54 protein-coding genes (1 of these 54 running past the window's edge) are annotated in these 57,671 nt (G+C 42.4%); 46 read left to right on the forward strand and 8 right to left on the reverse strand.

All coding sequences use genetic code 11. From position 1 onward, the window contains the following. From BKO01S_RS18795 to spoIID, 13 genes are all read left to right on the forward strand, one after another. Window positions 1-664, forward strand: a 664-nt coding sequence (locus tag BKO01S_RS18795; RefSeq protein ID WP_198158849.1) for an NADH-quinone oxidoreductase subunit C, incomplete at its 5' end; no start/stop codon positions are given. Window positions 665-667: 3 nt separating this feature from the next. Continuing rightward, a complete protein-coding gene (locus tag BKO01S_RS18800; RefSeq protein ID WP_066057892.1) occupies window positions 668-1,768 on the forward strand; it encodes an NADH-quinone oxidoreductase subunit D in 1,101 nt (366 codons plus the stop codon). Beyond that, the gene (nuoH, locus tag BKO01S_RS18805) at window positions 1,768-2,781 is read left to right on the forward strand and encodes an NADH-quinone oxidoreductase subunit NuoH (RefSeq protein WP_066057895.1); all 1,014 of its coding nucleotides are present in this window, start codon (window positions 1,768-1,770) and stop codon (window positions 2,779-2,781) included. The genes BKO01S_RS18800 and nuoH overlap by 1 nt, the downstream gene beginning before the upstream one ends. A 159-nt stretch (window positions 2,782-2,940) precedes the next feature. Continuing rightward, window positions 2,941-3,360 (forward strand): NADH-quinone oxidoreductase subunit NuoI, encoded by a 420-nt coding sequence (nuoI, locus tag BKO01S_RS18810; protein ID WP_066057898.1) that lies wholly within the window; start codon window positions 2,941-2,943, stop codon window positions 3,358-3,360. Then, on the forward strand, window positions 3,357-3,878 hold the full coding sequence (locus BKO01S_RS18815) for an NADH-quinone oxidoreductase subunit J (RefSeq protein WP_066057900.1): 522 nt from the start codon (window positions 3,357-3,359) through the stop codon (window positions 3,876-3,878). Before nuoI ends, BKO01S_RS18815 begins: the two co-directional genes overlap by 4 nt. After that, window positions 3,875-4,189, forward strand: a complete 315-nt coding sequence (nuoK, locus tag BKO01S_RS18820; RefSeq protein WP_066057903.1) for an NADH-quinone oxidoreductase subunit NuoK — start codon at window positions 3,875-3,877, stop codon at window positions 4,187-4,189. The genes BKO01S_RS18815 and nuoK overlap by 4 nt, the downstream gene beginning before the upstream one ends. Before the next feature lie 101 nt (window positions 4,190-4,290). Then, on the forward strand, window positions 4,291-6,159 hold the full coding sequence (gene nuoL, locus BKO01S_RS18825) for an NADH-quinone oxidoreductase subunit L (RefSeq protein ID WP_066057905.1): 1,869 nt from the start codon (window positions 4,291-4,293) through the stop codon (window positions 6,157-6,159). Next, window positions 6,156-7,652 (forward strand): complex I subunit 4 family protein, encoded by a 1,497-nt coding sequence (locus BKO01S_RS18830; protein ID WP_066057906.1) that lies wholly within the window; start codon window positions 6,156-6,158, stop codon window positions 7,650-7,652. Before nuoL ends, BKO01S_RS18830 begins: the two co-directional genes overlap by 4 nt. Before the next feature lie 6 nt (window positions 7,653-7,658). Then, window positions 7,659-9,176, forward strand: a complete 1,518-nt coding sequence (nuoN, locus tag BKO01S_RS18835; RefSeq protein ID WP_066057909.1) for an NADH-quinone oxidoreductase subunit NuoN — start codon at window positions 7,659-7,661, stop codon at window positions 9,174-9,176. 455 nt (window positions 9,177-9,631) lie between these two features. Beyond that, window positions 9,632-9,877 carry a DUF1146 family protein gene (locus tag BKO01S_RS18840; protein ID WP_066057912.1) on the forward strand — a complete coding sequence of 82 codons (246 nt, stop codon included), beginning with the start codon at window positions 9,632-9,634 and terminating at the stop codon, window positions 9,875-9,877. A 165-nt stretch (window positions 9,878-10,042) separates the two neighbouring features. Beyond that, window positions 10,043-10,786 (forward strand): YwmB family TATA-box binding protein, encoded by a 744-nt coding sequence (locus BKO01S_RS18845; protein ID WP_066057915.1) that lies wholly within the window; start codon window positions 10,043-10,045, stop codon window positions 10,784-10,786. 32 nt (window positions 10,787-10,818) lie between these two features. Next, window positions 10,819-12,126: a UDP-N-acetylglucosamine 1-carboxyvinyltransferase gene (gene murA, locus BKO01S_RS18850; RefSeq protein ID WP_066057918.1), complete on the forward strand. Its 1,308-nt coding sequence runs from the start codon at window positions 10,819-10,821 to the stop codon at window positions 12,124-12,126. A gap of 223 nt (window positions 12,127-12,349) precedes the next feature. Beyond that, window positions 12,350-13,372 carry a stage II sporulation protein D gene (spoIID, locus tag BKO01S_RS18855; protein WP_066058055.1) on the forward strand — a complete coding sequence of 341 codons (1,023 nt, stop codon included), beginning with the start codon at window positions 12,350-12,352 and terminating at the stop codon, window positions 13,370-13,372. A 20-nt stretch (window positions 13,373-13,392) separates the two neighbouring features. On the opposite strand, the gene BKO01S_RS18860 is transcribed toward spoIID, so the two are convergent. Continuing rightward, window positions 13,393-13,767: a VanZ family protein gene (locus BKO01S_RS18860; RefSeq protein WP_066057922.1), complete on the reverse strand. Its 375-nt coding sequence runs from the start codon at window positions 13,765-13,767 to the stop codon at window positions 13,393-13,395. A 123-nt stretch (window positions 13,768-13,890) separates the two neighbouring features. On the opposite strand from BKO01S_RS18860, the gene spoIIQ reads away from it, so the two are divergent. From spoIIQ to BKO01S_RS18895, 7 genes are all read left to right on the forward strand, one after another. After that, window positions 13,891-14,796 carry a stage II sporulation protein SpoIIQ gene (spoIIQ, locus tag BKO01S_RS18865; RefSeq protein WP_066057923.1) on the forward strand — a complete coding sequence of 302 codons (906 nt, stop codon included), beginning with the start codon at window positions 13,891-13,893 and terminating at the stop codon, window positions 14,794-14,796. A 204-nt stretch (window positions 14,797-15,000) separates the two neighbouring features. Next, entirely contained in the window at window positions 15,001-16,608 is a 1,608-nt protein-coding gene (locus BKO01S_RS18870) for a gamma-glutamyltransferase family protein (RefSeq protein ID WP_066057926.1), read from the forward strand. A gap of 11 nt (window positions 16,609-16,619) precedes the next feature. Then, complete coding sequence (locus BKO01S_RS18875; RefSeq protein WP_066057930.1) at window positions 16,620-17,228, forward strand: pyroglutamyl-peptidase I; 609 nt, start codon at window positions 16,620-16,622, stop codon at window positions 17,226-17,228. Between the two features lie 606 nt (window positions 17,229-17,834). Beyond that, on the forward strand, window positions 17,835-18,137 hold the full coding sequence (locus BKO01S_RS18880; RefSeq protein WP_066058058.1) for a DUF4212 domain-containing protein: 303 nt from the start codon (window positions 17,835-17,837) through the stop codon (window positions 18,135-18,137). Between the two features lie 96 nt (window positions 18,138-18,233). Next, on the forward strand, window positions 18,234-19,901 hold the full coding sequence (locus BKO01S_RS18885; protein WP_066057932.1) for a sodium:solute symporter family protein: 1,668 nt from the start codon (window positions 18,234-18,236) through the stop codon (window positions 19,899-19,901). Then, window positions 19,882-21,765 carry a DUF294 nucleotidyltransferase-like domain-containing protein gene (locus tag BKO01S_RS18890; protein ID WP_066057935.1) on the forward strand — a complete coding sequence of 628 codons (1,884 nt, stop codon included), beginning with the start codon at window positions 19,882-19,884 and terminating at the stop codon, window positions 21,763-21,765. The genes BKO01S_RS18885 and BKO01S_RS18890 overlap by 20 nt, the downstream gene beginning before the upstream one ends. Window positions 21,766-21,778: 13 nt before the next feature. Further along, entirely contained in the window at window positions 21,779-22,444 is a 666-nt protein-coding gene (locus BKO01S_RS18895) for a 3'-5' exonuclease (protein WP_066057938.1), read from the forward strand. Between the two features lie 30 nt (window positions 22,445-22,474). On the opposite strand, the gene BKO01S_RS18900 is transcribed toward BKO01S_RS18895, so the two are convergent. Further along, the gene (locus tag BKO01S_RS18900) at window positions 22,475-23,311 is read right to left on the reverse strand and encodes a LysM peptidoglycan-binding domain-containing protein (RefSeq protein ID WP_066057940.1); all 837 of its coding nucleotides are present in this window, start codon (window positions 23,309-23,311) and stop codon (window positions 22,475-22,477) included. A gap of 662 nt (window positions 23,312-23,973) precedes the next feature. On the opposite strand from BKO01S_RS18900, the gene spoIIID reads away from it, so the two are divergent. The 7 genes from spoIIID to BKO01S_RS18935 all read left to right on the forward strand — a co-directional run bounded on the left by spoIIID (window position 23,974) and on the right by BKO01S_RS18935 (window position 29,043). Next, on the forward strand, window positions 23,974-24,246 hold the full coding sequence (gene spoIIID, locus BKO01S_RS18905) for a sporulation transcriptional regulator SpoIIID (RefSeq protein ID WP_066057943.1): 273 nt from the start codon (window positions 23,974-23,976) through the stop codon (window positions 24,244-24,246). 316 nt (window positions 24,247-24,562) lie between these two features. Further along, window positions 24,563-25,564: a rod shape-determining protein gene (locus BKO01S_RS18910; protein ID WP_066057946.1), complete on the forward strand. Its 1,002-nt coding sequence runs from the start codon at window positions 24,563-24,565 to the stop codon at window positions 25,562-25,564. A 355-nt stretch (window positions 25,565-25,919) separates the two neighbouring features. Next, complete coding sequence (locus tag BKO01S_RS18915) at window positions 25,920-26,756, forward strand: flagellar hook-basal body protein (protein ID WP_066057949.1); 837 nt, start codon at window positions 25,920-25,922, stop codon at window positions 26,754-26,756. Window positions 26,757-26,776: 20 nt separating this feature from the next. Continuing rightward, window positions 26,777-27,604, forward strand: a complete 828-nt coding sequence (locus tag BKO01S_RS18920) for a flagellar hook-basal body protein (protein WP_066057951.1) — start codon at window positions 26,777-26,779, stop codon at window positions 27,602-27,604. Window positions 27,605-27,618: 14 nt separating this feature from the next. Beyond that, entirely contained in the window at window positions 27,619-27,903 is a 285-nt protein-coding gene (locus BKO01S_RS18925) for a DNA-directed RNA polymerase subunit beta (RefSeq protein ID WP_066057954.1), read from the forward strand. 108 nt (window positions 27,904-28,011) lie between these two features. Continuing rightward, window positions 28,012-28,446 carry a 3-hydroxyacyl-ACP dehydratase FabZ gene (fabZ, locus tag BKO01S_RS18930; RefSeq protein WP_066057956.1) on the forward strand — a complete coding sequence of 145 codons (435 nt, stop codon included), beginning with the start codon at window positions 28,012-28,014 and terminating at the stop codon, window positions 28,444-28,446. A gap of 135 nt (window positions 28,447-28,581) precedes the next feature. Continuing rightward, entirely contained in the window at window positions 28,582-29,043 is a 462-nt protein-coding gene (locus BKO01S_RS18935) for a hypothetical protein (protein WP_066057958.1), read from the forward strand. Between the two features lie 39 nt (window positions 29,044-29,082). Here the strand turns inward: BKO01S_RS18935 and BKO01S_RS18940 are convergent, their stop codons facing one another. Beyond that, window positions 29,083-29,508, reverse strand: a complete 426-nt coding sequence (locus BKO01S_RS18940; RefSeq protein WP_066057961.1) for a YwpF-like family protein — start codon at window positions 29,506-29,508, stop codon at window positions 29,083-29,085. Between the two features lie 108 nt (window positions 29,509-29,616). Here BKO01S_RS18940 and BKO01S_RS18945 point away from each other — a divergent pair, with 108 nt between their 5' ends. The 6 genes from BKO01S_RS18945 (at window position 29,617) to BKO01S_RS18965 (ending at window position 33,166) form a co-directional block, all read left to right on the forward strand. Then, the gene (locus BKO01S_RS18945) at window positions 29,617-30,282 is read left to right on the forward strand and encodes a DUF6944 family repetitive protein (RefSeq protein ID WP_198158850.1); all 666 of its coding nucleotides are present in this window, start codon (window positions 29,617-29,619) and stop codon (window positions 30,280-30,282) included. Between the two features lie 146 nt (window positions 30,283-30,428). Then, on the forward strand, window positions 30,429-30,815 hold the full coding sequence (gene ssb, locus BKO01S_RS18950) for a single-stranded DNA-binding protein (RefSeq protein WP_066057969.1): 387 nt from the start codon (window positions 30,429-30,431) through the stop codon (window positions 30,813-30,815). Further along, window positions 30,812-30,943, forward strand: coding sequence for a hypothetical protein (locus BKO01S_RS25065; RefSeq protein WP_269748556.1), 132 nt, complete (start codon window positions 30,812-30,814; stop codon window positions 30,941-30,943). Before ssb ends, BKO01S_RS25065 begins: the two co-directional genes overlap by 4 nt. Window positions 30,944-31,080: 137 nt before the next feature. After that, window positions 31,081-31,479 (forward strand): CidA/LrgA family holin-like protein, encoded by a 399-nt coding sequence (locus tag BKO01S_RS18955; protein ID WP_066057971.1) that lies wholly within the window; start codon window positions 31,081-31,083, stop codon window positions 31,477-31,479. Next, the gene (locus BKO01S_RS18960) at window positions 31,455-32,144 is read left to right on the forward strand and encodes an LrgB family protein (protein ID WP_066057974.1); all 690 of its coding nucleotides are present in this window, start codon (window positions 31,455-31,457) and stop codon (window positions 32,142-32,144) included. The genes BKO01S_RS18955 and BKO01S_RS18960 overlap by 25 nt, the downstream gene beginning before the upstream one ends. A 95-nt stretch (window positions 32,145-32,239) precedes the next feature. Beyond that, the gene (locus tag BKO01S_RS18965) at window positions 32,240-33,166 is read left to right on the forward strand and encodes an LCP family glycopolymer transferase (RefSeq protein WP_066057978.1); all 927 of its coding nucleotides are present in this window, start codon (window positions 32,240-32,242) and stop codon (window positions 33,164-33,166) included. A 184-nt stretch (window positions 33,167-33,350) separates the two neighbouring features. Here the strand turns inward: BKO01S_RS18965 and BKO01S_RS18970 are convergent, their stop codons facing one another. From BKO01S_RS18970 to BKO01S_RS18990, 5 genes are all read right to left on the reverse strand, one after another. After that, a complete protein-coding gene (locus tag BKO01S_RS18970; RefSeq protein ID WP_066057981.1) occupies window positions 33,351-36,176 on the reverse strand; it encodes a DEAD/DEAH box helicase in 2,826 nt (941 codons plus the stop codon). Further along, window positions 36,169-37,791, reverse strand: coding sequence for an SWIM zinc finger family protein (locus tag BKO01S_RS18975; protein WP_066057986.1), 1,623 nt, complete (start codon window positions 37,789-37,791; stop codon window positions 36,169-36,171). Before BKO01S_RS18975 ends, BKO01S_RS18970 begins: the two co-directional genes overlap by 8 nt. Window positions 37,792-38,060: 269 nt before the next feature. Next, window positions 38,061-39,356, reverse strand: coding sequence for an ABC transporter substrate-binding protein (locus tag BKO01S_RS18980; protein ID WP_066057987.1), 1,296 nt, complete (start codon window positions 39,354-39,356; stop codon window positions 38,061-38,063). Between the two features lie 79 nt (window positions 39,357-39,435). Continuing rightward, entirely contained in the window at window positions 39,436-40,263 is an 828-nt protein-coding gene (locus BKO01S_RS18985; protein WP_066057990.1) for a carbohydrate ABC transporter permease, read from the reverse strand. Next, complete coding sequence (locus BKO01S_RS18990; RefSeq protein WP_066057993.1) at window positions 40,263-41,231, reverse strand: carbohydrate ABC transporter permease; 969 nt, start codon at window positions 41,229-41,231, stop codon at window positions 40,263-40,265. Before BKO01S_RS18990 ends, BKO01S_RS18985 begins: the two co-directional genes overlap by 1 nt. Window positions 41,232-41,406: 175 nt before the next feature. On the opposite strand from BKO01S_RS18990, the gene BKO01S_RS18995 reads away from it, so the two are divergent. From BKO01S_RS18995 to pulA, 13 genes are all read left to right on the forward strand, one after another. Further along, on the forward strand, window positions 41,407-43,206 hold the full coding sequence (locus tag BKO01S_RS18995; protein WP_066057996.1) for a cache domain-containing sensor histidine kinase: 1,800 nt from the start codon (window positions 41,407-41,409) through the stop codon (window positions 43,204-43,206). Continuing rightward, window positions 43,203-44,795, forward strand: a complete 1,593-nt coding sequence (locus BKO01S_RS19000) for a response regulator (RefSeq protein WP_066057999.1) — start codon at window positions 43,203-43,205, stop codon at window positions 44,793-44,795. Before BKO01S_RS18995 ends, BKO01S_RS19000 begins: the two co-directional genes overlap by 4 nt. Window positions 44,796-45,098: 303 nt before the next feature. Further along, entirely contained in the window at window positions 45,099-48,194 is a 3,096-nt protein-coding gene (locus tag BKO01S_RS19005; protein ID WP_066058001.1) for a glucosaminidase domain-containing protein, read from the forward strand. Window positions 48,195-48,393: 199 nt separating this feature from the next. Continuing rightward, window positions 48,394-49,089, forward strand: a complete 696-nt coding sequence (locus tag BKO01S_RS19010; protein ID WP_066058004.1) for a 2-phosphosulfolactate phosphatase — start codon at window positions 48,394-48,396, stop codon at window positions 49,087-49,089. Beyond that, window positions 49,086-49,847, forward strand: a complete 762-nt coding sequence (locus tag BKO01S_RS19015; protein ID WP_066058007.1) for a phosphosulfolactate synthase — start codon at window positions 49,086-49,088, stop codon at window positions 49,845-49,847. The genes BKO01S_RS19010 and BKO01S_RS19015 overlap by 4 nt, the downstream gene beginning before the upstream one ends. 12 nt (window positions 49,848-49,859) lie before the next feature. Then, window positions 49,860-50,258 (forward strand): VOC family protein, encoded by a 399-nt coding sequence (locus BKO01S_RS19020; protein ID WP_066058010.1) that lies wholly within the window; start codon window positions 49,860-49,862, stop codon window positions 50,256-50,258. 20 nt (window positions 50,259-50,278) lie between these two features. Next, window positions 50,279-50,410 (forward strand): hypothetical protein, encoded by a 132-nt coding sequence (locus BKO01S_RS25070; protein ID WP_269748557.1) that lies wholly within the window; start codon window positions 50,279-50,281, stop codon window positions 50,408-50,410. Between the two features lie 664 nt (window positions 50,411-51,074). Continuing rightward, a complete protein-coding gene (locus tag BKO01S_RS19025; RefSeq protein WP_066058014.1) occupies window positions 51,075-51,800 on the forward strand; it encodes a ThuA domain-containing protein in 726 nt (241 codons plus the stop codon). Between the two features lies 1 nt (window position 51,801). Further along, a complete protein-coding gene (locus tag BKO01S_RS19030) occupies window positions 51,802-52,833 on the forward strand; it encodes a Gfo/Idh/MocA family protein (protein ID WP_066058017.1) in 1,032 nt (343 codons plus the stop codon). Next, the gene (locus BKO01S_RS19035; RefSeq protein WP_066058020.1) at window positions 52,833-53,861 is read left to right on the forward strand and encodes a Gfo/Idh/MocA family protein; all 1,029 of its coding nucleotides are present in this window, start codon (window positions 52,833-52,835) and stop codon (window positions 53,859-53,861) included. Before BKO01S_RS19030 ends, BKO01S_RS19035 begins: the two co-directional genes overlap by 1 nt. Next, on the forward strand, window positions 53,858-54,826 hold the full coding sequence (locus tag BKO01S_RS19040; RefSeq protein WP_066058023.1) for a sugar phosphate isomerase/epimerase family protein: 969 nt from the start codon (window positions 53,858-53,860) through the stop codon (window positions 54,824-54,826). The genes BKO01S_RS19035 and BKO01S_RS19040 overlap by 4 nt, the downstream gene beginning before the upstream one ends. Window positions 54,827-54,846: 20 nt before the next feature. Next, window positions 54,847-56,535 carry a glycoside hydrolase family 13 protein gene (locus BKO01S_RS19045; RefSeq protein WP_066058026.1) on the forward strand — a complete coding sequence of 563 codons (1,689 nt, stop codon included), beginning with the start codon at window positions 54,847-54,849 and terminating at the stop codon, window positions 56,533-56,535. A 337-nt stretch (window positions 56,536-56,872) separates the two neighbouring features. Further along, on the forward strand, window positions 56,873-57,671 hold the start of the coding sequence (gene pulA / locus BKO01S_RS24040; RefSeq protein WP_084362145.1) for a type I pullulanase. It continues 6,392 nt past the right edge of the window; only the first 799 of its 7,191 coding nucleotides appear in the window; the start codon lies at window positions 56,873-56,875; its stop codon lies beyond the right edge, outside the window.

The following is a 57,671-nucleotide window of genomic DNA, read 5'->3' on the forward strand; positions in this document are numbered from 1 at the left end:
CGCCGCTGCGAAGGCCAAGGCAGCAGCAGCTGCCAAAGCGAAAGCAGCAGCACAAGGTGGAGCCGCTGGAGACGATGAAAAAGCAAAGGCCATTACAGTCGCGAAAGCGAAAGCAGCCGCTGCAGCCGCTGCTAGAGCCAAAGTCAAGCCTGCTGAGGAAGAAGCTCCTGAAGAACTGGTACCTTCACCAAACCAACCGTATTTAGATAAATACGTGAAGGTTATTGAAGAGCATCTTGGCAAGGAAGTATTGGAAGATTTCTATATTAATAATCTGTCGAAGGACGTACCAACTTTGGTAGCAAAGCCGGAAACTTATTATAAAGTTGCCGAGTTCCTTCGCTATAATGAGCAGCTTGGCTTCAATTATTTATCAGAGTTTCATGGGGGAGATTTTGAGACACACATGGAAGTGTATGTTCATCTCTACTCATATAAAAATAGGCAATCCGTTGCGTTAAAGGTGAAGATTGACCGCGAGAAACCTGAGGTAGAGTCGCTTTCGAAGCTTTGGGCAGGTGCAAACTGGCCTGAGTGTGAAGCATATGACTTACTTGGAATTCAATTTAAAAATCACCCGCACTTATATCGAATTATGCTCGGTGATGATTGGATTGGTCACCCTCTACGCAAAGACTATGAACCATACGATGTGGAGGTGTAACGAGTGCTTCGAACGGAAGAAATGCTATTAAACGTAGGGCCTCAGCATCCTAGTACGCATGGTGTGTTCCGACTGGTGTTAAAAATTGATGGAGAAATCATCAAGGAAGCGAAGCCGGTTATTGGATATTTACATCGCGGGACGGAAAAGTTAGCTGAGAATCTACAATACACTCAAATCATTCCTTACACAGACAGACTCGATTATTTAGCAGCGATGACAAACAACTATGTGCTCTGTCATGCAGTTGAAACGATGATGGATTTAAAGATACCGGAGCGAGCGGAATACCTGCGAGTAATCGCGATGGAGCTTGGTCGTGTTGCGAGTCATCTTGTTTGGTGGGGTACATATTTACTCGATATTGGAGCGGTCAGCCCATTTCTTTACGCGTTCCGTGAGCGTGAAATGATTATTAATATGTTAAATGAATTATCGGGTGCCCGTCTTACTTTTAACTACATGCGTGTAGGAGGAGTAAAGTGGGATGCACCTGAGGGTTGGATTGAAAAAGTGGGCGAGTTTATCCCATATATGCGTGAGCAGTTAAAAGGCTACCATGACCTCGTAACGGGGAATGAAATCTTCATGAACCGGGTAAAGGGTGTGGGTCGCTACACGAAAGAGGATGCACTTAACTACTCGCTAAGTGGAGCGAACCTGAGATGTACGGGAGTCAAATGGGATCTTCGTAAAGATGAGCCGTATTCAATTTACGACCGATTTGACTTTGATGTTCCTGTTCAAGAGGGTGGAGACGCGTGGGCAAGATACCATGTTCGTCTAGGAGAACTCGAGGAATCTTTGAAAATTTTAGAACAAGCGGTTGAGCAATTCCCAAAAGAGGGAGAAATTCTTGCTAAAGTTCCTAAGATTATCAAAGCACCAAAGGGAGAGGCATACGTTCGTATTGAGTCTCCTCGTGGTGAAATCGGCTGCTATATTGCCAGTGATGGAAAAAAAGAGCCGTATCGTTTGAAGTTTAGAAGACCTTCTTTTTACAATTTGCAAATCCTTCCGAAGCTATTGGAGGGAGAGAATATAGCAAACTTAATCGCAATTTTAGGTGCAATTGATATTGTCCTAGGGGAGGTTGATGGCTAATGGTAGAGGGACTGCTGCAATCACAACCGGGACTCTTAAACTTTGGGATTTTCTTTTTACTAGCAACGGTTCTATTATTAGTTGTTTTGGGATTCGTTACGTATGCAATCTTAGCAGAAAGAAAAGTCATGGGTTTTATGCAACTACGTCAAGGACCGAATCAGGTCGGCGGGCGCTGGGGACTTTTACAAACGGTAGCCGACGTATTAAAGCTTCTATTAAAGGAAGATACGATTCCGAAGCTTGCTGACCGTCCGCTCTTTATCCTAGCACCGGTTATTGCGTTTGCTCCAGCATTCATGGTACTGGCTACGATTCCGTTAACCGATCATCTACAATTTGCCGATATTGGTGTTGGACTGTTGTACTATATCGCTATTTCTGGTTTAACAACCATTGGAGTAGTAACGGGAGGATGGGCATCCAATAATAAGTACGCGTTGCTTGGTGGAATGCGTGCCGCTGCCCAAATGATTTCCTACGAAATACCGCTCGTTATGTCAGTCATTGGGGTTATCCTTTTTGCAGGAAGCCTGAATTTAAACGATATCGTCGCCGCTCAGGGTGAGCAAGGGTGGTTTATTCTTTGGCAGCCGATCGCATTTCTTGTCTTTATGATAGCATCCGTTGCTGAATTAAACCGTACACCATTTGACTTACCAGAAGCAGAATCTGAACTAGTAGCCGGATTCCACGTCGAGTACTCGGGCTTCCGTTGGGCATTTTTCATGCTTGCCGAATATGTATATCTATTCGCAATGGCATCACTAACAACGGTACTATTTTTAGGAGGCTGGCTACCACCGTTCGACTTCTTAGGATTCATCCCAGGAGCCGTATGGTTCGCCCTAAAATTCAGCGTCGTCATCTTCTTCCTAGTCTGGATCCGCGTCACATTCCCACGTCTAAGAGCGGACCAACTAATGGAATTCGGATGGAAGGTACTATTACCAGTCGCATTAGCGAATATTTTCTTAACAGCACTTGTAAAAGAATTGTTGAAGCTTTTTTAAAAGAATCTGTTAAGTCAAAGTGGATTTTACACACGGTTGATTGGAGCGGAAGGCGCTTGACCCATGGGGGATCACCAAACGCCCCCCGGAAAGCAAGCGCCTGGAGCGGAAATCAACACCATGTTTAACAGAGCCTACTACTAGAGAGGGTGAGTCAACGTGCTTGGATTAGCAAAAGGGTTAGCCTACACACTCAAAAACTTAACGCGAGAAAAAGTAACCTACGATTATCCAAATGAGCCGCTGCCACTTCCGGATCGGTTCCGTGGGATACAGAAGTTTTACCCCGAAAAATGTATCGTTTGCAATCAATGTGCAGCCATCTGCCCAACCGACTGCATTCAACTAACGGGCAAAAAACACCCTGACCCAACCAAAAAAGGAAAAATTATAGATACCTATGATATCAACTTCGAAATCTGTATCCTATGTGACCTTTGTACGGAGGTATGTCCGACAGAAGCCATCATTATGACCAATAATTTTGAACTCGCGGAATATAGCCGTGATGAGCTTTTTAAAAACCTAGAATGGTTAGATGAGAACGATGAAAATATTCGGAAGGTGAATAAAGCATGACAGTTACGGGTGAATTAATCGCATTTATGTCGCTAGCGCTCGTTGCGGTCATTGGCGGCGTGCTGTTATTGAATTTGACAAAGGTCGTTCATATGATCGTGGCTCTTGTGTTCACCTTTGTGAGCATTGCGGGGATTTACGTCATGCTCTCTGCTGAATTTGTGGCAGCAGTTCAGATTTTGATCTACTCAGGCGCGATTACGATCATTATGTTATTCGGGATTATGCTTACCCGTCATAATGATACGAGCGAGCCGGAGGAGGGCTGGATTCGAAAGACTCTTCTCTTTATCGGTGTTCTTGGTTTTGCGGTTGTAATGTATATCGGGGTGTATGATTTAGACCTGGCCTCTGTACCGAACAACCTTCATGAGAATAATACCGAGCAAATTGGGGTGGCACTTTACTCAAAATTTGTCATTCCCTTTGAAATCACATCTGTCATCTTGTTAGTTGCACTAATCGGAGCCATTGTATTAGCGAAAAAAGATGATGAAAAGGAGGCGAATAAGGAATGAGCTCAGTTCCCGTTTCAGCCTACCTCACGCTTGCGTTAATCTTGTTTTGTATCGGATTGTACGGAGCATTAACGAAGCGCAATACGGTTATCGTATTAATTTCAATTGAATTAATGCTAAACGCAGTCAATATTAATTTAGTTGCCTTCAGTAAGTATGGGGCGAACCCAGGAATTACTGGTCAAGTGTTTGCGTTATTCTCGATCGCTGTGGCAGCAGCGGAAGCAGCCGTTGGGCTGGCGATTTTAATTGCACTTTACCGCAACCGGAAAACAGTTAATATTGATGAAATGAACACATTAAAGCACTAGATAAAAAATTATGACTCGCTTATTTACAGCGGGCCTCAATCAAACGCACAAAGTAAGGTCAAATAAGAACCGGTGTGCGTTCTAAAAAGGGGATTGTGATATTGATGGAAAATGCATGGATCATACCGCTTTTCCCGCTACTATCATTTTTGTTCCTTCTTCTGTTCGGAAAAAAGCTAAAGGAAAACAGCGCCTTTGTCGGTATTTTGCTAGTGGGTATCTCGTTTGTGTACTCGCTCATCGTCTTATTTGAGCGATTCTCACAACCGACCTATAAAGCAGAGGGCACATGGCTTTCGATCGGAGATGTTCAACTAACAGCGGGTTTTGAAGTAAACCAGTTAAATGCGCTAATGCTCGTTATCGTATCTCTTGTTAGTTTGCTTGTACATACGTATTCAAAGGGATATATGCATGACGATGAACGCTTTCATGTGTTTTATGCGTATTTAGGATTATTTACGTTTGCGATGCTTGGTTTAGTTTTATCACCCAATTTATTACAAACATATATTTTCTGGGAATTAGTCGGGGTAGGTTCCTTCCTATTAATCGGATTCTACTTTTATAAGGAAGATGCCAAAAAAGCTGCAAAAAAGGCTTTTATCATGACCCGTATAGGGGATGTTGGCCTTTTTATCGGGATGATCCTATTATTCTGGCAGGTAGGTAGCTTTGAATATGATGAGATTTTTGCTGCGGTAGAGACTGGTTCCATTTCTACAGGCATGATCACATTGACGGCGATCCTTATCTTTATTGGTGCAGTTGGAAAATCAGGTCAGTTTCCGCTTCACACATGGTTACCGGATGCGATGGAAGGTCCGACACCTGTGTCAGCACTAATCCACGCAGCAACGATGGTTGCTGCCGGGGTATATTTAGTAGCTGCTTTGTTCCCGCTTTTCACAGCAAGTGAAACAGCCTTAATGACCGTAGCTGTAATTGGGGCAATTACCGCCATTTTTGCTGCCAGCATTGGTCTAGTTCAAACTGATATTAAACGGATATTGGCTTACTCTACGGTTTCACAGCTTGGCTATATGATGTTAGCTCTTGGATCTGCTGGATATGTGGCAGGGGTGTTCCACCTCATGACACACGCATTTTTCAAAGCCTTGCTGTTCTTGGCAGCAGGTAGTGTCATCCATGCCGTTCATACGCAAAACATTGAAGAGATGGGTGGCTTATGGAAAAAGCTTCGTGTCACTGGTCCGTTATTCTTAGTTGGAACCTTGGCGATTAGTGGGGTTCCTTTATTCTCAGGCTTCTTCAGTAAAGATGAAATCTTAATTTCTGCTTGGGTTCACGGAAATATAGCATTATTCTGGTTAGCGGTTATCGCAGCCTTCTTTACCGCTTTTTATATGTTCCGTTTGTTCTTCCTCGTCTTTACCGGTGAGGCTAGAAAAGAAATCAGGAATGTTCATGAATCTCCTTCAGTCATGACACTGCCAATGGTGGTGCTTGGCGTACTGGCTGTTGTAGCTGGTTATGTGAACACGCCATGGTTTGGGACATTTTTAGGAGATTGGTTAGTAGAGGGGAATGAAGCGCTTGGTCATGGTCACGTGGAAGGTCCAGCATGGATCATGATTGTGGCAACCCTCGTATCACTTGCGGGGATTTTCCTTGCGTATCTCATGTATGGGAAAAAGTCTCTATCACGGGATTGGCTATCCAGCCGTGCACCAGTAACGTACAGTGTGTTATACAATAAGTACTTTATTGATGAGTTTTATGAGTTAACGATTGTGAACATAACCAAGTTCTTTAGCTTGTTCCTCAAGTATATTGAAGTGTTTATTGTGGAAGGAATTATCAAGCTGGTCGTGGAAGTTGTTCAAACGTTTGGAAAAACTGGTTCACGCGTGCATAATGGTCAGGTCCAAATGTACGGTACCGTAGCCTTCGTTGGCTTAGCTGTATTATTTGTCATTTTTGCTGTAACAGGGGGGTACTTCGGATGAATTTGATGTTAGCACTCATCGTGTTTTCCCCGTTACTTGGGATTCTCGTTTTATCATTGATGCCAAAAATGCAGGAGAGTTCCATTAAGTTGGTCGGGATTCTTGCTACCCTTCCAGCATTGGTTCTTTCATTGGCAGTGTTTTCTCAATATAAAAATGGAACGGAGCTATTTGCGTATAATCTCAAATGGGACTGGATCCACTTTGGAATGAGTGAAGGAGTATTTGAAATCCCTTTTGAACTTGGGGTGGATGGCTTTTCCCTCATCATGGTTGTTTTAACAAGCATTCTTTCGGTGCTGGCTGCCATTGCTTCACTTCATATTAAAAAAGAGTGGAAGGGTTACTTCATGCTATTCCTTCTTCTTGAAGTAGGAATGCTTGGCGTATTCGTTGCAGAAAACCTTATTCTGTTCTTCTTATTTTTTGAAATCACACTCATTCCGATGTTCTTTTTAATCGGAAAATGGGGCTTTCATGAAAAAGAAAAAGCGGCTTATAGCTTCCTTATTTATAATGGACTTGGTTCAGCGGTTCTGTTGATCGTGATTATGGTGTTGTTCGCTCGTACAGGAACATCTAATATCGATGTCTTGCAGCAATTGCTTACGGCGGATGCAGGTCATGCAAGGATCACAGATAACGTAAAAATGGGGTTATTACTAGCATTATTAGTTGCATTCGGGGTAAAGCTACCAATTTTTCCGTTACATACTTGGATGCTTCGCGTGCACGTTCAAGCACCACCGTCAATCGTAATGCTACACTCAGGAATTCTTTTGAAAATTGGGGCATACGGGTTAATTCGCTTTGGGATGGGGATTTTCCCAGAACAATTCACCTCGATCGCATGGTTGCTTGCGACATTAGGTGTCGTGAACTTGCTGTATGGCGCGTTCCTTGCACTGATTCAAAAGGATTTCAAAATGGTGCTGGCATACTCTTCGATTTCTCATATGGGAATTGTGTTAATCGGAGTGGGTGCTCTTAATGAAGCTGGTATTCAAGGAGCGATCTTCCAAGTCGTTTCTCACGGATTGATTTCTGCATTATTGTTCTTTCTAGTGGGAATCTTTTACGAGCGTTTCCATACGTCTGAGATTACGAAGCTTGGTGGAATGGCGAAGGGAATGCCAATTACGGCTGGGTTTTTACTGGCTGGGGCAATGGCTTCACTTGGTCTACCTGGAATGAGTGGATTCGTTAGTGAGTTCATGGCATTTTTAGGATTATTTGATGCGATGCCAGTTCTTGCTGCTGTTGGCTGCTTGGGCATCATTTTAACAGCCGTCTACTTACTTCGAGCCGTGTTAGGAATGACGTTTGGAAAAGCACAGCGAGAATTCACAGGTGTATCGGATATTAGTTCATTTGAATGGGCGCCGGTTCTCGTTCTAGTCGCATTAATTGTGTTAATCGGTGTTTACCCAAGTGTACTGAGCGAGCCACTACAAGCCACACTTGAGACTATCATGCTTGGGTTAGGAGGGTGATGAAGGATGGATCTTGAACAAATGTTATCGTATCAATGGGCAATCATGACCCCGGAGTTCATCATCCTAGGTATAGCAACCATCCTATCTATTATGGATTTGTTTATGCCGAAAAACCAGGATCGAAAAATTCTTGGCTGGATTGCGTTCACAGCCATTATCGCAGCGTTTGTTTCTTTACTAGGATTAGTAGATTTAGAAGTAACAAGTATTCTATATGATACGTTTCGCTTAGATTCGTACGCAAAGGCATTCAAACTGTTACTGTTAATTGGTGCAGCACTCGTGATGCTGCTGGCGATCAGCTATGAGCCAAAGGAAGGGATGAAGGAATACAAGGGAGAGTTCTACTACTTGTTTTTAACCGCTTTGCTCGGAGCGATGGTGATGTCGTCGAGCGGAGATTTAATCACATTATTTGTTGGACTTGAACTGTTATCTCTTTCTTCCTATATATTAGCAGGGATTCGTAAAAAGCATCTTCCTTCCAATGAATCAGCGATGAAATATGTCATTAATGGGGGAATTTCAACAGCGGTCACATTGTTTGGATTAAGCTATGTGTTTGGATTAACAGGATCAACCAACTTAACAGAGATCACGGGTGTGTTATCAGCAAACTTTGATACACAGCAAATCTACTTGCTTGGGTTGTCCTTTTTACTAGTGTTTGTTGGTTTATCTTTTAAACTGGCATCTGTACCGTTTCACATGTGGGCACCAGATGTGTACCAAGGAGCTCCAACACCAGTTACAGCCTTTTTAAGTGTTGTATCAAAAACAGCTGGGTTTGTGATTTTGCTTCGTATCCTTTTGACTGTATACGGTGCGGCACCATCGGGTTCCAGTACCGCATCATATCCGATGTTGATTAAAATGCAGGATTATATCGCACTGCTTGCAGGAGCAACGATGATTATCGGGAACGTCATTGCATTACGTCAGCGCAATGTAAAGAGACTTTTCGCGTACTCAAGTATTGCGCATGCGGGTTACTTATTGGTAGCCATAGCGGCTTTATCAGCGTTCATGTTTGATGCGATGTGGTTTTACTTAGGGGCTTACTTGTTTATGAATCTTGGCGCGTTTGCCATTATTCAGCTGATCAGTGGAAAATCAGATAATGAAGATATTAGTGCATTTGCTGGCCTTTATAAGCGTTCGCCCATCTTGGCCGTCTCCATGGGAGTGTTCCTCTTATCGTTAGCAGGAATTCCAGGGACAGCAGGCTTCATCGGGAAGCTTAACATCTTTATGGGAACGTTCTATGTAGATCCAGCGCATTATGTGCTAGCCTCGGTCATGATCGCCACGACCGTCATTTCGTACTTCTACTATTTCGGCATTTTTACACAAATGTTCTTCCGACCAGCAGCATCCGACGAAAAAATCAAGCTACCAGCTGGAATCATCGTCGTGCTCGTCATAACGGTCGCAGCAACCATTGTGTTCGGTCTATTCCCGAATTTGGCGTTTGACTTCTTACACACGAGTTTCAACGGCTTTTCGGACATGTTTCAATAAGTAGTTTTGGGAGAAAGACTAGCAAGAGTTGGGGGACTTTTGCTAGTTACACACGGTAAAATGGGTTTTAATAGAGTGAGAAAGAAGAGGGTTGGGGAACCCTCTTCTTTTTTTATAACCTTTGGGGTTCTCGTAATGTCATAAAAAGAGTTTTATGACATGTTTGATGAGAAATTTCAGGTGATAGGTCATAAAGATCGATTTATGACATAAAAAAGGAAAATAATGAAACATAATGGTCATAAACAAGGTTTTATGACGCTTAACGGTGGTACTAAAGCTTGTATTCGTCATAAAACCTGAAACCTCAAAAATCTTCTTAACAAAAACGAAACTTTTCCCCACCCTTATTCGTCAATAATGAGGTATGTAGGTTCTGTTTTCGTTGCAAAAATGATACAATGAAAGGTAGGCTTGCCTATAGACCGTTTGTACAAGGGAGAGAAGAAGTACCGATGATCGCAGAATTTGGACATCAAGCGTTGATTAGCATTTTGTCGCATTTGTTTTTTATTGCACTTGCCTGGTGGGCGCTTCAATCAATTAACTACGAAAAACTGCTAAGAGGGAGCCATGTATTTCAAGCACGGGTGTTGTTTATATTTTTATCCATTGTGATTGGTTCTACTGTTAGTAACTTTTTCCTGGATTACCTGCTTTGGTCGCAACAACTACCACTACTCTTCCAAATGATTATGTAAAAATATAGGTCTTCTGACATTTTTATTCGCAACTAAATTTAAGTAAAATTCTCTTTGTGTGAAACTGCACAAAATCTTACATAAGACTTGTCAAAAAGTGACGACAATTCCCACGTATGACCTTGAGCTACCTGGTAACAATGGTAGTAAGGGGAGGGATTGTAGATGAAAAAACTTTCTTATGTCTTATTAATTTGCTTAACAGGTTTTGCCATTATAAACTTTGGGAATAAAACGATAGTAGCGGAAGAACAGCTTGACTTACTTACGATTGCAACTATCGTAGAAGGGGAACAAATTCCCATCACTGAATGGTCTCTACATGCAAGAGAAAAAATGGACCATTTAACAAGTCTTGAGGACGTAAAGGGGTTCGGTGAGGACCTGCAAAAAAAATTTCCTGAATGGTCATGGAATGTGAATTCTAAAGCGAATATGTGGGAAGCTACAGGTATTAGTACCACTGACCATGGTCCAAAGGAAAAAATCCAAGTATTAACAACCCTCACAAATCAGCATCCTCAAACGTATATCATTTATGAGGTGAATGACGAGAAATTTTCGCAACAAACCACACAATTTCTTGAAAAAGAACTACCATTGCAGCTCTCTGACATATTTCGAGGGAAACCAACAATTTTCTCTTGTATAAAAGGCGAATTCAGTGATAAGATGAATACGTCTTTGCCTGATACTGTCAATCAATTGCTTACGCAGTTTAAGGCAGAAGAGATCGAATCATTAGACGAAAATAATTTTGTATCCACATCGGCTTATTCGCCTATGTTGTCAGGAACCTTAACAAGCAAAGAGAAAGAAATGAATCTACAAGTAGGACTTAGAACGCAAGGATTGGGCGCAAAGACTACCCTAGTAGTTGGCACACCAATCATTACGATTGAATATTAATATAGAGAAAATGGACGCGGAGGGGAATACACTTGGAAAAAATCATCGTCCGCGGCGGAAGAAGGCTTAGTGGCTCAGTTAAAGTAGAAGGCGCTAAAAATGCAGTTTTGCCTGTGATCGCCGCAACATTATTAGCAAGTGATGGAAAATGCGTAATTAAAGATGTGCCGACTCTCTCCGATGTATATACAATTAATGAAGTGTTACGCTATTTAAATGCCAATGTTGTATTTAAAGATAACACTGTCACTGTTGATGCATCTGGAGTATTAAAAGAAGAAGCACCATTTGAATATGTGAGAAAAATGAGAGCATCTGTACTAGTAATGGGTTCATTACTAGCTCGAAATGGCCGTGCACGAGTTGCATTGCCTGGTGGCTGTGCAATTGGTTCACGTCCAATTGACCAGCATTTAAAAGGCTTCGAAGCGATGGGTGCTAAGGTAAAAGTTGGAAACGGTTTTATCGAAGCCGAAGCTCCAGAAGGCCGCTTACATGGCGCAAAGATTTATCTAGATTTCCCAAGTGTCGGTGCTACAGAAAATATTATGATGGCCGCGACACTAGCGAATGGTACAACAGTAATGGAAAACTGTGCGAAAGAGCCAGAAATTGTGGACTTAGCTAATTTCCTAAACAAAATGGGTGCCAAAGTAAGAGGAGCAGGAACAGGTACGATCCGCATTGAAGGTGTAGACGTTCTATTTGGTTGCGAGCATCATATTATTCCTGACCGTATTGAAGCTGGAACATTTATGGTTGCTTCCGCTATTACTGGTGGAAACGTGCTAGTAAGAGGAGCCGTTCCAGAGCATTTAACTTCACTTATTGCGAAAATGGAAGAAATGGGCGTAATTATCGAAGAAGAAGCTGATGGCCTACGTGTTATTGGACCAGAAAAGCTGAAAGCCGTTGATATTAAAACAATGCCACATCCAGGATTCCCAACAGATATGCAATCACAAATGATGGCATTACTTCTTCACGCAAAAGGAACTAGTATGATTACCGAAACGGTATTTGAAAACCGCTTTATGCATGTAGAAGAATTCCGTCGAATGAATGCTGATATTAAAATTGAAGGCCGTTCAGTGATTATGAATGGACCATCTAACCTGCAAGGAGCAGAAGTTGCTGCAACTGATTTACGTGCGGCTGCTGCGCTCGTTTTAACAGGATTAGTCGCTGATGGCGTGACTCGTGTGACAGAGCTTAAGCATTTAGATCGAGGATATGTTGACTTCCATCAGAAGCTAGCATCCATTGGTGCAGATATTGAGCGTGTGTCAGAAGCCGTTGAAACGATTGAAGAAACTTACGTTAGAGATATGAATGCTTAAATAAATGTATATTCATAAAAGTAAACCGTAGAAGTATTCCATACTCTGCGGTTTTTTACATTTTCATTACGTGAAATATTACCACCTAGAATATTGTGATGCTTCATAGACGTTTTTATTCATGAACAAAGAAAAAGTCATATTTGCTTGTCCAAGTCCATATGTATGAATGGAGACGGGACTACATATTCCTTGTTACCTAATGCGTACTGGAGGCACAAGCATAATGAAACTCAAACCATTTGTAATCGTATCCGCCATTCTATTCGTCGTCACACTCATGATTCCTACACTCGTCGTGCTCCCTTTTTCAGAGGGTAAGGTAAGTGGTAAACTTGGAGAGGAAACCGCAAAAGAGACCGTAGCTGAAGCACAACCAACGGGTCCTGCCGTAGAGGTGGCTGTCTATCGTACGGCGTCAGAATCGGTTGAGACACTCGAATTAGACAACTATGTAACAGGCGTTGTGGCATCTGAAATGCCCGCCTCATTTGAGCTTGAAGCATTAAAGGCACAAGCCCTTACAGCAAGAACATATATCGTTAGACAAATGATCAGCTCGGAAAAGCTTGAGGTACCTGACGGTGCAATCGTGACGGACACGGTACAGCACCAAGTCTTTAAGAATGAAGAAGAGCTTCGGGAAATTTGGGGCAAGGATTACTCCTGGAAAATAGAGAAGATCCGTAAAGCAGTTAAGGAAACGAGCGGACAGATCCTAACCTATGAGGGGACGCCAATTGACGCGACCTTCTTTTCAACAAGCAACGGATATACTGAAAATGCCGAAGCGGTTTGGCAAGGTGCTCTTCCTTATTTAAAAAGCGTCGAAAGCCCTTGGGACGTTCAATCCAAGGAATTTAACGGACAAAAGGTGGTATCCGTTTCTGACTTTGAACGCCTATTAGGTGTGAAGATTGGTTCAAGTAATACGATCGGAAAAGTCATTGAACGAACATCAAGTAACCGTGTTGGCAAAGTGGACTTTAGTGGCAAGGTATTAACAGGGCAAGACATTCGTACCAAGCTAGAGTTAAAATCAACAGACTTTACGTGGGAGCGTAAGGGAGACCAAATCGTTATCAATACGAAGGGGTACGGTCATGGTGTTGGCATGAGCCAATACGGGGCAAACGGAATGGCGCAAGAAGGTAAATCATATGTGGATATCGTGAAGTATTATTACCAAGGAGCAGAAGTCGTATCATCAAATGACCTGCTAACGAAGATTACTGCCCAGAAATAAGCTAGAGCGACTGCTCTAGCTTATTTTTTTTTCAAAAAGTAAAAACGGTTGACGAAATATGAAGCGACCGTAACACCTATGACGTCCTTCACAAGGTCAATCCACGTGGCTGAGCGGTAAGGAACGAAGGACTGGTGGATTTCATCTAAAGCCCCGTACAGGCAGGCGAAGACCGCAAATACCAAGCTTGTCTTTTTGGTAAGCTGGCCATTTCCATATAAAGCTAGGGCGAATAAAAGGTATAGAATCCCAAACTCAACAAGGTGTAGGGACTCCTTAATGATTCGATCGAGGGATAAATCGGGCAGGGCAACGAATTCGTCAGCAGGAAAGCTCGATAGTGTCCAAATCAGCGTCATATATGCAATGGGAAGAGCCCAAAGGAACTTTTTCATAAAACATTCTCCTTACATGAATAATTGTAAAAGCTTTGTCGAAAAATAAGTCTAAAAATTTTTTTTATCACAAGGTATATATTTCTCTCACATTGTTCAAACTGATTGCTGAGGTGATGATAAATGAGAGAGGAAGAAAAGAAACGATCTTCTCAAGATTCAAATGTTAAGCGCTTTTTAAAGAAAAGATGGGCATTCCCAGCAATTTATCTAGGAAGCGCAGCGATCATTTTAACCGCGGTTTTATGGTATCAAAACAGTGCAACAGACTCAGACAAGTTTGGGTACAACAACGAGGCTACTGACGTTACAGACAAGAAGTTCAATGAGCCAGCTGTTGAAGTATCACGTACAATGGAAAACTTTGTAATGCCAGTGACAGATCCAAACAAGGTAGAAATTCAAAAGCAATTCTATGATAATAACGGCTCAGCAGAACAGCAAGAAGCAGCCCTAGTATTCTACGACAATTCATACCACCCAAACACAGGTATTGATATTGTTCAAAAAGATGGGGAAGCATTCGATGTTGTAGCAGCTCTTAGCGGAACCGTTACAAAAGTGGTTGATAACGATTCCCTACTTGGAAATGTCATCGAAATTGAGCATGACAAAGGAATTGTAACACAATATCAATCAGTTAGTGACATCAAAGTAAAAGTAGGCGATGAAGTAAAGCAAGGGAAATCAATCGCAACTGCTGGTGAAAGCTTAGTTAATGAAGAAGCTGGCCTTCACGTACACTTTGAAATTCGCAAAGAGGGTGTAGCTTTAAATCCAATTGACTACTTCCAAAAGCCTTTAAGTTCACTAAAAGATGTGAATGTGTCTGATATGGAAAACAGCGGAAAAGATGATCAAAATGCAGTAGAAGAAGAAGAGGAAGCAACGGATGACGAAGCAGAAAAGAAAGCTGCTGAAGAAGAAGATGCGGACAAGTCTTCTGATAAAGAAGGAACAGATTCTGGGAAAGAAAAAACTCCTGGAACGGAAGAAGGAACTGAAAGCACAGATAATTCTGATGCATAGGATATGAGGAAAACCCGCCCTGGTGCGGGTTTTTTTTGTTGTGGAGGAGAATCCTTGATAGTAACTGTCCGCCTGAAATGGACAAAATTGAAAATTTGTCCACGCGCGGTGACAGACACCCTAGTTATACTTCTCATTATTGGAAAAATTCAAAATTTATCGTATAATATTTCGAAAGACGAAGTTTAATAGGGGGAGTTTCATTTGTCATATCTTACATATCCGTATCGATCGCAGCGAATGGTAACCATTGCGAGAAATGGCATGGTGGCGACATCTCAGCCACTTGCTGCACAGGCAGGGCTTGATATGTTAAAAAAGGGCGGGAATGCCGTGGATGCCGCCATTGCTACAGCCGCATGCTTAACCGTTGTTGAACCAACGTCAAACGGCATTGGTGGTGATGCGTTTGCGCTTGTTTGGATAAAAGATAAGCTGTACGGCTTAAATGCAAGTGGACCTTCTCCACAAGGAATTTCAATCGAAAAAGTGAAAGAGCTTGGGCATGAAAAAATGCCTTCACACGGATGGATCCCTGTCACTGTACCTGGTGCTCCCTCTGCGTGGGCGGAGCTCTCCAAACGATTCGGACGTCTACCATTAACGGATGTATTACAGCCGGCGATTACTTACGCACGCGAGGGTTACCCCGTATCACCCACGCTCGGAAAGTACTGGGCAGGTGCTTATAAAGCCTATCAGAAACGCTTTCGTGATGACCCCCAATACACAGAATGGTTCCGTGTGTTTGCGCCAGACGGAAAGCCACCACAAATCGGAGAAATGTGGAAGTCTAAGGATCATGCGAATACGCTTCAGGAAATTGCCGAAACAAATGCCGAAAGCTTTTACCGAGGTCGACTAGCAGATGAAATCGACTCTGCTTCCAAGGCACAGGGTGGATTTTTACGAAAAGAAGACCTAGCAGCCTACAAAGCGGAGTGGGTGGATCCGATTAGCGTCAACTACCGCGGCTATGATGTATGGGAAATTCCGCCGAACGGTCAGGGCTTGGTCGCATTGATGGCACTAAATATTTTAAAAGGCTACGAGTTTTCTCATCGCGAAGATTTAACTGGATTGCATCTCCAATTAGAAGCCATGAAGCAGGCATTCACGGATGGGAAAACATATATTACTGACTCAACCACAATGAAGGCAAATGTATCAGATATGCTATCTGAGGGATTTGCTCAGCAGGCGCGTGAAAAGATCACAGACGAAGCACGCACTCCAGAACCAGGCTCTCTTCCCAAGGGAGGAACCGTCTATTTGGCAACAGCTGATGGGGAAGGGAATATGGTTTCTTTTATCCAAAGCAATTATATGGGCTTTGGCTCTGGGGTCGTTGTTCCAAACACGGGAATTGGACTGCAAAATCGCGGGCATGATTTTTCCCTGAATGAAGAAGATGAAAATGCTCTAGCACCTGGGAAAAAAACGTATCATACGATTATTCCTGGTTTTATTACAAAGGGTGGGGAGGCAGTCGGACCGTTTGGTGTCATGGGCGGGTATATGCAGCCACAAGGGCATGTTCAGGTAGCGATGAATATGATTGATTTTGACCTCAACCCACAAGCGGCTCTAGATGCTCCTAGATGGCAATGGATATCCGGGAAGAAGATTGAGGTGGAATATGACTTTCCAATTCATCTCGTTCAGGGGCTAGCGAGAAAAGGACATGAGGTGATTGTCGCTCATGATTCAGGCGGGTTTGGTCGTGGCCAGGTGATTGTTCGAAATCCAGAGACGGGCGTGCTATCGGGAGGTACGGAGAAGCGTACGGACGGCAGCATTGCTAGTTATTAAGGAGCACATCTATGAAAAAGCTATTATTAACAGGATTTGAACCATTTCTAACCCATCCCATCAATCCAACCGAGGATATCGTGTTAAGACTAGATGGGGCACAAATTGGTGAGTACGAGGTGAAGGGGGTTCTTTTACCAGTAGATTTCAAAAAAGCCCCAGTGGCTATACTAGATGCCGTTCGCGAGCTTACCCCTGATGCGGTGCTTTCACTAGGACTTGCGGCAGGAAGGACACAAATTACCCCGGAGCGCATTGCGATTAATTGCCGTGATGGTGAAGCGGACAATAGTGGGAAAGCTTTGATCGATTCCATGATTGTAGATGGGGGAGCAGACGGCTATTTTTCGACTCTTCCCATTCGAAGGTTTGTGGAGGCTCTGAATGAGAAAGGCTTTCCTGCATCCATCTCCAACAGCGCAGGTACGTATTTATGCAATAATGTAATGTACACCGTTTTACATGGGTTAAAGGAGAAGCAAGTGGACATTCCCGCTGGCTTTGTACACGTCCCTGCTTCTCATGAGCTTGTGATTGATGAGAAAAAACCGATGCCAAGCTGGTCCTCTAGAGATCTGCTTGAAGCAGTCAAAATTATGATTAAGACACTGAGCATGTGAGATTTCACATGCTTTTTTTCATGTAGCAAGGGAGGTTAGTTTTCTAATTTCAACATAGTGTTAACTAGCATGACAACCTCCTTGAAATAAAAAAGTTTTCGACGAATGCTCTATCGGGAAAGTATTGGTAATACTGGGTTTTTCTAAACAGTCTCCAATTTTCGACAAGCACGTAGAAAATTTAATGGCTAGTCTTACTTGACCAAGAGACAGTTTATGTAGATAATAAAAATTGAATTTTCATAAAATTTCAGAAAAGTAAAAATGTTAACGCTTTCACATAAAGGGAGGCAAGATATGATCTTATTTGGCTTACTTTTCATCTCCGTTTTTTGTTTGTTTTTTGCATTAAAAAAGAAAAGACCCTTCTTCTTAGTGATTCCATTCCTATCCATTCTCGTCTACTTCGTCGTACAAATCATCCTAGTTCCTATGCCCTTGATCGATACCATCAAATTTATTTTCAGTCTTAGTTAAAACCGATAATGACTTTTTCTTGCTCCCGCGAGGAAAAGTTCATATATATTGTTGCTTAGAAAGGAGGATCGATTGATTGATCATCATCTAGATATGCACAGGAACATCATTTTCCATGGGGGTGTAAGTGTGAAGAAAATTGATAAAGAGGTAGCCGATCGTTACTTCCGCGAAAGAACTCGCAATATTATTATCTATTTTATCGTCTGGTTTCTTGTTTCTTTTGGAGTGGTCTTTTTTGCTGAGCCACTAAGTCAGTATTCCATTAATGGATTTCCACTCCATTATTTCATGGGAGCTCAAGGGGCAGTGCTCACGTTTATCATTTTACTATTTGTAAATGCCAAGCTTAGTGACAATGTAGACAAAAAATACGGAATTGATGAGAGCAAAAATGAACAAATCAGCTCTGGTAAGGTATTCGAGCATTAAAGGGGAATGCTCGGGCTTTAAATAGAAAAAGACGAACAAAGGGAGAATCTATGCTCCTTACAATTGATTTGGGAGCAATTATAGGGGGGAATACATTTGGATACACAATTTTTGGTCTCATTAACGATCATTTTAGCAACATTTGCTCTATATATCGGGATTGCCATCTATAACAAGGCGAAAGCAACATCCGACTTCTATGTGGCGGGACGCGGTGTACCACCTATTTTTAACGGGATGGCGATTGGGGCGGACTGGATGAGTGCAGCCTCATTCATTGGTATGGCCGGTACAATCATGCTACTTGGCTACGATGGTCTTGCCTATATTATGGGCTGGACGGGTGGCTACTTATTGCTTACTTTCTTACTGGCTCCTCAGCTTCGTAAGTATGGTCGTTATACGGTACCAGAATTTATCGGTGACCGCTTTGACAGCCATACAGCTCGCGTGATTGCTGCAGTTATAACTATCATTATTTCTTTTACGTACTCGATCGGTCAGCTGTCAGGCTCTGGGGTGGTTATCGGGCGATTGTTTGAGATCGATGCCAAGCTTGGGACGATGATCGGGGTTGTGTTAATTGCTTTCTATGCAGCGTTCGGAGGAATGAAAGGAATTACCTGGACGCAGGTAGCACAGTATATTATTTTAATTATTGCCTACTTGATTCCAGTTATTTTCATGAGCTTACAGATTACAGGAAACCCAATGCCATGGCTATCGTACGGAGAGCTTGTTGGGAAAATGGGTGAACTTGACCGTGAGCTTGGCATTTCAGAGTACTTTGCTCCGTTTACAAACGGAACGAAGTGGCAGTTCCTTGCACTTATGTTTACGCTCATGGCTGGAACGGCGGGACTTCCACACGTAATCGTTCGATTCTATACGGTATCAACGATGAAGGCAGCTCGTTGGTCAGGAGCTTGGGCATTACTATTCATCGGCTTATTATACTTATCCGCACCAGCTTATGCGGCGTTTTCACGCTTTATTTTAATGACAAAAGTAGCTGGTAGTAAGATTGCGGAGCTTCCAGCTTGGACCAAAACATGGGTAGATACTGGGAAGCTTCAAGTAGCTGATGGCAATGGAGATGGTATTCTTCAGTGGAGCGAGCTTGTGATTTCAAATGATATTGTCGTTATGGCAACACCTGAAATTGCAAACCTAGGCGTATTTGTTATCGGTTTGGTGGCTGCTGGTGCAATGGCGGCGGCTTTATCAACAGCAGGCGGACTGATGATTGCGATTTCTTCTTCATTTGCCCATGATATTTATTATCGTGTCATGAAGCCAAATGCAACCGAAAAGAAACGTCTATCTGTAGCGCGCTGGTCAATCGTTATAGCGACTTTATTTGCGGGGCTTATCGCTCTTAATCCACCGGGAGCCATTACACAGATTGTGGCTTGGGCGTTTGCGCTTGCAACAGGAACCTTCTTCCCGGCACTTGTTCTAGGGGTTTGGTGGAAGCGTTCAAATTCAAAAGGGGTAATCGCGGGTCTATTAGTCGGCTTGGGTGTGACGTTAATGTATATTTTTGCAGCAAAATACGGTGGCTTTACGATCTTAGGCATTATTGATACAGGAGCGGGAGTGTTTGGAGCAGCGGCGGCTTTCCTAACAAATATAATAGTTTCTTTATCAACCGAGGCTCCATCTCAGAAAATCCAGGAGGAAGTAATCGACTTACGCTATCCAGAGCAGATGGTGTATAAGAATGGCGAGGTTTGGATGAACGATGGAACAAAACAACTATAATGAAACAATTTTAGAGGCTGTACGGTTTCACCCCTTTTTTCAAGGGGTGGATGTCCGTACGGCCCTTTCCCTTATTGAGCTATGTGAGGTTCGGACTTATGAAAAGCAGGAAACGATGCTAAAAAAAGAAGTCCAGCGTGACGGCTTGCACCTCATCCTATCGGGGATTGCCGAAGTGTATATAAAAAATAATCACGGGATGCAAGAGGAAGTACTTGAAGTAGTTCAAAAAGGAGAATTGATTGGCTTTTCGAGCCTGGCTGATTTCCTCGGTGTTTCCAAACCAGGTAAGGAGGCAGCCACTCAAGTGGAGGTTCGAGCGATTGAACAAAGCAAAGCTCTTTTTATCCCGTTTTCCGTCATCGCTAAGCGTTGGGATGATCCGAATGTTCATGATTATTTATTAGCTCAGGTGAGTGTAAGGCTTAAGGATATTTATGCTTCACTAGCAGAGCAGGTTCAGCTAGCACGTGATTTTGGGGAAAGGGATGCGTTCGTGCTGCGTGTTCAAGATTTGATGACGGAACAGGTAGTGAGTGTTTCTCCTCAAACAACGGTTCAAGAGGCAGCGATCCTCATGCATCAAGAACGCACAAGCTCTGTACTTGTAACCAATCATGGGAGGCTAGAAGGGATTATTACGGAGCGGGATTTGGTGGAGCGGGTGATTGCGGCTGGTCGTTCATTGGGTTCCGTTGCATCTGAAGTGATGACACCTAATCCAGTTACGATTACACGTTTCTCCTATTATTATGACGCTCTATCTTTAACTCTATTAAAAGGAATTAAGCATTTGCCGGTTGTAGACGGAGAGAAGCTCCTCGGAGTGGTGACGTTATCCGATTTATTACGGAAAAAGAACGAAAATGTAATGAAGACCATTCAAAAGATTGAGCAATGCACAGAAGAGACAATTGTTCACGTGAAAAAGGCGATATATGACATTCTTGAAACGCTTATAAAAGATAGAATTCCTATGTTAAAAACGTTAGAGATTGTGACTCGTTTGTACGACCGACTAGTAAAAAGAGCGGTGGAGCTTTCAGTCGACTCGCTAGGTGAAGAGATTCCTTGTGCTTTTGCTTTCTATCAAATGGGAAGTGCTGGCCGTGGGGAGCAGTTTATGTTAACGGATCAGGATCATTTTCTTGTTTACGAGAAGGAGGAATACAAAGAGTATTTTTCAAGATTAGGCATTCAGATTACAGTCATGCTTGAAAAAGCAGGTTACGCACGTTGTCTTGGATTGATGATGTGTAGTGAGGGGAATTGGCGCGGGACAATCGAGGTGTGGCAGGAGAGAGTGAGAGGGTGGATGCTTCAAGCGACGAATGACCATTTACTACTTGCACAAAACTTCTTTTCCTATCGTTTTTTAGTAGGATCCCAACCGTTGCATGAGAGGTTTGAGGAGGGGATAAGAGAGCTGCTGAAGCGTTCGAAAATCTTTCTCTATCGAATGACCCAGATTGAAAGAGAGCATGTCATTCCAACTCTTGACCAACCGATTCGGTCCTTATTTAAGCTAGAGCGAAAACAGATGGATATGAAAAAAGAAGTGTTGTTTCCTTATCATCATAGTCTGCAAATTCTCACCCTATTACACGGCGGATTATCTGGCACATCAATAGACAAGATTACCTTTTTAAAAGAAAAAGGAGTGCTCTCGTATGTATTTGCCACCGATATAAAGCTAGCGGTGGAGGAGGTACTCCGTCTGTATGTAACTCAGCGTTGGCAGCAGCAAGGAAAGTCCCATATCGAATTTGCTAGACTATCAACCCGTGAAAAAGAAGAGCTCATTCTTAGTTTAAAATCGATAAAAGAAATGCAAAGCCAAGTGTTTGCTAATTTTACGGTATAGAAGGAGGAAAAGGATGTTCTTTTTACGAAAACAGGTCACTTGCCCACTTCTATATCAGGAAATACCACTGTCTACTCCATTAGATAAGCTGAAATTTGTCGTATTTGATACGGAAACGACAGGGTTCGAAATTGCTACAACAGACAGATTGATAGAGATAGGGGCAGTTTTAATAGATGGTTTTAAGGTTTGTGAGGCTTCTAGCTTTCAAACCTATGTGAATCCCTCTCGACAAATTTCTCGGGAAATAACGGAGCTAACGTCTATATCCAATGAACACGTGGCTGGTGCGCCACAAGCATTTGAGGCGATTTCAGACTTTTTTTCGTATGTGAGGGAGCAAGAAACCGTTAGTCTAGTCGGGCATTATGTAAGCTTTGATGCGCTAGTGTTAAAAAATGAGTTAAAACGGGAAAAGATGGGGCTAAAGGGGACTTTTACGATAGATACATTGGATCTTATCGGGTTTCTTGCACCGTCCTATGATATGAGGGACCTCGAACGGTATGCACGTGCATTTGGAACGAGAATTTACGATCGTCACAGCGCGATAGGGGATGCGAAGACAACCGCGTATTTATTTGTAGAGTTACTCTTGCAATTTCGAGATCGTGGATATCGCACCTGGGGAGAGCTTGTGAAGGCGACTGAGAGTCAGGCTCGATCCATACAGCTGTAAGAGCATGGAGAAAACCCCATGCTCTTATATTTATTCTGGCTGTAGGGATAATAAGGCACCGTTTTTATAAGAAAGAATGTACGCTTTTCCTGATAGCTTTTGATATGCTTCAGCCGTTCCATAAGACACTTTTAGAGGTAGTGTACCAGTTGCTGTTTGGAACTCAACGGTAAACTTGTCGATGGCCCCAACTACTTTTGCTCTCGTGGTAATTGGTGCTTCGGTAATCAGTAATTTTTGCCCGATTAAGATCATTTCTTTATTTAGTCCGTTTTGTCCTTTTAACACATCAATGGAAGTGCCAAAGCGCTTCGCTAACCCATAGATGGTATCTCCAGGTGCAACAGTATAAAACTTAGCAAGCTGTTTTGCTTTTTGTGAAATGTCCTTTTCCTTGGATGGAATCAGTAAGTTTTGTCCGATTTTAATCGTATCGGAAGAAAGTTTGTTTACGGTCTTTAATTCAGAAATAGTTGTTCCGTATTTGACAGAAATTCGATATAACGTATCCCCAGAAACCACTTTATGTGATTGTACGGAAATTTCATCGTAGTTCTCTTCTATTCCAAGGTGAGTGGGAACCTCTAGCTTTTGTCCGATATAAATCTTGTCGGAAATAAGCTTATTTTCCTTCATCAGCTCGTTTACGCTTACATTGTATTGCTTCGCGATATGTGTAAGGGTATCACCCTTTTGCACCGTATAGAAGCCCACTTCTGTTTGTGCTTTTGCTGACTTCATACTAGATCCAAATAAGGATGAAGCTGTAATCGCTGCCATCATGGTCACACCAGCAAGTTTACGACGGTTTGCCTTTGAAGCAGCTTTTCTTTCGTTTTGAATCCTTGCTTTTCTTGAATAGTCCATAATATCTCCCCAAAATGTAGTAATAAACCCATATTTATGTATAAATTCACCTCATTCTACGTAATATGTCCCTGCATAGACAATAGGGATAACCTCTCTAAAATTTCGACATGGTTCTTACACCCTTTCGCCTATTTTTCAACAAAATTTGCGGATTATTGGCATAAAACGACCTATGGTTTTGGGTTTGATTTCCATAACTGGTGGCAATGGGGCCAAAATGACCAGTAAATAATAGGTAGCTTGTCCTTTATATCGAATGGTCCTTTTCTCTTGTTTTTGACGAAAGTGTTCACATTTTTATCAAAAAAATTGAAAAAGAAAGCTTGTTTTTGTTCCATTTTTCAAAAAATTTTCAATAAGCCTTGTCCCGATTGAGTTTTTCGTGCATATATCTTCATCCAAGCTAATAAAATGTTACAAACCTACAAAGAGAGTGTATGAGGTGAGGAGTCGTTTGCAAATGCGCGAGATTTAGTTCCATACATGATTATTCCTTGTAACGTTTAGAAAGTTTCATACTTTCTGCCGCACACAATACTCAGTAGAAATTGTTTTTTGAAAATAATAATGGATGTTGTGCGGGTAACAGTATACCAACAAAGCGAAGAAGCGGGTCTCATTTCACACTTCTCACATCCAATTTGAGGAGGGCGAGTGGTGTGCACGATTACATCAAAGAGAGAACTATCAAGATTGGAAAGTATATCGTGGAGACGAAAAAAACAGTTCGCGTGATCGCGAAGGAGTTTGGCGTGTCCAAAAGTACAGTCCATAAAGATTTAACCGAAAGACTACCCGAGATAAACCCAGAACTGGCAAACGAAGTGAAAGACATATTAGATTACCATAAATCCATCCGCCATTTACGTGGGGGAGAAGCAACAAAAATGAAGTATAAGAAAGAAGAATTAGAAGGCGAGCCTGTTCAGTAATTTAAAAACCTTCCATGATTTATGGAGGGTTTTTATTTTTTGTAGTGGTTTTGAAGTCCCGGTACTCCACCAGATTTCATCTTAAGTCAAGCAAGCTGCTTCCGCTTTTCAAGTTTTTTTGACATTTTGTCTGTCTTTTTGACAAATTATTATTGTAATTTACCAATTTGTGATAAAATACTCTATTAGAGACATTAGGTTCGTAATAGGTAAGTCTCTTTTCCTACACAACGAGTTTTACATGAGAAAATGCCCCATTTAATATATGAGAAGAGCACGAATACGATTGTTACCTTTCAAGGAGGAAATGAAAAGGATGTTTGCGAGAGATATTGGAATTGACTTAGGAACAGCTAACGTACTGATCCACGTGAAGGGCCGCGGGATTGTGTTAAATGAACCATCTGTTGTGGCTATAGATAAGAATACAAATCGTGTGCTTGCAGTTGGTGAAGAAGCGAGAAAGATGGTTGGACGTACACCAGGAAATATCGTAGCGATTCGCCCGCTTAAGGATGGAGTTATTGCTGACTTCGACGTAACAGAAGCGATGCTTAAGCACTTTATTAATAAGTTAAATGTTAAAGGCTTCCTATCTAAGCCACGTATTTTGATTTGCTGCCCAACAAACATTACAAGTGTTGAGCAAAAGGCCATTAAAGAAGCGGCTGAAAAGAGCGGTGGGAAGAAGATATACCTAGAAGAGGAGCCAAAGGTAGCAGCCATTGGAGCGGGAATGGATATTTTCATGCCAAGCGGAAATATGGTTGTTGATATCGGGGGCGGAACAACGGATGTTGCTGTTCTTTCTATGGGTGATATCGTTACATCTTCTTCCATTAAAATGGCTGGGGACAAGTTTGACAATGAAATCCTTCAATACATTAAACGTCAATACAAGTTATTAATCGGTGAACGTACGGCCGAGAATATTAAAATCAATATCGGGACTGTTTTCGAAGGTTCTCGTTCAGAAGAAATGGAAATTCGTGGCCGTGACATGGTGTCAGGACTTCCACGTACCATCTCGGTTCGTTCAGAAGAAATCGAAGGAGCACTTCGCGAATCAGTGGCTGTAATTGTACAAGCTGCGAAAGCCGTTCTTGAGAGAACACCACCAGAATTATCTGCAGACATCATTGACCGTGGAGTCATCTTAACAGGTGGCGGAGCGCTATTACACGGTATCGATATGCTTCTTTCCGAAGAGCTAAAGGTTCCTGTATTAGTGGCAGAAAACCCAATGGACTGCGTAGCAATCGGAACAGGCATCATGCTTGACAACATCGACCGTCTTCCACGCAGAAGATTAGGCTAACATCAACCCAAAAGGCACTTCCCGTCCGGAAGTGCCTTTTGTTTACCAGCTGCGGTGACAGACACCCTTCGTGGACAAAATCGCCCTTTTTCCCACCTCAGGTGGACAGTCTACGGAGTGTCCACTCCAGGCGTACAAAATGGGCCTATTTGTCCTTTTGTGGTGACAGACACCGTCCATGGACAAAATGGGCCAATTTGTCTTTCTGCGGTGTCTGTCACCGGGAAATAGGGATTGAAATTTCCTGAAAAAACATAATGTGCTTTTCGACATTTTTTTTTATAATAGAAACTAAGTGTTGTTTGAAAGATATTTTGATATTCATATAGATAGCTGAAAATGAAGAGGTGACAGGATGTTTAGAGGGTTTTATACGGCTGCTTCAGGTATGATCTCCCAACAGCGACGAACGGAGATGTTCTCTAATAATATGGCGAATGCCAATACTCCGGGATTTAAGGCCGATCAGGCATCGATGCGTGCGTTTCCTGAGATGCTGTTAAAGCGTTATGATTCGCAATCAATTCCAACTGAAAAAGGGTTAAACCTTACGACCGGTACAACAATTGGTGCCATTAACACGGGCGTATATATGCAGGAAGCCATTCCAAAGTTCATTCAAGGTGACTTACAAGCAACAGAGCAACGTACGGATATCGCGCTTGTTGATTTGTACATGCCTCCGAATGGAGATAACGGCTTAGCTGGATCTGTTTTTTATAGCGTCCAAGGTGCAGATGGTACGACGAAATACACTCGTAATGGTGACTTTACATTAGATGGGCAAGGATTTTTGACGACTTCTAGCGGGAATCTGGTCCTTAATGATCAAGGCCAGCCAATCCAGCTTTCAAGTGATCAGTTCACGGTAAGTGAAGATGGGCGTATCACTGGTGCGAATGGGGAAACTGCGCGCCTAGGTGTAGGATTTGCAGCAAATCCACAGCGTATGATTAAAGAGGGTGACGGACTATACCGCACAGAGGACGGCAATCCGCTTGCCAATGCCTTTAACGAAGCTGGCATTCAGTTTAAGCTTCAGCAAGGCTTTTTAGAGCGCTCGAACGTGGATGTGAGCCGTACCATGACAGATATGCTAACAGCGTATCGTGCCTTTGAAGCCAACCAAAAGGTGCTTCAAGCATATGACAAGAGCATGGACAAGGCTGCCAATGAAATCGGAAGAATATAAGAAGGAAGGAGGCATAAAAGATGAATCGTACGATGATTACAGCGACAAACACATTATCCCAGCTTCAAAAGCAAATGGATATTATCTCGAATAATATGGCGAATGTCGATACAAACGGCTATAAAAGAAGAGAAGCTACCTTCACTGATCTATTGGTTCAAGAATTTAACAACCAAGAGCGTGCGAATAAAGAAGTGAACCGACTAACTCCTAACGGTATCCGACAAGGAACTGGTGCAAAGCTTGGACAAGCGCAACTGGTCATGACTCAAGGAGCACTTAAGCAAACGGATCGCTCACTTGATACGGCTTTTACAAAAGAAGGACAACTCTATAAAGTACTCGTTCAAACCAATGGAGTAAACGAAGTTCAGTATACAAGAAATGGTGCGCTTTATTTATCGCCTCTTTCCGATACAGAAGTGATGCTTGTTAATGGCGATGGCTTGCCAGTACTTGACGAAAACAATAATCCGATTACAATAAATGGTGAAGCCAAGGATTATAACATCAATGCTACTGGGCAGTTAACGGTAACGAAAACAGCTGGTGCTACGGAAGTGTTTAACCTTGGAGTAGTTCGTGTCAACAAGCCGCAATTCTTGGAGCAACGTGGTGGGAATTTACTTGGTCTTCCGGCAAATGTGGCTGAAGATGAAGTGTTAACAGAGCTAAATGGAGGGCTTAGAGGAGAAATCAGCCTTCAACAGGGAGCTCTTGAACAATCGAATGTAGACCTTTCAAAAGAAATGACTGAACTAATCAATGTTCAGCGTGCATATCAATTTCAATCTCGCTCCGTGACACTTGCGGATCAGATGATGGGACTTGTGAACGGAATTCGTTAAAAGGGGAATCAACCATGGCTGTAAACAAAAGTAACCAGGAAGCTGTTTCCTTACGCGAGCAGCGAAAAAAGGAACGCAGAGAAGAAAAGGAGAAAGCGCTGAAGGAAGGCCGAAAGCGAATTCGCATTCGTCTTATTCCGATCTGGCTTCGGGTTATCATCGTTGCCATTCTACTTGTTGTGAGTACCGTATCAGGTGCAATGGTCGGATACAGCGTCATGGGCAATGGCAAAGCCAAGGATGTGTTTGACAAGTCAACGTGGACGCATATCGTTGAATTGGTGAATAGTGATAAATAAGTAGGAAGCAGTCAGTTTATATGACTGCTTTTTTTGTTTGCTTTTCCTAGGGGCTTTCCGCTACAATAGGTATATAAAACCTAGTATTAGTAGGAGGTACTAATTCTTATGTTAAATATAGAGCAAATTAAAGAAATTATTCCCCATCGTTACCCGTTCTTACTAGTAGATCGAATCTTAGAACTGGAAGAAGGTAAGCGTGCGGTCGGTATTAAAAATGTGACAGCAAACGAAGAGTTTTTCAACGGACATTTTCCTGAATTCCCAGTGATGCCAGGTGTTCTGATTGTGGAAGCTCTTGCTCAGGTTGGAGCAGTGGCAATGCTCGTGAAAGAAGAAAATAAAGGTCGTCTTGCATTTTTTGCAGGAATTGATAACTGTCGCTTTAAGCGCCAAGTCGTTCCTGGCGATCAGCTTCGATTAGAGGTAGAAATGACTAGAGTACGTGGCACATTCGGCAAAGGTAAAGCAGTAGCGACCGTGGAAGGCGAGCTTGTGTGTGAAGTAGAAATTATGTTTGGTCTTGGAGATAAAAAGGAATAGGTTAACATTTAGGCCGAATCATATGATTTGGTCTATTTTTTTGGCTTGAAGCTGCGATTTCATGCTCATAAATTGACAGTATGAATGAAATTAATGGTAAATAGGAAACTCTAAGGGAAAAAGGAGTTTCTTATCATGAGATTGAGACAACAGTGGACAATTAATGTGATCATGGTGATTGTCTCTTGGACGACAGCCTTATTTCTAGGAAAGCAGAATATCAAGAGGTTCCTGCCTGCATCGATTTTTGCTGTAGTCTTTGAAGCCGTGAATGTATTGTATGCGAAAAAGAGAAAATGGTGGGTTTTTTATAATAAACCTAAATCATATATTACCGGAGAAATGAGCTTTAATATTGGACCGTTTGTCGTTGCTTCTATGTGGATATTAAAGTGGACGTATGGAAATCTAAAAAAATTTTTGATGCTCAATGCAGTGATTAATGCCTTCTTTGCTTTTATTGTTGTCCGGATCTTGGAGCGCTTAAAAGTAGCAAGATTGAAGAATATCAATAACTTTCAATTTTTCCTCTACTTCTTTTTTAAAGCGTTCTTTTTATATGGATTTCAAGCTCTGTTTGATAAAATCAGAAAATAATAAGCAAACGTCAACAAGCTTCTGCTCGTTGACGTTTTATTATTTGCTGGAAGTTAGTTTGGGTTTTCTTAGCATTTTTTCACGGAATTCGTTTAATAACTCTTCTCCGCTTAATCCTTTTTCGATAAGGTCACTTAGCAATAACTCGGCATAGTTTTTTGATCTTTTTAAAAAGCCTTCAAATAAAACGGAAAGTCGACCATCGATTTTTTTCACGGAGAGAACTCTTGTGGTAAACGTAGCTGGATCGTTTTCCTTTTTGGATATGACAACTTGTGCTGGTGTTTCTTTTTCAGACTCAAGAAGCCGAGTGAAAAAATCATGGTAGTTCGAATCTACATATGCTTCAATCAGCCATCTGTTTCTTTCGTCCTCTTTGTTAATAATTAGTCCGTCATAGAGAGTAATATCTAGTGCATCACTGTCGTCAATGATTTGTAAAGAAATCAATTTGAACGTTTTCATTTTGATACCTCCCGAACAAGCTTTCCTAAATTATAACATATGCAGAGTTGAAAGCGAATTCTGCTCGCTTTTGAAAAAATCCACGATAAATAGTCAAGGAAAAGCTCTTTGAATAAGATAGTAGCACGAGTTAGGCGTGAGGTGATTTCTTTGTATTTAGAGGGAGAAGAGTTGCTTTCATTTGGGTCTTATTTGTTAGTCCTTGGAACGCTTATTGCCGCTATTGGTGAGACAGGCGTATATCAAGAAGAAATCAATACAAAGCTCATACGTGACGGGAATGCCGTTCAAGCAGTGGGCAATACCTTTCAAGGAATTGGGAGAATCAAGATAGGAGAGAAACCAGAGGAAAGGATGAATGTGTTAGGGATTGTGGGGTGCTTTGTCCAAGCAGGTGGTAACACGACCAATAGCTTGGCGGCAAATGAGGAGATTGAAAGTCCTAGTCCAGCTGTTACGAGGATAAATGCATTGGGAAGTACGATTCAATCAATGGGAGCAGCATTAGAAGCAGCAGGTGTAGAAAGAAAGGAGGAAAGAAGTTTAAATGATGTAGAAGCCTTTGGAAATACCCTAATATCCATTGGAGCTATTCTTGACGCGATTGGGATTCTAGCTGCCGAAGAAAAGAGAGTACAAAAAAGAATCCTGTTAGCAACAGGTGGGTGGTTGGAGTTTTTGGGTGCAGTAATTGAGGCATATGTCATTCAGGTCAATCGAAAAGAATCTGTCGAAAAAAAGAATCATGAAAGGGGAAATTCATTTTTTTGGTAGGTAAAATGAACTATGTTTTTGGATTTTCACCTAGGGAAATTTTAAAAAGTGGTCGGGAAATGACAAGGAAAATCAGTTCTTGTCGATTTTACATAGGAGCTTTTTCCCGGTTATGATTAGAGCATCAATTGGAGAGGAGATGACAGATGATTAATCAAGTGACGTTAGTTGGGAGGTTGACGAAGGACCCAGATTTAAAGGTAACCCCAGAAGGAGTATATGTCTGTAATATTACCCTCGCAGTAAATCGACAGTATCGAAACCAAAAAGGAGAGGTGGACACAGACTTTGTTCATTGTACCCTATGGCGGAAAACCGCCGAAAACACAACTTCCTTTTGTAAAAAAGGTTCCCTCATTGGCATTACTGGCAGAATCCAGACACGCAGCTATGATCATCAGGGGAAAAGAATGTATGTAACGGAAGTAGTTGCAGAAAACGTTCGATTTATCGGTCCGAGAAGAGAAGACGACCGAGTGGAAAGAATTCCACTTCCTACCCCTCCACCAGAAAGAGAGGTCGTTGCTCCATGAAACAAATGAACGAACATGTAGTGGAACAGCTGATCGAACTTGTAGGCAAATCCCATGAACATATAACTCTATTACAAATGAGAATCGCTCAGCTAGAATGTGCGATTCGAGAAACACATTTACAATAATCCTCCTATTCCCCCACTTAGAGAGAATCAATGACCACCTCACTCCCCCTCACTTTTTACGAGCAGCTAACTGGCTGCTCTTTTTTTGTTTTTTATAGTAAAATAAAGTAAAAACAAGGCGGCGGATCAATTACCTCATGAATGTAATAAGAATAATAGGTCAGATTGGTATGCTATTTGCTTTTTCCTATATAGGTAGTTTCTTAAAAGAGCTTTTCCATATTCCTCTGCCTGGGAGCATTATTGGTTTGCTGTTGTTATTGCTCGGATTATCATTAAAAATAGTGCCTACAGACTGGATACAGGGTGGTGCAAATGTTCTTATTACTTTTCTACCGTTACTCTTAGTACCTGCAACCGTAAGTGTGATGAAGGCGACCACTCTCTTTTCAGGAAAAGGCTTCATTTTATCTGGGGTTATCATTGTTAGCACGATTTTCACCATGATATCTGTAGGCTGGACTAGCCAGCTCCTTGAAAGACAGGTTCAAAAAAGGAAGGTGGAATCAGAATGCAACAATTCCTTATCTCAATAATCATCATTGGTTTAACGGTTGCTCTGTACCTCGTAATGAGACGATTGTATTCGAAGTATTCATACTCGTTTCTCCTTCCCTTGCTAACAACAACCATTACCATTATTGTATTACTAAGTATGTTTCACCTATCCTATGAAACGTATATGATAGGGGGACAATGGATCAATGGATTGCTGAGTCCTGCGGTTGTTGCTCTTGCTTACCCTTTGTATAAACAGAGAAAAACATTGCTAAAACAGCTCGTTCCCATTCTTGGTGGAATTCTTGTAGGAATTTTTGTAGGTATGGTAAGTGGAGTGGTATTGGCGAAGAGTCTTGGAGTTTCAAAGGGACTCCTTCTTTCGGTCATTCCTAAATCCATTACAACACCAGTGGCGATTCAAGTGACATCGGAAATTGGAGGGATTCCTTCTATGACCATTGTTTTTGTTATGATTGCTGGTCTTTCCGGGGCGGTTTTAGGCCCGCTCGTGTTTAAGTGGTCTCGGATTACAAGTCCGCTGGGGAGAGGTTTGGCATTTGGTAGTGCTTCTCATGCCATTGGAACCTCCAAAGCAAAGGAGTTTGGAGAAATAGAGGTTTCAACTAGCTCGGTTTCCATGACATTAAGTGCGATTTTAGGATCGAGCTTTGGTACGGTGGTGGCATGGTTTTTTCAATAGTAGGTTGGGAAATAGATAAAAATGTGTCGAATACTTTATATAAAAATTGGAAGTTTTTTCTGTTATTCTGTTTTTAGAAAGGATGGTTTGTCTTTATGAGGGAAGAAAAGCGTAGAAAAAAGCGGAGATGGGTAAGAATAACTGGAATAGTACTGTTGCTGCTTTTTCTAGGAGCCGGTGCCTATGCGTATTCCGTTTATCATTCATTAAGTAAAGCAGTGGAAACGATGCATGATCCAACGAGTCGGAAGGTTTCCGATAAGAGGGCACAGGAGGTTTCACTTGAGGGGCAGGAGCCGTTCTCTGTGCTTATGCTTGGTGTCGATGAGAGAGAAGGAGACAAAGGCCGATCCGATACGATGATTGTATTGACGGTGAATCCGCAATTAGAGACTGTGAAAATGTTAAGTATCCCACGTGATACGAGGGTCGAGATCGTTGGGAATGGTACCGAGGATAAAATCAATCACGCATATGCCTTCGGGAATGAAGAAATGGCAATGGCAACAGTAGAGGATTTCCTAGATATTCCAATAGATTATTATATTAAGGTGAATATGGAAGGCTTTCAAGATATCGTGAATGCGGTGGGCGGAATTAGTGTGAATAACTCGTTTGAGTTTTCTAACGGAGGAATTACCTTTAAAGAAGGACAAATCAGTCTAACGGGAGAAGAAGCACTTGCGTACGTTCAAATGAGGAAGGGTGACCCACAAGGAGATTTTGGAAGGCAGCAGCGTCAGCGACAAATTATTCGAGGGGTCATTCGTGAAGGAGCAAGCTTTAGCTCACTAACCAATTTCGACAATATTTTCTCCGCACTCGGAGAAAATGTTCGAACCAACCTAACTTGGGATCAAATGGTCGATATCCAGAAAAACTATCGGAAGTCCGGAAGTATGATCGACCAACTCACCATTCAAGGAACAGGCGGGTACATAGGGAAAGTATGGTACCTATTTGTTTCCGATGAGGAAAGAGAACGCGTACAGCAAGAGCTAAAAGGACATTTAGAAGTATAAACAAAGACCCAGCCGCTATGGCTGGGTCTATTAACGTCCCACTTTTGGTGACAGACACCCTTCGCGGACACTTTTATCGCTTTTGTCCACCTGAGACGGACAGTATGGTGTTTATAGTAAGTGTCCACTCCAGGCGGACAAAAACACCTAATCTGTCTTTTGGTGGTGACAGACACCGTTTTTACTATGAGAGGAGGATTAAGTCTCGGAGCTCGTCGGTGGAGAGCTCGGTAATCCAGTTGTCGCTTTGGATGATGGCATCGTTTAGCGTTTGTTTTTTCTCTAGCATAGCGTCGATTTTTTCTTCGAGTGTTCCCGTGCTGATAAATTTGTGAACATGAACGAATCGTTTTTGGCCAATTCGGTAGGCACGGTCGGTAGCTTGATTTTCGACGGCAGGATTCCACCAACGATCGTAGTGAATGACGTGGTTCGCGGCCGTTAAATTAAGTCCGGTTCCACCAGCTTTCAAGCTTAACAGGAACACAGGGAACTCACGGTTTTGGAATCGGGTAATCATCTCATCACGTTTTGCTTTTGGCACACTTCCGTTTAAGAATGGTACTTCGATTCCATACTTCTTATTCAGTACTCTACGGATAATCTCACCCATCTCGATGTATTGAGTGAAAATTAATCCACTTTCCTCACGTTCAAGCACAGCTTCGATGAGTTCGGTTAATTTTTCAAGCTTCACGGAACGATCAAGAAGCTGTAATGGATTTACTTCCTTCAAATACAAAGCAGGGTGATTACATAGCTGCTTTAAGCGGCTTAATAGCTGTAAAATAAGACCCTTTCGCTCGAGGCCAGTAAGCGTCTCGATCTGAGCAAAGGTATCCTGGACGAGCTGCTCGTATAAAGAAGCCTGTTCAGCGGTTAGCGGACAGTATTCCTTCTGCTCCTGCTTATCCGGCAAATTGAGGGCAACCTCTTCGTCCTTTTTCGTTCGTCTTAATAAAAATGGTCGAATCAATGCTTGAAGCTCACCGATTTTTTCCTTCTCATTGTCCTTTTCGATCGGCAAGACGAACTTTTTCTGGAAATTCCCTAAGCTTCCTAAATACCCGTGATTCGTAAAATCAAAAATGCTCCAAAGCTCGGTCAGTCGGTTTTCCATCGGTGTCCCGGTAAGAGCGATATGGTGTTTGCCCTTCAGCTTTCGTACCGCACGCGACTGCTTCGTTCCGGCATTTTTAATATTTTGAGCTTCGTCGATTGCGACTGAGCTCCACGTAATGGGCTCGAACTCGGCTGCATCGATATGTGTTAGACCATAGGAGGTTAAAACCACATCCGACTCCAACGCTTTCTCATTGAACTTTTCCTCTTTCAACCGATTGGATCCGTAATGAAGGTAGACCTTCATATTGGGAGCAAAGCGTTCAATTTCCTTTTGCCAGTTGCCGAGCACGGACGTTGGACAGATAATTAAAGCTGGTGCTGGGTTTTTGTCCTCTTTTTTCACCTGTAATAGATAACTAATCAGCTGAATCGTTTTTCCAAGTCCCATATCATCGGCTAAAATGGCGCCAAAGCCATACTTTCGTAAGAACAATAGCCAGCTCATCCCTTGCTTTTGGTATGGTCTTAGCTCGCCGAGGAAATTTTTAGGCACATCAACCTCTGGAATCGACCGGATGTCCTGAAGCTGCTTGATCATTTGCTTCCACTGACGGTTTAAATCAATTTGAATTTTGGCAAATGCACGTGGATCATCTAAGGACTGTGATGGGTCCTCGTCATCCCCACCTAAAAGCTCCTGCTGGATAAGGTCTCGTACGTGCAGTCCTTCTTTTTCTGCCTTTTTCATCAGGTCTTGAATCGTACGAATAAAGCCAGGATCAAGCTTGATCCAACGACCGCGAATATACACAAGCCGCCTTTTTTCCTCGACCAGCTGATGGAATTCATCCTCACTCAGCTCCACTCCGTTCATCGAAAAACGCCAATTGTAATCGAGCATTGCCTGAAGGCCGACAAAGGATTGACCTCGTGAGCCGGTTCCCTTGAGCTTTGCTTTTACCTTTAAGTTGGCGTTCTTCATTGCTTGCCACCAGGAAGGGAGGAGAATTTCGACTCCAAGTGCAAGCAACGTTTCACTAGCATCAGACAAGAACATCCAAGCATCGTTTTCCGTTAACTGACTAGTGACACCGCGTCTTCCTTCCAGCCAAGGAAAAAGCTCAACCCAACGCTTCTGCTCGCGCTCAATATAGGAGTCGTACGAATACCAGCTTTTAGGCATATTGCTATCATCTTTTGCATCAACAAGTAGATCGGGTTGCTTTTTTCCTCGTAAAAAGACTTGAAGCTCCCATGTTCCGTCAAGATCAGCGGGTTCCTCTAAGCGGAGTCCTAGTGAAAAGGGGACCTGTGATTCCTTTAAGCCAATCCATTCGCTCCATGTTTCCTCATCAAAATAGGCGGCTAATGCGCTTGGTGACAAAGCTTGGTTTTTCAAAGCCTCAAGCTTGATGCCTACCTTTTCATGCCATTCCTGATTTCTGTCGAAGAAGGCACTAAGAGAGGAGTCAAACCATTTTTCTATAAAAAGCTGAACGGTTTCGTCCTCAGAAATTTGTTGCTCAAAAAAGGAGGGGTCAAATTCCTGCTTTACTCGTTCAGGAAGGGCCCAGCGGAATTCGTCCTGCTCCCATGCTGAAAAATCAGGAAGCCAATCTTTTTCCGAAATCGCTTCGTGTAGGGAATGGGCAGAGGCTAGACAGATTTGCGCCGTTTCATCCCAATCCCATTCAATGAGCTGGTTGAATTGCTCTTGGGCTAAAAGAGATACAAGCTGCCATGCGTCGATCGACACTCCGGGATGAGGGTCAATCGTTACTTCTTCGACAAAGGTTCCGTAATACGATTCCTTGTGACGGTTAAAAAGAAGCGATTTCCACTGGGACGGTTGAACGTCGTCGTTATGGTCATTGGTTGCCCAAATAAAGTATCGGTTGTTTTCTATATGACGAATGTGTATGTGTACGAGTCTCGTTTTAAGCATGAATCAGCTTACCCCTTTGACATTCCTCGTGAAATGCTCGAAGCCGTTTCGTTCGTTCAAGTAAAAGTTCGAAAAATTGCTCGAACTCATCTTGGCGCTTGAGCTTTTTGTAGAGCGTACGAAGTTTTTTTAATTCACGAACGGCTTGGCGATAGTTGCCACGATTTTTTAAATCAATATTTTTCTGAATCGATTGATGATAGAGTGGTAAAAGGACGGACGGGTCCTCCTTTTGAAGCTCTTTGATTTTATCGGTTGAGATGGAGGTCATATCATAGCCGATATAGGCTTGCAGGTCGCTCCATTTTTCATATTGCTTTTCTACATATAAGTAATGCTCATAATCACGATAGCTATAAGGAAGAAGCTGCATGAGAATCTTTTCGTACAGATCAATTCGGTTCGTATCTGAGCAATAGGATTGCAGTACCCTTGTCGCATACCGTGTGAAGTCAAAGCATGCGTAGCTATTCGGTAGGCTTAGTAAATAGGGTCGTAGATATCCAACAAATGCATCAACAAACGGTCCCATGCGTTTCCAGTCACGGTTTGACTTAAAATCCTCTAACCAGATAAGGAGAAAAGGACAGATGTTTGATTCGTGCTGATTGATAATGGATAAGGCTTTTTCATCTTGTTTGACCAAAAGGTTAAGATGGATGTAACCGATGGACAGGGCGTAAGAGCCGTTGATTTTGCCAAGATTCTCAAGCTTTTTAAGCTCTTCTTCACGCCAATGCTTCTTTTTAAAAAGAGAACTCCAAAGTAGCTGATAGAGCTGAATCCGTTCAAATTCTAAAGCGACCTCGTCAATGAGGAGGTCGGTGACGTCATCCTTTAAGCGGGCAATGAACTCATCAAAGGCGAAGGGAAGGGCGTGTACGCTTAAGCGATTAATAAGCACTTCCGTTTCATCAATGAGTGAGAAAAATAACTGTTGGTAGTTTCTTTCAATGTCATAAGTACTGTGGCCGCTTTCCTGGCTTAAGGAGAGTAGCTGGCGGAAGGAATAAATATTTCCGACCAATTGGTACAGGTGCTTCCATTCGAGTTCAACCGGCGCGATGGCACGTAGTCGTCTCGTATATGCTTGGTATAGTTCTGGGATGAGGTAGGGCTTTGGTGTGCCTTGGCCTTTCATGATAGCCTCAAAGCTAGATGTAAAGGTTTTAACCCATGTATCATAGTGAGGCTTAAATGATCCTTTCGCCTTCATTAAATCTTTTGCTTTCATAAGCCCAAGTTCTTGGGCGGTTTTTTTCTCATGAAGAGGGGTGCGCCATTCCTCGACCCAATCAGCCACACTTCCCACCTGTGAATAAGCGTACAGAAAAGTAGCGATGATGTGGCGGCAGATTCCTTCGTTTGGGCAGGAGCAGGAGCTTGTTTGGAAGAAGTTGAGCTCAACCTGAACAAACACCGGTGTAACATCCTGAACCGTCGATGTAACCGATCCATCCTCGTAGCGGACCTTAGTAACAAGACCTTGCCTATATATAAGAAGTCCCTTTTGTATGAGCTTCGCATCCGGCTCATAGCCAGGACTAAGAAGTCTCGAAACATCTGCGGCAGCTGCTTCAATTAATTCATTATATACCTCAGGGATATGCGACATCCGTCCAACCCTCCCATTTTCAGAAATAGTCTATCCTCCATTATACCACCGAATGCGGTGACAGACACCCTTCAAGGACAGATTGTAGGAAAGTGTCTTTCTGGGGTGACAGACACCGTCCGTGGACAAAAGTAGGGAAAGTGTCTTTTTAGGGTGTCTGTCACCCTTTGTGGACAGAAACACTGGTTTTGTACGTGTGGGATGGACAGTTAATGAATAACCACAAAAAAACTGACCCAACCAGGTTGAGTCAGTGATCATTCCTACTATTATTTCTTAAGCTTCTTCCAAGTGTCGTCGAAAGCTTTCATTGTTTCTTCTTTCGATGCTTGGCCGCCAACGTAGGCTTGAAGAGCTGCACCGAATTCTTGACCTGCACCATCTGGGTACTTCATGAACTGCCAAGAGTATGTTTTGCCTTCTTTAGAGTACTTTAGAAGGTCAGCACCTAGAGGTCCAATGTCATCAGCTGAAGCGTCGATTGATTTGAAAGCAGGGATGTACTTGAATTCTTTTGTCATAGCTGTTTTACCTGCGTCAGAAGTAACCATCCAGTTTAAGAAGTCCTTTGCTGCTTCTTTTTCTTCATCTGTAGCACCATTGTGAATAACCCAGTTACTTGGAACGTCAACCATTAGCTTATCCGCTTGTGCTGCATCGTCCGTAAGTGGCATTGGAATGAATCCAACTTCAATTTCAGGGTTAATCTTGTCTAACATTGGTTGAATCCAGTTCCCTTGTTGCGTCATCGCCACTTCACCAGTAGCAAATAAAGTTACTTGTGTGTTGTAGTCAGTTGTTAATGGATTTTTGTTCCCGTACTTGATCGTTAAGTCAATTAAATCGAAATACTTGCTCACATATTCGTTACCTTCAATTTTTCCAGAGCCATCATTTAACCCGTTAAAGAAAGCCGCTGTGTCTTCTTGGTAAGCAAATGGAACGTTTAAGCCGTGGTTAGCTAATACCCACCACTCGCCGTATCCGATTGAGAATGGAGTAATACCAGCGTCTTGAAGCTTCTTAGCAGCTGCTTCTAATTCAGAGAATGTTTTCGGAAGCTCAGTGATTCCTGCTTTTTCAAATAATTCTTTGTTATAAGCAAATCCGTAACCTTCCATGTTCAACGGCATTCCGTATACTTTCCCGTCAAGGGTCATTCCATCTAATGTTCCTTCGAATGCATCGTCAATCCATGGCTGATCAGAAAGATCTTCAAACTTATCCTTCCAAACAAGTGCCGCTGCATCTCCGTCGTTCATGAAGATATCAGGTGCTTTATTGGAAGCGAATTTTGCTTTCAGGGCAGCTGCTCCGTCCGCTCCGCCTCCAACGGTTTCAATGTTAAAAGTTACATCAGGGTTTTCTTTTGTATATTCATCTGTTAACGCTTTCAATTGATCAGCAATTTCAACCTTACCTTGGAAAACATCAAGAACAATCTTGTCATCCTTGCTTCCACTATCCTTGTCACCAGACGCACTGTCGCTTGAACATGCTCCTAATAGAAGGGATGCGGATAATACACCTGCTAATACCGAATACTTTTTCAACTTTAAAGCCATTTTTGTTTTCCCCCTTGGAAAATGATCTTTAATATATTGGATCCACAGCCTGAGTTTTCAGACCGTGGAGGTAAACCCATTACTTAATTGAACCGCTAGTAATCCCTTTAATGATGTGTTTTTGCATCGAGAAGAAGAAAATCAATAACGGGATAATTCCTAGAACCAATGCGGCAAGTGCTAGATCCCACTGCTTCGTATATTGACCGAAGAAGAAGAAGGTTGCAAGTGGAATCGTTCTTAATTCCGGATCTTGAAGAACAAGGGACGGCAATAAGAAGTCATTCCAAATCCATAAGCTGTTTAAAATCACAATCGTTACGGTGATTGGTTTTAATAGTGGAAAAACAATTCTCCAGAAGACCCCGAATCGAGTACAGCCATCAATAATGGCTGCCTCTTCAAGCTCAACCGGAATTCCTTTAATAAAACCGTGGTACAAAAAGATTGTCATTCCTGACCCGAAGCCAAGGTACATAATCACAAGGCCCCATATGCTATTCAGTAATCCAAAGTTACCTGCCGTCTTAACAAGCGGAATCATAATCGATTGGAACGGAATAATCATCGCTGCAACGAAGGTCATAAAGATCACATGACTAATCTTCTTTTTGGTACGAACCAGCATATAAGCCGCCATCGAGCAAAAAATAACTAACACGATATTACTTGTGACCGTAATAATTAGAGAGTTTGTAAATACATTCAAGTAATCTAGTTTCTCAAACGCTTGCACATAGTTTTCAAATTGAAACACTTTTGGTAATGCCGACGTGTTCGTTAGAATTTCGGCAAAAGGCTTCAAGGAGTTTGAAATTACATAATAGAAAGGGACTAAGAACACGAGTCCGAGCGCAATAGCAAGGATCTCAACAATAAAGGTTCTCCCTGTATACTTGTGACCCATCACGACTCAACCTCCCTTTTCTTAGAAATCGTCACTTGCAGCACGGAAATGGCTGCGACAATTAGGAAGAAAATCAATGCCTTCGCTTCACCTATACCGTAACGGTTGTTAACAAACGCCTCTGTGTAGATGTTAAGTGCTAACATTTCCGTTGACTTAAACGGTCCACCATTGGTTAAAGATAGGTTCGCATCAAAGATTTTAAAAGATGAGGCAGTGGTTAAGAATAAACAAATCGTTACAGCGGGTGCCACTAACGGCATTGTGATGTGTCGAAGAACCTGCCATCTGTTTGCTCCATCAATTCTTGCTGCTTCAATTAATTCTTGCGGAACATTTTGCAGTGCCGCAATATAGATGATCATAATGTAACCAGCACCTTGCCATACACTCACGATGACAATTCCCCAGAACGCCGTACTTGCATCTCCTAGCCACGCTAGTTCAAAAAGTGGGATGCCAGTTAACTCACCGATCGAAGCAAAACCTTTTACAAAAATGAACTGCCAAATGAATCCTAGCAATAGACCACCTAGTAGATTCGGCATGAAAAAGACCGTTCGTAAAATATTACTTGTTTTCAGCATTTGTGTCACGAGAAGCGCTAAACCAAAGCCGATCAAGTTTGTTAGTAAAATAGCGACGACCGTATATTTTGTCGTTAAAATAAATGAAGCGTGAAACTGTTTATCTTCAAATAGTAGATACTTGAAGTTATCTAGGCCGACCCATTGAACGGCACCCGTTACCCCATTCCAATCTGTAAACGCGTAGTAAACACCTGTAAAGAAAGGAATCAGAACAATTAAGGTAAATGCCAAGAAAACAGGTCCCACGAATAAGGTAAACAACCCTGCGTTTTTCAGATTCTTTTTACTTAGAAAAGGTTTGGATTCAGCCTTGTGCTTGCTTGTATCGCGAACAATCACTGATCCGTCAACTTCTTTTAGATTACTTTGACTATTCATTCCCAGCACCTCCATGTACCTATTTTCAACTATTTTACGAAACTATGAAACGGCTTACATTGACCAACTGGGTGGAAAATATTGAACCGTTTCTTTTTTTACACCCTCTGTTGAAGTCGGAGAAAATTGTGCTACAATGAGTGGGATTTCAGGTACATAGGAGGATAAGGGAGCTATGAAGTGGGGAATACGAAAAAAGTTAATCATCTTTTTAATGCTGGCAACCATCCTTCCATTTGGTACAGCAATTGGAATCACATATTATCAGACAACCAACTCCATTAATGATCAGTTTGTTTCAACGAACCACGATCTCATTGCAAAGGGCGAGCAGGAACTCACCGTTTATTTGGAGGATATCGCGCAAATGTCTACCGTCCTCTATCGTTATGAACCGCTAATGAGCGTGATGCGTGAAGGAATCTCTGATGATATAGGAAGGAATCAAGGGGAAATAAGACGGGCACTTGCCTACTTATTTAACACCCGACCAGAAATCGAACAAATGCATTTATATATTGATAAGGAAAAAGATTCATTTATAAACTATCATTCTACGATCAGTGGCCGGGGAGAGTATGAGAATATTTTTTCTCATCCTTATTATGCCGCGCTACCAGACCATGACGATTTTTATTTGATTGAAGCACCTCACGAAATATACAGCTATAACAATATGTCCCTAATTCCGAAATCGCAGAGTAAAAAGGTCCTAAGCTTTCATAGCATCATTCGCGATGTCCCAGCGGAAGATATTCTTGGATTTCTGTCGATTGATATCAATCTATCAAGAATCGGTGCGGTAGCGGATCGATTATATACGAAAGATGCCGAAGAGCTGTTTATTGTGAATGACCAAGGAATCGTGGTGTATTCGTCGAATGAAGAGGTGATTGGAGAGCCAATGACAGAGAGTTGGTACGAGCCGATCAAGCAGCAACCAGCATCGGCAAAGAGCATGGAATGGGATGAAGGGGTCATCGTGTTTGACCAATTTTCAGGGCCGGTAGAAAATTGGTATATCGCCAAGCGGATTCCGTATGATGTGCTTTATCAAATGGCAAGGCAAACCGCGTATACGAATATCCTAATCGGAATTGTCACGCTCATCGTGGTGTTAGTTGCCACCATGTTCGTTTCTTTTAAAATTACAGCCCCTATTAAAGTGCTGATTACCAATATGAAAAAGGTAGAAAAAGGGGAGTTTAAGGCCGATTTTGAGTCCTTAGGAAATGACGAAATTGGTATGTTAGGAAAACATTTTAAGAGCATGATAGAAAAAATAAATGAACTGATTGAGCGAGAATACCGGTTGGAGATTGAAAATAAAGAATCTCAGCTTCGTGTCCTGCGTTCACAAATTAACCCTCATTTTTTATACAACTCGCTTCAATCGATTGGCACGTTGGCACTCAAGGCTAACGGGACAAAGGTGTATACACTGTTAACCTCACTCGCTGGAATCATGAGGTATAGCATGAATATGAGAGAAGACATTGTCCCGTTTTCACACGAAGTCCGGCATGTGAAATCGTATTTGCAGCTGCAAAAACAACGATTTGATGATCAGTTTCAATTTCAGCTTGTGATCGATAAGGAAGCCGAGGGAATTCTTGTTCCGAAAATGATCCTGCAGCCGATTGTTGAAAACTGCTTTAAGCATGGTTTTGATCAGCATACAGACAAACAATCGATTATCATTTCTGCTGCCGTCCAAGAGAACGGAATGCTTCAAATCCGTGTAAAGGACAATGGATCAGGGGTAACGGAGGAGCAATTACATCATATCCGTCAGGAGTTATATAGTGGAACGGAGAAGACTTCCGAATCGATTGGACTGAAAAATATTTATGACCGATTAGTGATTTATTACCGAAATCGAGCCAATTTTATTATTTTTAAAAATGGGGAAGTAGGCTTTGGGGTAAGCATTGATATTCCAGTTGAGATGCCGAAGGAGGGGAAGCAATCGTGAACGTATTAATTGTTGATGATGAAACGCATGTACGTGAAGGAATCAAACTTCTAGGAGATTGGGAGAAGCACGGAATCACCACGATCTATGAAGCGAGCAACGGGGAAGAAGCAACGAATCTCATTGAAAAACACCGTCCAGAGATTATTTTTTCCGATATGAAAATGCCAAAAATGGACGGCACGAAGCTGCTTGAATGGATCAAAGGCAATCAGCCTACAAGCAAGGTGATCGTTGTTACAGGATACGATGACTATCATTATATGAGAAAAGCGATTCACTTCGGAAGCACGGATTATTTGCTAAAGCCTGTTGACCCGGACATATTGAACCAAACACTAGAAACGGCAGTAAATGAGTGGAAAAAGGAAGAGCAGGAGCGGAAAAAAGAAGAGAGCAGCGGTCAGTTGATGAATATGATGAAGCCCGTCTACCGCGACCGAAAGTTTACACAGCTTATGAATAGTGATGAAGGTGTGGACGATGGCTTGTTCGAGGAATTAGGATTTCAGCCATCACATAGCTACAAAGTAGGCATTATTCGGCTCAACCGAAGAACGATTGAGGCCTTTGGTGGTGACCGGGATTTAGCCTATTTTACGGTACTTAATGTGGTGAACGAGGTTTTACTAGAAAAAGAGTGTGGAATCGGTTTTCGATATCTATCTAACAAAGGCGAGGTTGTCATCATCTTTTGGGATCGGTTTGATGAGGTCGAGAACATACTTGCTGGCATTTACGAATCCTTGCAAGCAGCCATGAATATTGCTTGTCCGATTGCTTTAGGAAAAATGGTCGTGGAAAGCTTACAACTAAAGGAATCGTACCGAGAAGCAAGGAAGGTGCTTGTGGGCAGAAACCTGTTGGAGAAGAAAGCATGTAAGGTATATGTGGAAAATGTGTTGCCGGCCAAACCATTAAAGAGTCTCATGGACTATTCCTCAAGCATCGACCTAGCGATACAGGCAGGAGAAATAGAAGCATTTGACGAGTTAATCGAACAGGTACGAACCGATTTTACAGAGCAGGACTACTTATCGGTTAGGCAAGTATTGCAGTTTGAAAATGAATACTTACTGCTTAGCAATCGCTCTTATAAAGCCAATAAGCTTGTGGTGAAGGTATCTGAAGACGTCGAAGGGCGGGTGGACTCGTTCTTTGATGAAGATGGAAACTTTATGCTGGACGAATATGTGGCCGCGAAAAGGCGCGAGATCGGTTTGTTTTTAAGGAAGATGAAGAGACAAGCCAGTCGAAAAACAAGCAATATCATTGAAGACATTGAAGCCTATTTGCAGGTGAATTTCGATCGTGACGTAAAGCTTCAAGAGATTTCTGAGCATTTTTACATTAGCAGAGAGTATATATCAAGGAAGTTTAAGCAGGAATTTAACGTGAATATCTCTGATTATATAGTGAATATCCGAATGAAAAAGGCGAAGTCACTGTTGAAAAATAGCCAGCTGAAAATTTATGAGATTGCGAACATGATTGGCTACCAGGATGATAAGTATTTTCGGAAGGTGTTTAAGAAGGTTGTGGGGATCACGCCGAATGAGTATCGGGCTAGTATGGAAGAGAAGAAATGAATGGTAAAACAGGAAGCACTCTTTTAGGGGGTGCTTCTATTTAATATGGAGATTGTACCAACTCGATTTACTAAGATTCTATGGTAAAGGATAGTCCTAATTTACTATAACTAGGAAGAAAATAAACCTATTTAATTCTACTATATTTTGATATTCTAATAAATGTAATAAAAACTTTGTTGAACTTTGTCTGTGAGTAACAGGAAGGTCTCATAGTTTACTATTGTTTGTAACTTTATGCTTAATCACTATTTACTTAAGTAGTGAATATAATAAATTTTTAATAGGAGGTATAAAGAAACGTTGAAGTTCACGCAAAAGATCTTTATATTGCTGATTAGTACATTACTAGTGAGTCTCTCTTTTATTTCCAATTTAAATATTGGTTATGCAACAGAAAGCTCAAAAACAGTTAATTTTAGTGAAGGATCTAGTTATTATCTCATTCACTATAATGGTGAAGAACAAGAAGTAATAATCAATGAAGAGGTTACCTTGAAACTAACTGGATGGACCGATGAAACGAAATCATCTGTTAACGGAACGATCTACCATTCTACTAATCAAGCAATAGATACCGTTTTAACGGTTAGTGAGGGGTTAAATAAACTCAATATTACAGATGAAGAAATTACTTTCTATCGGGTCACTGTTGCAGATACATTTACTGCAGAAAAAGTCACTCCCATTGAGTTAAACGAACAATGGAATGTTATAGAAAGAAAAGATAATGGAACATCTATAGAAGAAAAAAAGACCGTTGATGAATATGGTACAACTATAAAAAATGAAATAGTGTATTTTCTAACCGAAGAAAATAACCAAAAAACAGAGATTACTGAAGAGGAATATGATTCTCTAAATGCGGTTGAACCCGAGCAACCTGTATTGTTTAGCGCCGCTACCGGACCATCAGTTGTCTATTCTACACATGTAGAAAGCTACGGTTGGTTAAATTCAGTCTCTAATGGTAGTGTATCGGGAACATCTGGTGAATCCAAACGATTAGAAGCAATTAAGATTTCATTACAAAATGCTCCATATTCTGGGGGGATCTCCTACAGGACTCACGTACAGGACTATGGGTGGCTAAGTAATGTATCAAATGGTGCTGTATCTGGAACATCCGGACAATCGAAGCGCTTGGAAGCCATTCAAATTAGTTTAACTGGTGATATGGAAAAGTATTACGATATTTATTATCGTGTTCATACGGAATCCTATGGCTGGTTAGATTGGGCCAAAAATGGACAATCTTCTGGAACTCAAGCTCTTGCGAAACGGTTAGAAGCTATTCAAGTAGTATTAGTAAAAAAGGGTGGAGCTGCACCTGGTTCTACTAATAAACCTTTTGTCATCGATCCAACAGTTTCTTATTCCACACATGTTCAGGATTATGGGTGGTTAACACCTGTTACTAGCGGGGCAACCTCTGGAACATCCGGACAATCGAAACGTTTGGAAGCCATTAAGATGTCTTTACAAAATAACCCGTATTCAGGGGATATTGTTTACAGAACTCATGTGCAAGACTATGGTTGGTTGCCTAACGTGTCCAATGGAGCTCTCTCTGGAACTTCGGCAGAAAGTAAAAGGATGGAAGCTATTCAAATTTACCTAACTGGTGAAATGGCACAACGATATGATATTTATTATCGTGTTCACACGGAAAGCTATGGCTGGTTAGATTGGGCCAAAAATGGACAATCTTCTGGAACTCAAGCACTTTCAAAGCGATTAGAAGCCATTCAAATTGTTTTGGTCGAAAAAGGTGGAGCTGCACCAGGGGCTACCAACAGACCATTGGTTATCAATCCATCTGTAACTTATTCCACCCATGTACAAGATTCAGGTTGGTTAGCACCAGTTTCTGATGGTGCCTTGTCTGGGACTTCAGGACAATCAAAACGGTTGGAAGCAATCAAGATTTCCTTGCGAAATAATCCGTATTCTGGAAGCATCACCTATAGAACTCATGTTCAGGACTATGGCTGGTTAGGTTATGTTTCAAATGGTGCGATATCCGGAACATCTGGAGAAGGCAAGAGAATAGAAGCGATTCAAATCAATCTTAGCGGTGAAATGGCTCAGTATTACGATATTTATTACCGCGTTCACGCAGAGTCCTATGGGTGGTTAGATTGGGCCAAAAATGGACAATCAGCAGGGACGGAATTAGCATCGAAACGACTGGAAGCAATAGAAATTATACTAGTTGAAAAAGGTAAAGCGGCACCTGGTCCTACAGATAAACCATTTGTAAAGCCTAGCGTGATAACTTCCTATAACTATTATAATATTACGTTAAACGACGCTCTAAACATGCAAATGAAAGTTTTACCACAGACAGATAAATATAGATATAATCCTGCTTATGTTAGTAGTCAATATCTGCAAATGTCTTCTGGGGGCTCAATAATTGGTAGTAGTGTAAATTTAAGAACATTGCCAAGCACGAGCAGTAGTATCGCTGCAACTGTAGGTAAAGATACACTCTTCATACTGTTAGATAGTAATATTATAGGTGAGAGTGTTTCTGGAAATACAAGATGGTATAAAATTGAATATAAGGGTCAAGTATTGTATGTTCATAGCACTCTGGCAAGTAATAATTTGCGAGTTGGTAAAGTAACTTCTGCTACTCTAAACATTCGTGCAGAAAAGAATAGTACAAGTCATATTTATGGCTCCGTAGGTATGGGTAGCTTATTATCTGTATTGGAGGAAGATAATAGTACTGGTTGGTATAGAGTAGGGATTGGAAACTGGCGTAATGCAACTTCTTCAGATGTATTGCAATATTTAAACCCAACAGCTTACATCAATGATGAGAAGCAAAGATTCCAATTCATGAACCTTAGTAAACCTAGTGACGTGTCAGTAGGAACGCTAAATACATTCCTTACAGGAAAAGGAATTCTTGCAAATCAGGGGCAAGCGTTTATAGATGCTGGAAATAAATATGGAATGAATGAAGTCTATTTAATGGCTCATACTCTACTCGAAACAGGAAACGGGACTTCTACTCTTGCGAGAGGAGTAGATTACAACGGGAAAACCGTTTATAACATGTATGGCGTAGGTGCTTATGATGATTGTCCACTAGAATGTGGAGTGCAAAGGGCTTATGATGAGGGATGGTTTACTCCGTATGCGGCGATTGTAGGTGGAGCAGCATTTATTAGTGATAAATATTTAGGTGGTAATAACCGATACAAGATTGTTCAAAATACGATATATGAGATGCGTTGGAATCCGGAGTTAATGTCTACTAAACTTGAAGTCGGAAATCAATATGCTACAGATATTGGATGGGCTTATAAACAAGTAAATACTATGTATGAAGTTTATAAAATCCAACCGTACACTATTTACCTTGAAATCCCAACATATAAATAATTTCTAGTAAAGCTATTTTCTAGTAGTACAACTTATATACGGTTGTACTACTTTTTTTATCTATTAATCCTGACAATAATACTTGGTGTTAACTATAATTTTGTGCAGGCATTTTTCCAATTGTAATAGCACCGAATAAACCCTACTAGAATATACTTTTTGTGACAATATAGGTAGGAGCTGAGTGGGGGAGTCGTTTTTGAACATAACCATATATCAAGGCAACGATCATTTGCTGCCGCCTTCTGATATCACCATTGTGATTGATGTCATCCGAGCCTTTACAGTAGCTCATTATGCTTTTATCAAGGGTGCTGAGAAGATATTGCTCGTCGGTACGGTTGAGGAAGCATTTCGTTTAAAGGAACAGTTTCCAAATTATCTCCTTGCCGGGGAAGTGAAGGGGTTACCCATTGAAGGGTTTGATTTGGATAATTCACCTGCGAGCTTGATGTCAAAGAATGTGGCAGGAAAATCACTGGTCCAAAAGACAACCAATGGGGTGAAAGCAACCTTACATTCACTACAGGCAGAACATTTATTTGTAACGGGATTTTCCAATGCAAGAACCACTGCGACTTTTTTAAAAGAAATGGTTCGAGAAATAAGAGGAGAACCTCAAATTCATATTGTCGCGTCCCATCCAGAGGGGGATGACGATCTTGTCTGTGCAGAATTTATCAAGGGCATCCTCGAAGGTAGTGAAGTACTAACAGAAGAGGATGTTAAGAGAAGAATAAAAAACTCGGTAGTGACTGCAAAATTCTTTGATCCCGCACAACCAGAGTTCAATCCAGAGGATATTACTTATTGCATGAAGGAGATACCGGAGACGTTTCTAATGAAGGTAAATAAGAATGGCGGAATACCAGTGATAGAGAGGTTTCAAATATGAACAAAACTCAATTAATGTTGCCACAACGTGAACAAAAGCCAAGAAGTCATGGGATTACGGCTTTGATCGATAATGGGATCCCTTTGTCCTCCTTTATCGATACGATTTCAAGTGCAAGTAGGCTGATTGACTATGTGAAGTTTGGCTGGGGCACATCCCTGATTACTAACAAGCTGGAAGAGAAGATCGAATGTTTACAAGAACATGACGTTCACTTCTTTTTCGGCGGTACGTTATTTGAAAAATTCCTAAGTCAGGGAAGAATCGATGACTATCACGAGTACTGTCGTCAATATGGCTGTAAGTATGTAGAGATTTCCAATGGTACATTAGCGTTAACGAACAAGGATAAAGCCCGTTATATTCGGGATTTTTCTAAGGAGTTTACCGTCTTTAGTGAAGTCGGCAACAAGGACAGCAACCATCACAAAAACGAGGACATCTCTCAATGGGTTGACTGGATCCAAGAAGACTTTGAGGCGGGGGCTCATAAGGTGATCACAGAAGCGCGGGAAAGCGGCACAAGTGGAGTTTGCAACAGCAACGGGGAGCTACGACTTGATTTAATCGACTGTATTTTAACATCAGGCATGGATCTTGAATCCATTATCTTTGAAGCCCCGAATAAAAAAATGCAAACCACCTTCATTAAAAAAGTAGGGCCCAATGTGAACCTCGCCAATATCCCGTTCTCCGATACCATTTCTGTTGAAACCTTACGCCTTGGCCTACGTTCAGACACATTTGATTTACTGTAAAGGAGAAGAGCGATGAGAGAAACAAACAAAGTATTCCATCTAGCGATTCCATGCAAGGACCTTGACGAAACCGTTGAATTCTATGAAAAACTCGGCTGCCAGCTAGCCAGAAGATACCACGACCGAGTCACCTTTAACTTCTTTGGAGACCAAGTCGTGTGCCATCTAAACCCAGAAGGCGTGGATCCTTCGCCGAAAATGTATCCGCGTCATTATGGAATCACTTTTGTCGACCAAGATGAGTTTAATCAAGTATTAGAATCTGCTATGGAAAAAGAACTGCCGTTTTTTCAGGAAAAAATGGTACGGTTCGCAGGGAAGCAAGAAGAGCATATTACGTTCTTTTTAATTGATCCTGCTAATAATTTGCTGGAGTTTAAGTACTATCACGATGTTGGGATGGTTTATTAGGTAGATAGATAGGTGAATAGGTGATAAATGGAGTCTCTCTTTTTTTAGAAGGGGGATTTTTTGTTTTTGTTGGAAATGGGAATGTGGATGGATGGGAAGAGAGAGAGCAGCCGTCGGTGCCCGTTTCGGGAGAGAATGTAAGTGGATGGTAAGAGAGAGCAGTTGTCAGTGCCCGTTGCGGGAGGAAATGAGGTTGGATGGTAAGAGAGAGAGGTTGTCAGTGCCCATTGCTGGAGGGAATGAGGGTGGATGGTAAGAGAGAGCAGTTGTCAGTGCCCGTTGCGGGAGGAAATGTGGGTGGATGGTAAGAGAGAGAGGCTGTCAGTGCCCCATTGCGGAGGGAATGAGGGTGGATGGTAAGGGAGAGAGGTTGTCAGTGCCCATGCAGGAGGAAAATAGGTTCTGTTGGTAACTTAGAGGGTAGTTAGGCTCCCCGAGAAGGAAAGAAAACGAGGTTAGCGGTAACCAAAGGGTGAGTTAGATTCCCGAGAAGGATAGAAAACGAGGCTAGCGGTAATCAAAGGGTGAGTTAGGTTCCCGAGAAGGAGAGAAAACGATGCTAGTGGTAACCAAAGGGTGAGTTAGATTCCCATGAAGGAGAGAAAACGATTCTAGTGGTAATCAAAGGGGAGTTAGGTTCCCGTGAAGGCAGGAAACGGAAGCTACCGGTAATCAAAAGAGGATAGTTTCTTTTTAAGTGTTTTTTGCATAAGCTAAGGTCAATATTTTCCACCCTATCCGTCAATGTAAGCAGTTTCATAAAATCTTTAACACTCTAAAATAGGGAGTAACGATAAAGATGAAGGAGTGGTTGACATGGTGAAGGTAACGGTATGGAATGAGAATCAACATGAGCAGAAGAATCCAGTGGTAAGGGATATTTATCCGGAGGGCATTCACGGGGCGATTGCGTCGTTTTTAACTTCAGCAGGTTACGAAGCGAAGACAGCAACTCTTGATGAGCCGGAGCATGGATTAACGGATGATGTGTTAGCAAATACAGATGTACTAGTTTGGTGGGGGCATCTAGCTCATAACGAAGTGTCTGATGAAGTCGTGCAAAAAGTACAGCAGCGTGTTCTTGATGGAATGGGCTTAATTGTTCTTCATTCAGGCCATTTTTCAAAAATCTTCAAAACATTAATGGGAACGAGCTGTGATCTGAAATGGCGTGAAGCAGATGAGAAGGAGCGCTTATGGGTAGTGAGCCCGAGCCATCCAATTGTCGAGGGAATTGGTGAGTATATTGAGTTGCCACAAGAAGAAATGTACGGGGAGCATTTTGATATTCCACAGCCTGACGAGCTGATTTTCACCAGCTGGTTTGAAGGCGGCGAAGTGTTCCGTAGCGGCTGTACATATACGCGCGGAAACGGGAAGGTGTTCTACTTCCGACCTGGACATGAAACATACCCAACGTATCATAACGAAAAAATTCAAAAGGTGATCACAAACGCTGTCAAATGGGCACAGCCAGTGAAAAGAGAGCGTCCGGTTTACGGAAACGCCAAACCATTAGAAACGATCAAAGGGGGAAACTAGCATGAAAAAACTACGAGTAGGTGTGATTGGCTGCGGAAGCATCGCACGCCATCGCCATTTACCTGAATATGCAGCAAATCCAAATGTGGAGCTGGTGGCGGTTTGCGACAATAACGCAGAGAGAGCACTAGAAATCGGAGAAAAGTACGGAGTTCCATCGTACACAAGTTTTGTGGAACTTTTAAGAAACGCGGAAGTGGATGCGGTGAGCGTGTGTACGCCGAACTATCTTCATGCACCGATCTCCAATGCAGCACTGCTTGCAGGCGTTCATGTACTTTGTGAAAAGCCAATGGCAACATCAAAAGAGGAAGCAGAGTCGATGATTGAGACAGCCAAAACTAGTGGCAAAAAGCTGATGATCGCACACAACCAGCGTTTTGTGGCATCACATCAAAAAGCGCGTCAATTGATTCAAAGTGGAGAAGTTGGAAAAATTTATAGCTTCCGTACGGCTTTCGGACATGGTGGACCAGAGGGCTGGAGCGTGGAAGGAAAAGAGGGCTGGTTTTTCCAAAAAGACAAGGCCTTTGTTGGTGCGATGGGTGATTTAGGTGTTCATAAAACAGACCTTCTTCGTTATGTATTAGGAGAAGAAATCGTTGAAGTGGGTGCCTTTGTAGAAACGAGTGCCAAGGAATTTGCGACAGTCGATGATACGGCGGTTTGTGTATTAAAAACAGAAAGCGGGATCATTGGAACACTTGCAGCAAGCTGGTCTTACGTGAGCAAAGAAGACAATTCAACGATAATTTATGGAGAAAATGCGATCCTTCGTTTAGAGGACGATCCAACCAATTCGTTAGTAGTTCAATACAAGAACGGTGATGTCGTGAATTACCAGCTTGGAAAAATTCAGTCGAATGACGAGGGCGGCCAATCGAGCTCTCATGTGATTGATTTATTTGTGGATGCTGTGCTGAATGATAGAGAAGTGGCCGTGAGCGGGGAAGAGGGTATGAAATCTCTTGGAGTGATTTTGGCAGCTCTTGAGTCTAATGAAACGAAACAGATTGTGAGAGTAATAGAATAATGGAAAAGTTACGAATCGGGATCATCGGGGTTGGCGGGATTGCACAGGCCCGCCATATCCCGGCTTTTCTTGCTTTAGGCGATAAGTGTACGATTACAGCCGTTAGTGACGTGAATGGTGAACGAGCTCGTGAGGCGGCGGAAAAATTTAATATCCCACATGTGTTTCAGGACTATAAAGAGCTTTTTCAAAAGGTAGATGCGGTTTGCATTTGTACGCCGAATAAATTTCATGCGGAAATTACAATTGCTGCGTTTGAAGCGGGAGTCCATGTGCTATGTGAAAAACCGATGGCGCTAAGTGCGGCCGAGTGTGAGGCAATGATTGACGCTTCGAAAAAGGCAAACAAGGTACTGGCGATAGCCTATCATTACCGTTTTATGAAGGAAGCCATCGCGGCGAAAAAGTCGATGGAAGACGTTGGGGAAGCGCTCGTTGTTCGAGTTCAGGCGTTACGGCGTCGCAAGGTTCCTGGATGGGGTGTTTTTACAAACAAAGATCTTCAAGGTGGCGGAAGCTTAATCGATTTTGGCTGTCATTTACTTGATTTGGCCCTTTGGTTGATGGGCAATCCGAAGCAAACAAGCGTAACGGGTCGCGCGTATAACACGTTGAGCAAAACTCCTGGTCTAGTGAACCAATGGGGAGAATTTAATCCCCAGACATTTGAAGTGGATGATCATGTAACGGCTTACATGACATTCGAGAACGGAGCTTCAATGCTGTTTGAAACGTCTTGGGCTGCAAATATAAAGGAAGATGTTGCGAATGTCAGCATATCTGGTGTTGAGGGCGGGATAAATGTATTCCCATTTGAACTCTACACAACGAAAAATGGCATGCTTTTTAACACGCAAGCAGACTGGATGCCAGGAGAAGAGGAACCAGATGTACCACAGGCCAGGAATTTTGTCGCGGCTTGTTTGGGTGAGGCGGAACTTGTGGTAAAACCAGAGCAAGCGCTACAAGTATCACAGATTATTGACAAAATCTATGAGAGTAGTGAAAGGGAGGAAGGTTCACGATGAAACTAGGAGTCTTTACGGTACTTTTTGCAGAGAAATCATTCGAAGAAATGCTTGATACAGTGAAAAATGCAGGTTTACATGCAGTCGAAATTGGTACGGGGTGCTATCCTGGAAATAACCATTGTGATCTAGACGCGTTATTGGCAAGTGAAGAAGCACGAGCAGAGTATCTTCGTAAAGTGGAAGAGCGCGGCTTGATTATTAGTGCGTTCAGCTGTCATGGGAATCCGATTTCCCCGGATAAAGCATTTGCGGAAGAGTCAAATGATACGTTGTTGAAGACGGTCAAGTTGGCATCACTTTTAAACGTACCAGTCGTGAATTGTTTTTCAGGTACAGCTGGAGATCACGAGGAAGCGAAGCAACCAAACTGGCCGGTGGCACCGTGGCCGAATGAGTACGGTGATGTGCTGAAGTGGCAGTGGGAGGAAAAGCTGATTCCTTATTGGCGTGAAGCAGGACAATACGCGAAGGATCATAATGTGAAAATTGGTCTTGAGCTACATGGCGGATTTTTGGTTCATACGCCATACACCTTGTTAAAGCTTCGCGCGGAAACTTGTGATGCGATTGGGGCGAACCTAGATCCAAGTCACTTGTGGTGGCAGGGAATTGACCCAGTGGCTGCGATAAAAATTTTAGGAAAAGAAAATGCGATTCATCATTTCCATGCAAAGGATACGTATATCGACCAAGATAATGTGAATATGTATGGATTAACCGATATGCAACCATACGGGGAAATCAGAACGCGGGCATGGAACTTCCGCTCAGTTGGAAGTGGCCATAGCCTGAAGGAATGGTCCGATATGATGAGCGCATTACGAACATACGGCTACGACTATGTCGTGAGCATTGAACATGAAGATCCAATTATGTCGATTGAAGAAGGCTTCACTCGTGCGGTTGTGAATTTAAAGTCAGTGTTAATTGAAGAGCCTGGCTCACAAATGTGGTGGGTGTAAGCAGAAATAGAGGTGCGAACGTGAACAAGAAGTGGTGGAAGGAAAGTGTCGCCTATCAGGTGTATCCAAGAAGCTTCATGGATAGCAATGGAGACGGCATTGGCGACTTAAAGGGGTTAACCTCCAAGTTAGATTATTTAAAGGATTTGGGCATTGATGTGATTTGGCTTTCACCGATGTACAAATCACCCAACGACGATAACGGCTATGATATTTCCGATTATCATGACATCATGGATGAGTTTGGGACGATGGCAGATTTTGATGAGCTATTGGCTGGCGTTCATGAACGTGGGATGAGAATCATTTTGGACTTGGTCATCAATCATACGAGCGATGAGCATCCTTGGTTTATTGAGTCTCGTTCAAGCAAGGATAACCCGAAGCGCGATTGGTATATTTGGGCTGACGGGAAGGATGGCAAGGAGCCGAATAACTGGGAGTCGATTTTTAGCGGTCCGGCGTGGAAGTACGACGAGGCGACCGACCAGTATTTCATGCATATCTTCTCGACGCGTCAGCCTGATTTAAACTGGGAAAACCCAGAGGTGCGTGAGTCGTTGGAGAACATGGTGAACTGGTGGCTCGATAAAGGCATTGATGGCTTCCGTGTGGATGCGATTTCTCATATTAAAAAGAAGCCAGGCTTCCCGGATATGCCGAATCCGAAAGGGCTAGATGTAGTTCCCTGCTTTCCTTACATGATGAATGTCGAGGGAATCGATGAGTGGTTGGCTGACTTTTCACAGAGGACCTTTAAAAAGTACGATGTGATGACGGTAGGAGAAGCGAATGGGGTTAAGATTGCTGACGCGGACCGCTGGGTTGGTGAAGAAATCGGCTATTTTAATATGATTTTTCAGTTTGAGTTTTTGGACCTATGGGATAAGAACTCGGATGATAGTCGTGTCGATGTTCGTGCATTGAAAAAGGCACTAACAAAGTGGCAAACGGGATTGGAAGGAAGAGGCTGGAATGCGCTCTTCATCGAAAATCATGACCAGCCGCGCCGTGTGTCGAGCTGGGGAAATGACAAGGAGTACTGGAAGGAAAGCGCGAAAATGCTGGGTGTGTTGTACTTCCTAATGAAGGGAACTCCGTTCATTTACCAAGGCCAAGAAATCGGAATGACAAACGTGCAATTCCCGTCGATTGAGGATTACAACGATGTAGGAATGGTCAATTATTACCGGGTCGAACGCGAGAAGGGTCGCTCGCATGAGGAGCTTATGAAGCTCATCTGGAAGCAATGCCGAGACAACTCACGCACGCCGATGCAGTGGAATGCTTCATCGGAAACGGCTGGATTCACGAGCGGAAAATCTACATGGCTTGGGGTGAACCCGAATTATGTGGATATTAATGTGGAGGAACAGCTGGAGGATCCGGATTCGATTTTGAATTTTTATAAGACGTTAATCCGATTGAGGAAGGACCAGCCTGTGTTCGTGTACGGTACGTATGAGTTACTACTGGCGAACCATCCAAAGCTATTCGCGTATACCCGCAAATGGGGGAAAAAGGTGGCGCTTGTGGTGAATAACTTTAGCGAAGACGTAACGAGATTTCGTGTTCCTGGAAGTGCGGTGGCGAACGTGAAATTAGGCAATTTCGAGCTCGTTCTCACAAATTATGACGTGGCTGATCGTAAGCTTCGTAAAGAGTTTAGCCTTCGACCATACGAATCTAGAGTCTATATTTTAGAATAAAAAATGAGCCAATCTGTTTTTGAGTAATTTACCCAAATAACAGATTGGTAGCTTTTATATTTAGAAGAGAATTGAAAAATTATTAATGTAATCCTATCAGAAGGAATTGATTCGTAATTCTAAACATGATATTCTTAGGTTAATAGTTTATGAAAGCGTTTGCGCAACGTGTTGCACAGTACGATAACAAAACTATTATCTCTTTTTTTATCATTTGTGCAACCGATTGCACGAATCTACACCCCAGAGCACCGAGATCTACATAATGTTCCAACAGTTCAAGCCCCAAGTAACATCACCAGGCAACACCCTTAAAAGAGAATAGGAGGAGAAGCGATTGAGTAGGAAGAACACGAGGGCATTCTCGATAGTGATGGTTATTGCTCTTCTACTTCAGCTAGTTTCAGGAAGTGGATTGTACACAAGAGCAAATGCCGAAACTACACCAGCGAGCCCAATCATCCATGAAGACAACAGTGTTACCTTTAGCTATGTAAGCAAAGGGGAAACAGCCGTTTATGTGATAGGGAACCATAACGATTGGTCAACCGACACAGCGACCCCGATGACGCTAGAAAACGGCGTATTCACGGCAACAGTCCCAACTCTGGCAGAAGGAGACTATCAATATAAGTTTCTATTAAACAATCGAAGCTGGGATGAAAGCACGACAGATCCTTTAAATACCAACCCACAAGCAGGAGGGAATTCCACCTTCCGCATCGGTCCGCCACCAGCTACAGCCACAAGTCCCATCATCAATGAGGATGGAACGGTCACGTTCCAGTACTTAGGAGAAGCTGAGCGAGTACGTGTCGCAGGCAGCTTTACGAGCTGGGCTGACGGTGCACTAGATATGGCGAAAAATGCTGAAGGTGTATGGCAGCTAACCACAGAACTTGCTCCGGGAACATATGAATACAAATTCATCCTAGGAGAAAACAACTGGATCACGGATCCAAGCAACCCGAACCAAGCAAACACAAACTCTGTCGTCCACGTACCAGGCCTAACCATCAATGCTCCGGCCACAACAAAAAAAGGTCAAACGGTCACACTATCAGCAAAATCATTAAACGAAGCTGGAGAGCAGTCTGACGTAACTCCACAATGGAGCTTGAAGGACGGAAGAGACG

Origin of the sequence: Robertmurraya korlensis NBRC 107688 (assembly GCF_001591645.1) — a bacterium.
GTDB lineage: Bacteria > Bacillota > Bacilli > Bacillales > Cytobacillaceae > Robertmurraya_A.

Coding starts and splice junctions, on each gene's coding strand:
- nuoH (WP_066057895.1), top strand. CDS start 1,768: ATGGTAGAGGGACTGCTGCAATCACAACCGGGACTCTTAAACTTTGGG.
- BKO01S_RS18815 (WP_066057900.1), top strand. CDS start 3,357: ATGACAGTTACGGGTGAATTAATCGCATTTATGTCGCTAGCGCTCGTT.
- nuoK (WP_066057903.1), top strand. CDS start 3,875: ATGAGCTCAGTTCCCGTTTCAGCCTACCTCACGCTTGCGTTAATCTTG.
- BKO01S_RS18830 (WP_066057906.1), top strand. CDS start 6,156: ATGAATTTGATGTTAGCACTCATCGTGTTTTCCCCGTTACTTGGGATT.
- nuoN (WP_066057909.1), top strand. CDS start 7,659: ATGGATCTTGAACAAATGTTATCGTATCAATGGGCAATCATGACCCCG.
- BKO01S_RS18840 (WP_066057912.1), top strand. CDS start 9,632: ATGATCGCAGAATTTGGACATCAAGCGTTGATTAGCATTTTGTCGCAT.
- BKO01S_RS18845 (WP_066057915.1), top strand. CDS start 10,043: ATGAAAAAACTTTCTTATGTCTTATTAATTTGCTTAACAGGTTTTGCC.
- BKO01S_RS18860 (WP_066057922.1), bottom strand. CDS start 13,767: ATGAAAAAGTTCCTTTGGGCTCTTCCCATTGCATATATGACGCTGATT.
- spoIIQ (WP_066057923.1), top strand. CDS start 13,891: ATGAGAGAGGAAGAAAAGAAACGATCTTCTCAAGATTCAAATGTTAAG.
- BKO01S_RS18875 (WP_066057930.1), top strand. CDS start 16,620: ATGAAAAAGCTATTATTAACAGGATTTGAACCATTTCTAACCCATCCC.
- BKO01S_RS18890 (WP_066057935.1), top strand. CDS start 19,882: ATGGAACAAAACAACTATAATGAAACAATTTTAGAGGCTGTACGGTTT.
- BKO01S_RS18895 (WP_066057938.1), top strand. CDS start 21,779: ATGTTCTTTTTACGAAAACAGGTCACTTGCCCACTTCTATATCAGGAA.
- BKO01S_RS18900 (WP_066057940.1), bottom strand. CDS start 23,311: ATGGACTATTCAAGAAAAGCAAGGATTCAAAACGAAAGAAAAGCTGCT.
- BKO01S_RS18910 (WP_066057946.1), top strand. CDS start 24,563: ATGTTTGCGAGAGATATTGGAATTGACTTAGGAACAGCTAACGTACTG.
- BKO01S_RS18915 (WP_066057949.1), top strand. CDS start 25,920: ATGTTTAGAGGGTTTTATACGGCTGCTTCAGGTATGATCTCCCAACAG.
- BKO01S_RS18920 (WP_066057951.1), top strand. CDS start 26,777: ATGAATCGTACGATGATTACAGCGACAAACACATTATCCCAGCTTCAA.
- BKO01S_RS18925 (WP_066057954.1), top strand. CDS start 27,619: ATGGCTGTAAACAAAAGTAACCAGGAAGCTGTTTCCTTACGCGAGCAG.
- fabZ (WP_066057956.1), top strand. CDS start 28,012: ATGTTAAATATAGAGCAAATTAAAGAAATTATTCCCCATCGTTACCCG.
- BKO01S_RS18935 (WP_066057958.1), top strand. CDS start 28,582: ATGAGATTGAGACAACAGTGGACAATTAATGTGATCATGGTGATTGTC.
- BKO01S_RS18940 (WP_066057961.1), bottom strand. CDS start 29,508: ATGAAAACGTTCAAATTGATTTCTTTACAAATCATTGACGACAGTGAT.
- ssb (WP_066057969.1), top strand. CDS start 30,429: ATGATTAATCAAGTGACGTTAGTTGGGAGGTTGACGAAGGACCCAGAT.
- BKO01S_RS25065 (WP_269748556.1), top strand. CDS start 30,812: ATGAAACAAATGAACGAACATGTAGTGGAACAGCTGATCGAACTTGTA.
- BKO01S_RS18955 (WP_066057971.1), top strand. CDS start 31,081: ATGAATGTAATAAGAATAATAGGTCAGATTGGTATGCTATTTGCTTTT.
- BKO01S_RS18960 (WP_066057974.1), top strand. CDS start 31,455: ATGCAACAATTCCTTATCTCAATAATCATCATTGGTTTAACGGTTGCT.
- BKO01S_RS18965 (WP_066057978.1), top strand. CDS start 32,240: ATGAGGGAAGAAAAGCGTAGAAAAAAGCGGAGATGGGTAAGAATAACT.
- BKO01S_RS18970 (WP_066057981.1), bottom strand. CDS start 36,176: ATGCTTAAAACGAGACTCGTACACATACACATTCGTCATATAGAAAAC.
- BKO01S_RS18975 (WP_066057986.1), bottom strand. CDS start 37,791: ATGTCGCATATCCCTGAGGTATATAATGAATTAATTGAAGCAGCTGCC.
- BKO01S_RS18980 (WP_066057987.1), bottom strand. CDS start 39,356: ATGGCTTTAAAGTTGAAAAAGTATTCGGTATTAGCAGGTGTATTATCC.
- BKO01S_RS18985 (WP_066057990.1), bottom strand. CDS start 40,263: ATGGGTCACAAGTATACAGGGAGAACCTTTATTGTTGAGATCCTTGCT.
- BKO01S_RS18990 (WP_066057993.1), bottom strand. CDS start 41,231: ATGAATAGTCAAAGTAATCTAAAAGAAGTTGACGGATCAGTGATTGTT.
- BKO01S_RS18995 (WP_066057996.1), top strand. CDS start 41,407: ATGAAGTGGGGAATACGAAAAAAGTTAATCATCTTTTTAATGCTGGCA.
- BKO01S_RS19015 (WP_066058007.1), top strand. CDS start 49,086: ATGAACAAAACTCAATTAATGTTGCCACAACGTGAACAAAAGCCAAGA.
- BKO01S_RS19020 (WP_066058010.1), top strand. CDS start 49,860: ATGAGAGAAACAAACAAAGTATTCCATCTAGCGATTCCATGCAAGGAC.
- BKO01S_RS19025 (WP_066058014.1), top strand. CDS start 51,075: ATGGTGAAGGTAACGGTATGGAATGAGAATCAACATGAGCAGAAGAAT.
- BKO01S_RS19030 (WP_066058017.1), top strand. CDS start 51,802: ATGAAAAAACTACGAGTAGGTGTGATTGGCTGCGGAAGCATCGCACGC.
- BKO01S_RS19035 (WP_066058020.1), top strand. CDS start 52,833: ATGGAAAAGTTACGAATCGGGATCATCGGGGTTGGCGGGATTGCACAG.
- BKO01S_RS19040 (WP_066058023.1), top strand. CDS start 53,858: ATGAAACTAGGAGTCTTTACGGTACTTTTTGCAGAGAAATCATTCGAA.